Here is a 42,761-nt window from a genome sequence, read left to right as displayed (position 1 = left end):
TTTGCGATCTATTTCCCGGAGGTCGTCACTTTCGAAAAAATGGCTTGAAGGCCATCATTTGCGAAACTATCTCCCGATTCCCATCGCGCCGCAAGACATTTAAGGTTAACAACAAGTTAACGGATTTTGGGGGAATCCAGTCCGCTCGCCGAATCTGCGATATCTTTCCGCTAGTTAGTCAGATTCCAGTGGTGGCGTATAGTCGGTGGAAACTGCAGATCTGCAGAAATCCAGCGCATTTCGCACACCCCGCCGTAGTTTGATTCACAACTCGGCTACCCCCGACTCACCAGAATCACCGCCTGCAGATCTGCAGATGGCCAACCATGGATTGAGATGATCTTCATCCCGCTGACGAAGTTCACGCGGAGATAAGGATGCAGGTTCTCACCATCTCGCCCGACCGATATGTCGAGCATCAGACTCTTCTCAAGCAGATGTACAGGCTGCGCGCCGACGTATTTGGCGGGCGGCTCGAATGGGATGTCGCCATCACCGATGATGGCGAGCGGGATCAGTACGACGAATTCAATCCAACCTACATCCTCGCCACCTCCGGCAACAAGGTGGTCGGATGTGCACGCCTCCTTCCCGCAGTGGGCCCGACCATGCTGGAGCTGACATTTCCGCAGCTCTTGAGGGATGGTTCGCTCAATGCAAACACCGCGATGATCGAGAGTTCGCGCTTCTGCGTTGATACGACTTTGCCCGCGGGTAGGGGAGGGAGCCAACTCCACCTTGCAACATTGACCATGTTCGCCGGGATCATCGAATGGTCGATGGCGAATGGCTACGACAAGATCGTTACCGCCACCGATCTACGTTTCGAGCGCATCTTGAACCGAGCGGGATGGCCGATGGCGCGGTTGGGTGAACCCGTTCCGATTGGCAATACCGTCGCCATCGCCGGCACGCTTCCAGCGGACCAAGAGAGCTTCGAACAGGTTCGCCCTTCGAACTATCGGTCCGTTCTCTCTTGTGCCGATGATCACCCGGAGAGGAGCGCAGCGTGAACCAGCTACGTTCCCACCCTCGCCTCGTCCGCAAGCTCCAGGATGCGCTTGGCGATCAACTATGTGTCGCGCTCAACGATTCCACGGTCGTCGAGATCATGCTCAACCCTGACGGCCGACTGTTCATCGAGCGTCTGGGTCACGGTGTCGCGGAGGCTGGGGTCATGGCGCCAGCGGCGGCGGAAGTGGTCATCGGTAGCGTCGCACACGCGCTCCAGTCGGAGGCAGACGACGAGCGCCCGATCATCTCGGGCGAACTTCCGATCGGTGGCCATCGATTTGAAGGACTGCTTCCACCAATCGTCTCAGGGCCTGCCTTCACGATCCGTCGCCGCGCCTCGCGTCTCGTCCCGCTCAACGATTATGTGTCCTCGAAGGTGATGACAGAGGCGCAGGCATCAGCCATTCGCAGCGCGATCGACGCCCGCATGAACATCGTCATTTCCGGCGGCACTGGCTCCGGCAAGACCACGCTCGCCAACGCAATCATCGCAGAAATCGTTTCAGCTGCACCCGACGATCGCATGGTGATCCTCGAAGATACTGCCGAAATCCAGTGCGCGGCCGAAAACGCAGTCTGCCTGCATACCAGCGATACAATCGACATGGCGCGGTTGCTGAAAAGCACCATGCGGCTGCGCCCAGACCGCATCATCGTCGGTGAGGTCCGCGACGGTGCCGCGCTCACGCTCCTGAAAGCCTGGAACACAGGCCATCCCGGAGGTGTCACCACCATCCATTCGAACACCGCTATGTCGGCGCTGCGCCGGCTTGAGCAACTGACCGCCGAAGCCAGCCAACAGCCAATGCAGGAAGTGATTGGTGAGGCAGTCGATCTCGTCGTCTCTATCGAGCGGACGGGGAAGGGGAGGCGGGTCCGCGAGGTGATCCATATCGAGGGATACCGCAACAGCCACTACCAGACCGAACACTATGCGCAAATCGACGAGGACAGCCATGTCGCGTAACAACTATCCTATTCTCGCTGCGATTACGTTTGCTGCCATCTCCTTCAGCCGTTCGGAGCCCGCATTTGCGGGTTCAGGTGGCGGCGGCCTTCCGTGGGAATCTCCACTGCAGCAGATCCAACAGTCGATCACCGGTCCTGTCGCGGGGTTCATAGCGCTTGCCGCGGTCGCGATCGCCGGTGCCATGCTGATTTTCGGGGGCGAACTCAACGATTTTGCCCGTCGCCTTTGCTACGTGGCCTTGGTCGGCGGCGTCCTGCTCGGCGCCACACAGATCGTCGCGCTGTTTGGCGCGACCGGTGCTTCAATTGGAGAGCGCCGTGGCGCGGCAGATATTGATCCGGCTGCCTCAGAGCAGGTGACAATGCCGCCCGTGGCAGGGGAGGGGACTCATGGCTGAAGCCGGCTCCAACCTCATCCGGTCGCGGGTGCATCGGGCCCTGTCGCGACCGAACCTTTTGATGGGCGCCGATCGCGAGCTTGTCCTGCTTACGGCACTTGCCGCCATCATTCTGATCTTCGTTGTGCTCACCTGGTACGCAGCACTGTTCGGTGTCGCGATCTGGTTGGTCGCGGTCGCAGCCCTTCGTATGATGGCCAAGTCCGATCCACTGATGCGGAGGGTTTACATCAGGCATATCTCCTACAAGAATTTCTACCGCGCGACATCGTCGCCGTGGCGCACCTACTGAGGGAGTACGGCATGGTTGCCCTCAAATCGTTCCGCCATTCCGGACCATCCTTTGCCGATCTCGTTCCTTATGCCGGGTTGGTCGATAACGGCGTCGTTCTCCTGAAGGACGGCTCGCTGATGGCGGGCTGGTACTTTGCCGGCCCGGACAGCGAAAGCTCGACCGATGCCGAGCGCAACGAGGTGTCGCGACAGATCAATGCCATCCTGTCGCGCCTCGGGTCCGGATGGATGATCCAGGTCGAGGCTGTCCGGGTGCCGACAGGGGATTATCCAACAGAGGATGCCAGCCATTTCCCTGATCCGGTCACCCGCGTCATCGATGCAGAGCGGCGGGCACATTTCCAGAAGGAGAGGGGGCACTACGAAAGCCGGCATGCGTTGATCCTGACGTGGCGCCCACCGGAGCCGAGGCGGTCCGGACTGACACGCTATGTCTATTCCGATGCTGGCAGCCGGTCCGCCACCTATGCCGACAAGGCTATCGAAACCTTTCTGACGTCGATCCGGGAGGTCGAACAGTATCTTGCCAATGTCGTATCGATTCGACGGATGATGACCCGCGAAACGCCAGAGCGCGGCGGTCATCGTGTCGCCCGCTACGACGAGCTCTTCCAGTTTATCCGCTTCTGCATCACCGGGGAGAACCATCCGGTGCGCCTGCCCCAGATCCCCATGTACCTCGACTGGCTGGTGACGGCCGAGCTGCAGCACGGTCTGACGCCGCTGGTCGAGAACCGGTTTCTTGGTGTGGTGGCGATCGATGGCCTGCCCGCGGAAAGCTGGCCCGGGATCCTCAACAGCCTTGACCTGATGCCGCTCACCTATCGCTGGTCGTCCCGCTTCGTCTTCCTTGACGCCGAGGAGGCAAGGGCGAGGCTCGAGCGCACGCGTAAGAAATGGCAGCAGAAGGTCCGGCCATTCTTTGATCAGCTCTTTCAAACTCAATCCCGATCGCTCGACCAGGATGCGATGATGATGGTGGCAGAGACCGAGGACGCGATCGCCGAGGCGTCGTCGCAACTCGTGGCCTATGGCTACTATACCCCGGTCATTGTCCTCTTCGACGAAGATCAATCCCGTCTTCAGGAGAAATGTGAGGCGGTCCGCCGCCTTATCCAGGCGGAAGGTTTTGGCGCGCGGATTGAGACAATCAACGCGACCGATGCCTTTCTCGGCAGCCTGCCGGGCGTCTCCTATGCCAATATCCGCGAGCCGCTGATCAACACGCGCAATCTCGCCGACCTCATCCCGCTCAATTCGATCTGGTCCGGAAGCCCGATAGCACCGTGCCCATTCTATCCGGTCGGATCGCCCCCCCTGATGCAGGTCGCAAGCGGGTCGACTCCCTTCCGGCTCAACTTGCATGTCGACGATGTCGGCCACACGCTGATCTTTGGCCCGACCGGCTCCGGCAAATCAACCCTGCTCTCACTGATCGCAGCGCAGTTCCGACGCTACGCCGGTGCGCAGATCTTCGCCTTCGACAAGGGAGGTTCGATGTTGCCGCTGACACTCGGGCTGGACGGCGACCATTACCAGATCGGCGGCGATCTTGGTCCGTCAGCCAATGGCCAGGCGAGGACACTCTCTTTTTGCCCGCTGGCGGAACTCTCGACCGATGGCGATCGGGCCTTCGCCTCGGAGTGGATCGAGATGCTGGTCGCACTGCAGGGTGTAACGATCACACCCGACTACCGAAACGCTATTTCCCGACAGATCGGGCTGATGGCGGAATCAAGGGGCCGCTCGATCTCCGACTTCGTCTCCGGCGTCCAGATGCGCGAGATCAAGGACGCCCTGCATCATTACACCGTCGACGGGCCGATGGGACAGCTTCTCGATGCAGAGGAGGACGGGCTGGCGCTCGGCGCCTTCCAGTGCTTCGAAATCGAGGAACTGATGAACATGGGCGAGCGCAATCTAGTGCCCGTGCTCACCTATCTCTTTCGACGCATCGAAAAGCGGCTGACTGGTGTACCCAGCCTGATCATCCTTGACGAGGCCTGGCTGATGCTCGGCCATCCAGTGTTCCGCGACAAGATCAGGGAATGGCTGAAGGTGCTGCGGAAGGCCAATTGCGCCGTGGTGCTCGCCACCCAGTCGATCTCTGATGCCGAGCGGTCAGGCATCATCGATGTGCTGAAGGAGAGCTGCCCGACCAAGATCTGCCTGCCGAACGGTGCAGCGCGGGAGCCGGGCACTCGCGAATTCTATGAGCGCATCGGCTTCAACGAGCGACAGATCGAGATCGTCGCAACAGCGATTCCGAAGCGGGACTATTACGTCGTCTCGCCCGAGGGGCGTCGACTGTTCGACATGGGGCTTGGACCGGTGGCGCTCTCCTTTGTCGGAGCATCTGGAAAGGAAGACCTCAAGCGCATCCGTGCCCTGCATCTTGAACATGGGGCCAGCTGGCCTCTCCATTGGCTCCAACAAAGGGGGATCGCCCATGCCGACACGCTCTTCCCGACTCAATAGAATCTTGCACGCCGCGCTCGGTGCGGCCTTCATGCTCTCGTCCGCTCTTCCGCTTCCTGCGCAGGCCGGTGGCGTCACGGGACAGGCAACCGAATGGACCCAGCTTGCCAACAATACCGAACTGATCAGTCTGGTCGGCAAGTCCGCCGAACAGGTAAACAATCAGATCACCCAGATCTCGCAGCTGGCCGAGCAGATCCAGAACCAGCTCAACATCTACAAGAACATGCTGCAGAACACCGCGCAGCTTCCGAACCATGTGTGGGGACAAGTCGAAAGCGATCTGAAGAACCTCCAGACCGTCGTCAACCAGGGCCAGGGCGTCGCCTTCTCCATGGGCAATGCCGACGATGTCCTCAAGCAGCGGTTTCAGAGCTTCGCCGATATGAAGAGCAACTTGCCTGATGGTGCGAGCTTCTCCACGACCTATCAGAACTGGTCCGACACCAATCGCGACACCATCGCCGGCACGTTGAAGGCCGCCAATCTTACGGCCGAGCAATTCTCTAGTGAGGAGAGCACCATGTCGGAGCTCAGGTCGATGTCGGAAACGGCCGATGGCCAGATGAAGGCATTGCAGGTCGGGCACGAAATCGCCGCACAGCAGGTCGCGCAGATGCAGAAACTGCGGGGTCTGGTCTCCCAGCAGATGACGATGATGGGCACCTGGTTCCAGTCCGAACAGGCACAAAAGGACCTGGCGCAAGCGCGGCGCGAACAATTCTTCAGCGGGACCGAGCGTGACATCAGGAACGGCCAGACGATGGAGCCGCGCTGGTGAGCCCGCGTCTGATCGTCATTATCGCCCTCGTGGCGGTCGTTTCCGCGGCCGGTGCAAGCTTTATCACCTGGGTCGTCGTTCAGCAGCAGGCCACGCCAGTCTCAGGGTCAGGCACCGCCCCAATGAATTCATCCTCTGATGAAGAACAGCGCCAACATCGCGAACAGTTCTTTGGTGGGAACTCCGACCGCGACATTCGCGGGGGCCAGGAGATGAAACCACGATGGTAGCCGCTCCCTCTTTTCGCGCTCATGAGCGGAGCTTCATCGCGATTGCGGTCGTCCTGGTGGTTACCACGCCGGCGCTGGCACAGCAGGGCCAGGTCCTGACCACACTCGAAAATTCCGTCGTCACCGCCGCCAAGGGCTGGGAGACGACGGTGATGAATGCCGCCCGCTCGTTGTTCTGGATCCTCGCCGGCATCGAGGTCGGGATCGCGGCCGTATGGCTGGCAATCAACGCCGCCTCGCTCGACAGCTGGTTCGCTGAACTCGTCAAGCGCATCATGTTCATCGGCCTATTCGCCTTCATCCTCGACAGAGGACCGGAGTTCGCCAAGGCCGTGGTCGACAGTCTCTACCAGATCGGCGCCGGTGGCGGCTCGGCATCTCCCGCCAACATCTTCGATGCCGGCATTCGTGTCGCAACGAAGATGTCGGAACAGGCAAAGTTCGGCCTCTGGGAGGATAACACGCTGGCGATCGCCGCCGTCTTCGCCATGGTCGTGGTCGTCGTGTCGTTCAGCCTCGTCGCTGCGATCTTCGTTGCCGTCATGGTCGAGATGTATGTCGGCCTGCTCGCTGGCATGATCATGCTCGGGCTCGGGGGTTCCTCCCACACTAAGGATTTCGCCATCAAATACCTGGTCTACGCCTTCTCCGTCGGCATGAAGCTGATGGCGCTGGTGATGATCGCGAAGATCGGCTCCGACATCCTTCTCGGTCTGGCAGAGGCGCCAACCGCGACCTCTGAACAGTTCATCACCACGCTGGCGATTGCCGGCATCTCGGTCGTTGTCTTCGTCATCGCCATGTATGTGCCCCCCATTCTGCAGGGCGTGGTCCAGGGCGCATCGGCCGGCGGCGGCATGGAAGCCATTCGTCATGGCGGGCAAGCGGCATCCGCGGCACTCGGCGCCGGCTTCCTGATATCAGGTGCGGCCAACAGAGGCTTCGGGGCCGCGAATGCCGCAAGGGCAGGGGGCGCCTCTCTTGCCAGTGCGGCCCTGCGCGGCATGCAAGCCGGAATCGGCGGAGCCGCTGGTGCCGTCGGCTCGGCGGCAAAGGAAAAGGCGATTGGCTCGCCCGGCGCCTATGCCGGGTCGATCCTTGGCCTTGCCAACCCCAAACTCGATCAACCATCCGGCCGGCCCGGCACACCGCCTCCACCACCGCCAATCAACGACAGCAAATGACGAAAGGCCGCTCCGCAATGGCAGGACAGAATGTCCCAGATAATCCCTACATCGCCGCGCGCAACGAATGGAACGAACGTTATGGCTCGTACGTGAAAGCGGCAGCCGCGTGGCGCGTCGTCGGCATCGCCGGAATGACGATGGCCGTTATCGGTTTTGGCTACGCGCTTTACCAGAGCACCCAGGTCAAGCTGATCCCCTATATCGTCGAAGTCGACAAGCTCGGCACATCAGTCAATGCCGGCTTTCCGCAGCAGATTGAATATGCCGATCCACGCGTGGTACGCGCAACACTCGGCAGTTTCGTGTCGAACTTCCGCTCCGTTACGCCGGATGCTGTCGTGCAGAAGCAATATATCGACCGGACCTATGGGCTGCTGCGCACGTCCGATCCCGCGACCGAGAAGGTCAATGCCTGGTTTCGCTCGAATTCGCCATTCGAGAAGGCGAAGACCGCAACGGTGGCGATCGAGGTCAACAACATCGTCGCACTGTCGAACCAAAGCTACCAGATCGACTGGACCGAGTTCGAGCGGGATCGCCGCGGCAAGGAGACAGCCACGCGCCGCTTCCGCGGGATCGCCACCGTAACTTTGACACCGCCTCAGGACGAGGGCGTCATCCGCCTCAATCCCATCGGTCTCTACCTACGAGACTTCGACTGGACCGCGCAGCTTTGAAAGGCATGGCTCCCAACATGAACAGACGACACATCAGAGTACGGGCCACGCTGACTGCGAGCGCCACCATGCTGCTCATTTTCCCGGTGATGGCTTTCGCCCCCTCCCACGCACTTGCCGCCGATGGTGTCACGGTGAACGAGGCGAAGGGAATGGGCATCTCGACCCAGTGGCGTGGAAGCCGCGGCCTTGTCACCAAAGGTGCGGATGGAAAGGTAGTCTTCCTCTATGGCGAAGTGCAGCCGTCCGTCGTCTGCTCGCCGCTGCAGGTCTGCGATATCGAGCTCCAGGGCGGCGAGGTCGTTCGCGACGTTCTGGTCGGCGACACTGTGCGCTGGAAGGTGGAGCCTGCGACCTCGGGTGCGGCCGGTGGGCAGGCGATCCACCTGATCGTCAAGCCGTCGGAGCCGGGTCTTTTGACTTCGATGGTCGTGACGACGTCGCGGCGGACCTATCACATCCAGCTCAAGTCACATGCCACGCAGTATATGGCGCGCGTCGGGTTTGAATATCCCGAGGACGTCTCGGCAAAGCTTGCCGACGTTAACGCGCGCCTGGAGGCGAGTACGATCCCGGGCGCTGGCGTTCCGGCCGAGCAACTGAGCTTTGCCTATTCCGTCTCCGGCAGTGCCGGCTGGCGGCCGACGCGGGTCTATTCGGATGGACAAAAGACCTACATCCAGTTTCCGCGGTCGATCTCCGGGCAGGATGCACCGGTTCTCTTCGTCGTCTCCGGCGGCCAGAACCGCATCGTCAACTATCGCATGAAGAGCAACATGATGGTGGTCGATTACAATATCGATCGTGCCGTCCTCGTCTCAGGCGTCGGTTGGAAACAGCAGAAGGTGACGATCAGCAGGGGAGGGCGGTAATGCTGAATCTCCTCCGTCGTGGCGGAAACCGTCTAGGCCCGATCCGGTGCTTCGCCGCAACGATTGCCCTCGCCATCCTCGTTTCCGGTTGCCAGTCGATGGACACCAACGTCCTTGCCTCCAGCGCGGCACCTCCCGCAATCTCCGGACCGGCGGCGGGCGCGATCGCCGGCGACATGGTCAGCCGACTTGCCGAACAGATCGGACAGGGGAAGGCGACCGTTGTGCTCAAGCAAGATGGTTCTCCCTTCGGACAGGCGCTTGAAGCGGCATTGAAGGGATGGGGCTATGCCGTTGTCACCGACCAGAAGACGGATAGTAGCGCAGCCGTCATCCCGCTCGCCTATGTGATCATGCCCTACGACGGACAGGTGCTCGCACGGCTCTCTACGAGCAGTGTCGAACTCGGTCGGGCCTACACAGTCACGACATCGGGTGCAACACCGGCAAGCGCGCTGTCGCTCATGCGGCGCGGGTGAGGGAGGAAATCATGGTAGAATCTCTCAAGCTTGGAGGTGCTGGGAACAGTCAGGCCACATCCGGCATCAAGCGCGTGAACCGCGTGCCAATCATCGTCGTGATCGTGCTGTTGGTCGCATTCCTTGCCATCATCTTCTACGGCCTTACCTCGCGCGGGCTTTACTTCGGCAAGGATAACGGTCCGGACACCAGTTCGGGCAATCCGGCCTCGACCTATGCCGACCAGATCAAGCGGGGGGTCACCGACGGCATCATTGGTGAGCCACAGCCGCAGACGACGTTCCAGCCGACGCCGGTCGAGACGACGCAGGCCGAACACAAGGCGGCCAACCCATTCACGCAACCCGAACCGACACAAGAACAACGGAAAGGATCGGAACTGGAGCCGGAAGAGGTTTGGCGCACGCGACTCGCACGCGAGCAACAGGAACAGGTTTTGCGCGAGCAGCAACGCCAGAGGATGGCCCGAATGCAGGCGCGGGACTCCGCTTACGACGCGCCGCTCGCCATCGATCGCGGCAAGCTGGAAGCGCGGTCGGAAAAAGATGAGAGCGCAGGAGGCCGGACGACGACAGCCGCGGCGAACGGAAACGCATCCGATCTTTACGCCGCGGCCTTGCGCGCTGGTCTGGGCGGACAGAACATCGACCCCAACGGACAGACTTCCAAGGAAGACTTCTTCAATACCGATCTCAAGGATCTCGGCTATCTGCCGAACCGGGTCGTACCACAACAGTCCCTGTACGAGTTAAAACGCGGATCCGTCATTCCGGCAACATTGATAACAGGCATCAATTCCGACCTTCCAGGGCGCATCACCGCGCAGGTCAGCCAGAATGTCTATGACAGCGCGACCGGCCATCGCCTGCTGATCCCGCAGGGCACGAAACTGTTCGGCCGTTACGATAGCAAAGTGTCGTTCGGGCAGAGCCGCGTGCTCGTCGTCTGGTCAGACATTATCTTCCCGAACGGCTCGACGTTGCAGATCGGCGGCATGGCCGGCACGGATGCTGAAGGCTACGGTGGCTTCAATGACAAGGTGAACAACCACTATCTCAAAACCTTCGGCTCGGCGGTCATGATTGCCCTGATTGGGACCGGCATCGACATGGCGGTGCCCCAGAGCTCAACGCTTGCCACGCAGGATACGGCGTCCGATGCGGCAAGGCGCAATTTTGCCGAAACCTTTGGGCGAGTAGCCGACCGCACAATCCAGCGTAACATGGACGTGCAGCCAACGTTGCAGATCCGGCCCGGCTACAGATTCAGTGTCCTCGTAGATCAGGATATTGTTTTTCCGGGGCAATATCGTTGAAGAGCGTGATGGGCCTCCCGTAGAGAAAGCGGTTGGCTCGATCGGCTCCCGACAGTTGATATAATCGACACTGCATTCGGCTCCAGCGACGAGATAATCAAGGTAGAGCCAGCCAGCCGGGCTCGAGTGCCTACTACAGCCGACGCTGCTTGATCGGATGACGCCCAGAACGCGAAATCATTGTTCACGCGGCCCCAGGCTTCGTATGAACTCAGTGGTCGGTTGCGGGATTGCGAGCCCTTCCACCAGAGTGGCAATGGCTGCATCCAGCGGCGCAGATCCGACTTTTTCTGGCACCAGGAGCCCATCGATCGCGAGCAAGGTGATACCGTGAATGAGCGCCCATGCGGCGGTCGCCTGTCCCCTGACAGGTCGCTTGCGAATGGTCCCGGCAGCTTGACCGCGGTTGAGCATGTCCAGCACTATGTCGAATACCGCTAACGCCCGTTGATCGAGATGCATTCCTACGGCTCGCCCTTCCTCCGCGCTGAACATCAGCCGGTATAGGGCCGGGTTATCGGTTCCGAACGCGACATATGCCAGAGATATCGGCATGATTTCTTCGAGCAGAGATCGGGGGGCTTCGGGTTTCGCCTCCGCTAGCGCCTCGCGTAGTCGATCAAATCCAATCATGGCGAGTTCGACGAGCAGAGCTGCTTTATCCGGAAAGTGTTTGTAGGGCGCAGCGTGGCTGACGCCGGCCCGACGGGCGACTTCTCGCAGCGTGAACTGCCAGTTCTTGTCATCCCGGAGCATGTCTAACGCCGTTTCAATGATTGCGCGGCGGAGATCACCGTGATGATAGGGGCGGTTTTGGACGTCTGTCATGGCGATAAAGTTTCTCTTGGATACATTGTTGACAGTGGTAACATTGCGGTCTATATAGACCTCCATGTTGCTTTTGTCTACATCGGAGTATGCCATGAACGCTATAGAAGAATTCACCGACGCCAACCACATGGGCCGTATCCTCACCGCCCAGCGAACCGCCTTTCTCCGCGACGGGGCGCCATCACTCGCGGATCGTCGCGCCAATCTCGCCAGACTGAAGCAGGCACTGATCGGTCGCCGCGCGGCCCTTGAGGCGGCCGTCTCTTCGGACTTCGGGCATCGTGCCCGTCACGAGACAGCGATCATGGAGGTCTTCGGAGTGATCGCCGGCATCGATTATCTAAGCAAAAACTTGCGTCGCTTCATGCGGCCTGAGCGGCGTCATGTTTCGCTCCTGATGCAATTCGGCCGAGCCCGAATCGAGTATCAGCCGGTTGGCGTCGTTGGCGTTATCTCGCCTTGGAACTATCCAATTCAGCTATCTCTGATGCCGGTGGTGACCGCGATCGCCGCGGGGAACCGCGTCATGCTCAAGCCGTCCAATGTGACGCCGGCAACAAATGCCCTCCTTTCATCGATGCTCGGTGAAATCTTCACGGAAGAACAGGTTGCGCTCGTCGAGGGTGACGGTGCGGCCTTCTCAACCCTACCGTTCGATCACCTTGTCTTCACCGGCAGCACAGCAGTGGGGCGCGCGGTGATGAAGGCGGCGAGCGACAATCTCGTGCCGGTCACCCTGGAGCTTGGCGGGAAGTCTCCGGCAATCGTTGCCAAGGGCGGTGTTCAGGATCGTTTTGTGTCCGATATCGTCTGGGGGAAGCTTCTTAGCGGTGGGCAGACCTGCATCGCCCCCGACTATGCCTTGGTGCACGAATCCGAGGTCGACACATTTGTCGCGAGTTTCGACAGGCTGGCAAAGGCGGCCTATCCAGACGGTCCGACCAGCAAGGACTACACTTCCATCGTCAACGACCGTCAGTATGGGACGCTGATCGACCTGATCGAGGATGCCCGTGCCCACGGCGCACAGATTATCGAGGTCGGGCACCGGCCTGGTGACGCCGCCCGCCGTCCGCATACGCTCGCGCCGACGGTAGTGCTGGGCGTCACCGATGAGATGAAAATCGCTCACCAGGAGATATTCGGTCCCATTCTGCCTATCTTTTCCTATCGAGACATCAGTGAAGCGATCGCCTATGTGAACGCCCGTCCGCGGCCGCTGGCTCTCTACTATTTCGGTGGAGACTCTGCGGAACGCCGAAAGGTGCTCGACCGCACGACATCAGGCAACGTTACGATTAACGGCACGATCATGCATGTCGCCCAGGATGACCTGCCTTTCGGCGGCGTGGGCGCAAGCGGAATAGGCGCTTATCACGGCGTCGAGGGCTTCAGGCGACTGAGCCATGCCAAAGGTATCTATGAGCAGGGACGGTGGAACACCGTCAAAATGTTCCATCCTCCCTACGGAAAGTTGGTCGAGCGCATCCTAAACCTCATGATCCGGTAAAAATCAAACCCTGTAGGAGCTAACAAGCAAGACTTCGCGTCAGCTCCGCCGACATGTCCATCTAATTGAAAGGAAACCAAATGCAAAACGTCGCTAACGCGGAAACGCAAACCTCCCTCATCAGAAAATTCAATGGTGCCGCAACGAAGCGGGCCCTGATTACCGGCGCCTCCAGCGGCATGGGCCTTGAATATGCCGAACTACTGGCAGCACAAAACGTAAATCTCGTGCTCGCCGCGCGGCGCAGGGAGCCGATGGAGAAGCTCGCCATAGAGCTTCGACAGAAATATGGTGTCGAGATCGTTGTTGAACCGATCGATCTTGCAGCCCCTGGCGCTGCCGCTCGCTTGAAGAGCAGTCTGGACGACCAGTCGCTGCAGATCGATATTCTGGTGAACAATGCCGGGTATGGGTTGCACGGCGACTTCCTGGACACCCCGCTAGAGCGCACGACCGATATGATACAGCTCAACATCACAGCGGTCACGGAACTGAGCTTTATCTTCGGGCAGGATATGGCAACCCGCGGGTCTGGTCAGATACTCCTCATTGCAAGCATTCTGTCATTCCAGCCCGTTCCCGGGTTTGCCGCTTATGCAGCAACGAAATCTTACGTGTTGTCGTTTGGAGAAGCTTTGCACGACGAACTCCGCCCTCGAGGCGTGACGGTCACCTGCCTTTGCCCAGGACACACCGAAACCGGGTTCGATTCGGCCGCAAGCGCACCTGTCTCACGCATGCTGCGGTTTCTAACGATGAAGCCCCGTCCTGTCGCCGAAAGTGGTCTTCGCGCGCTATCACAAGGAAAAGCTTCCGTCCTCCCAGGATTGATGAACAACATCATTATATTCTCAAACCGCCTGACGCCGCGATCGATGCAGCGAGCCGCCATGAAAAGTGTCACAGGGGGATAAAGCTGAAGTCGGCCGGCGACCGACACGTCCGTCGCCGGCCTGCTGGATATTGGCGGCCGTTCTGGATTTCTAGTGAGATCGGCATCCATATGACAACGCGAATGTCGCCCGTATCACCACACCGTTCGGGGCCATCAAGCAAGACGAAGCGACAATCTATGCGATGATCCAGAAGGCCGAAACGCTCCGCACATTCCAGATCAAGAGCCGCGCCAGATGCCGATGTTGCCTGAGAATTTCGCTTCCACGCAGTCATCACTCGAAAGCCATGTGGAGACACTTGGCCATTAGCGGGGCTGGAAGATCAAGAGCGTAGACGTCGCGGTAGCCGATAACCGGCCATCGCCGTCGTGAACCGTCGCTTCTGCAAACGCCGCACGACCTCCGATAGAGACGAGCCGCCCGACCGCACGCACGACACCACTTCGCTCGGTAAGGGGCCTGAGAAAGGAGACTTTCAGTTCGAGGGTTGTATACGCGAAGCCTGGCTTCAGACCAGTATGCGTGGCGACGGCGCACGCACTGTCCAGCATTGTCGCGATGTAGCCACCGTGTACAGTACCCATCGGATTATAAGCGCTGGCGTCGGGCATACCCTCGAATACAGCGTGGCCGTAATCAGCTTCGATGAGTGATATGGCCAGTTTCTCCCCGAAGGGAGGTTGTAAACCCTTAGCGAGAAGTTCCCTTACCTGATCAAGTCCGCTCAAATCCGCTAGTCCCTCGTTCATCTGTGACTTTTCCTATTAGGTGACATGGTTCCGCGCCATCGAATATCGCAGCAGAGCTAGGATCTAATCTCAAACCGGGTCCGTTGACCAAGCTACAAGCCGCGCTTCATGCGTCGCATTAGATTAGGCTGGTTCGGTCAGGAATCCGTGAGCCTGCTCGACGAAGAGCGCGTGAAATTGGAACAGGCCGCCGTGTCCAGCATCGGGATAAATGCTTAAGCGTGAATCAGGAATGAGCCGGAGAAGCTCGAGAGAACGTGCCGTCGGCACCATTACATCTCGATCGCCGTTGACGATAAGCGTGGGAATGTTCAACTCCGTGAGGCCGACTGGCGCTTCCCGATTCCATTTGCCGATCGCTTCCGTTTGAGCGTGTATGGTTTCAGGAGTCACGGCGTGGTCGCGATCATCCTCGCGTTCATCGAGGCGCGCGAGGAAAGCGTTTGCCTCCATCTGCCCCGCAGCGGTCTGCGTGAAAAACAGAAGATGCTTTGGATGCTTGCCCGCCGCCTGCGCTTTGGCGATTACGCCTTCCAAATCCAGGGGAGGGTTGGGCGTTGCTGCATCGGCCAAGTCTGCGCCGGCAGGACCGGTACCTGCCAAGATTAGCTTGCGCACCAGCCCCGGATTGTCAACGGCAATCACCTGGGCGATGAAGCCGCCGAGCGAGAACCCGACAAGATCAACCGTCTTATGTCCCAGCGCGCCGATGAAGGCGACAGCGTCCCTGGCCATTTCCTGTACGGACGTCGGCGTTTCACCGCCACTACCGCCCACGCCCCGGTTGTTGAAGATGACGACATGATGATTTTTTGCCAGACCGTCGATAACCCGTGGGTCCCAGTCTTCCAGCACGGCGGTAAAGTGATGCAAAAAAACGATCGGGACGCCGCCCGGGGTTCCGATCTCGCGGTAAACGAAGGGCGTCCCACCGACATCAACAGATCGAGTTGGTGCATTGGAATAATTCATGGTCATTACTGCTCCTTTTTGGAAATGGTTAGGCGAACCGCGCAGCGTGCCAAGACGGCATTTTTCTCGGTGTGGTCAGGAAGAAGGTCAACCTGACTAGCGCCCGGACGACCCAGAACGAACATTATTGATGTCAAACGAAATCTATAATGTCAACTGTCCCATTTATGGCTCAGACTGGGATTCAGCTGCCTGCGCGCGCGAGAAAATCGCTCCAGGAAGACAGAGCAGCTGTTTCAGGATGAAGAGATTTGACAGACGTTACACCGTCAGGCCGCCGGTCTGAGGGTGGCGCGCTAACCGATACTGCCACCAGCATCTTTGGCTTTCGCGCAGCATGAGAAATCTCAGAAATCTTGCAGGCGGGACAGGTAACCGCCGTCCCGCCAATAATCAATGTCGCCTACGCCACTAGGTACGAAGTGCTGGCGAAGTAAGACAACAACTTCGTGCCTTTTTTTCACTGTCATATTGGAGCCATATTGCCACACAGGGGTTCTGAACAGTTAATCGGCTAGCGATGCCACAACTGACTGTGGTACGGCGACCAATCTAACGATCTGCGAGCTCATCTTCCAAAACTCTTCTCCTCTTCTTGACGAAGATCGTCTCGCCACTTCACCCAATGAAAAAAGCTTCGACAATCGAGGCACCGATACAGCACCTCGGAAACGCTCCCTCCGAAGAGCGACTCCATGCGCACGTTGTCTCCATCACAATGGGTGCAGCGAACAGAGATAGGAGGATTCGTGACGCTCGAAGAGGTTTCACGGGACCGCAAGTTCAGGTTCCTTGAAGCGAAGGAGCTCATATAGCGTCTCGGGTATGCCCCGCCGTCCACTTCGACGAAGTTCAGCCGAGACCGCGCCACCACGATTTCCAGCGGTCAATTCATTGATAGTCGACGAGAACGCCGGGAGGGCGGCGCTAACTTGTTCTCTGAACTCGGCAAGCAGTGCCGTATCATCGATTGATCGGGTGCCGCTCAAATGGACCACATCATCGACATCCGCTGGGCCCCACCACTCGATAAACAGCTTCAGGCGCTTTTGCAGCGAACGGTGAATATCCTCATCGATACCGTTCGTCAAAACGTCCAGCCATCCTTCGAGATACACAAGGTGGAACCTCGACTCGTTTTGGATCTTGCGCGCCAGACGCGCAAACGCGCCGTCACCATCAGCCGCAGCAAATGAGCCTAGCCTCAAAGTTACGGCGAGTTCCACAAGATACGCCGTGACGATGAGATCAGCCCAGGACTCAGGCGGATAATCGAGCACGCGGGCGCTTCGGATGTCGGCCGCTTCACGCTGCCACTCTGCTTCCGGTCGCGTGAAACCGTACCGGGCAAAGTAACGGTAAAGAGCGCGGGAGTGGCCGTAGTGATCCTGCGTTAGTGCGCAAAGCGCGGTCCAATCCTGCACTGACCGACCGTTCGGAAGAGCGATGAAATACCAGCTTCCAAGTACAAATTTGGTATCTGCTATAGCGAGCAACTCGCTGAACAGCTGCTTCTCCAATGCTTTTTGTGACAACATCGTTCAGGCTCCAGGTTCGAGATGGTTGCGGGCAGGATGAATCTGCACGATCGCTACTGACGGAACGATGATCATTTGCTGCCAGGAAATGTGATCGAAAAGATACCAAGCGCGCGCTTTCGCAAGCTTTACATTCGGGGCCTCAACACTTCCGATATGCTCGAGTTGGGCCCCTGCATCGGCACGCGCAAACACTTCATAGTGGGTCGGCCCAGAAGGCCCGATTTCGAGGGCCGTATCAATCTTCTTGAAACCGCTCTTTTCGCTCATGTTCGAATTCCATTTCTGCGCATGAATTCCCGTGCTTCCGGCGCAATCATGCTCGTCGTCCAGTGGTGATGCCAGCCTTCGTCAACGATGACGCCCGTGACACCCGCAATCGTGCTTACGGCCTGAACTATATCGTTCTTCAGCATTGAGACGCCTGGACAAGCCAGACAAGGGATGCCGAGTTCGACCATAACGGTCCCATCATCGGCAATCTCTATCCCGCGCAACATGCCCATCTCCTCGATGGGAACCGGTACGTGGGGATCGTGCACGGCCCTCAGTGCGGCCTTGACCTGGAGTTCCGTTACCAAAGGTCGTCTCCCCAGAGCTCTTGCTGAAGGCGTGTCAGTCCGGGGATCTTAAATGGTCCGCCGCGCTTCCACTGCGCCTTCTTCTCTTCCCACGTCACTGTGCGGAAGTCCCATTTTCCGACCTCATTGTTGAACAGGATGGGAAGCTGGTAATCCAACACGTAAATCCCGAGTTCCGCGTCAAAATGGGCAGGGACCTTCAGCCCGACCTCCTCGCAAAACGGCACTACCCTGGACAGCCATTGCTGACGCAGTTGATCATTGCTCAGTCCCCGGACGCGATAGTGCAACTGGTCTGTACGCGACTTGACGTCGTCGGTCGTGCCGAACCATTCCGCCGTGCGTGGGAACGTCAGATCAATCTGAGCCTGAACGCGTTGACGCACCTCTTCACCCAGCCCCATGTAATGTCGAATACTGTACTCGCCGCGCTTCACATGGAAGTTCTCTTCGAAGTTAACTTTGCGAAGCGATCTGCTGTAGGGGCCGTAAGAACAGTTCGATTCTAGGTCGATCGTCGTAATGTAACCCGCCGCGTCACCCATGATGTGACCCACGGCCGTGGAGATCGCGTCAATAGGCTCCCACTCAAGATTATAGAATGTTTTGAAGTCTTCAGGCCGCCTGATGAAAAGTTGCTCGTAGGGGTCTATTCCGAAATCCTCAAGCAGCCGAAACATGATTTGGGCGTGGCCCATCTCGTCTTGCAATGCCGAAGCCAAAGCGATGCGCTCGTTGATCGAATTGCTCTTGAAAAACGAATTGTGCTGCAAGGGTAGCGTCATGACCTCAAGATCGGCAGAAATGGAGATCGTCGCTTTCAGAACCAACCGATACCGGTCAGTCATCTCATCGATCGTTTCGACGTTTCCACCTGCCTTGAGGCGTGTTTGGAGCGCAACCTCCTCCGCTTCGGTGCTTGAGAGGCCCACGGTTTTTGCCGGTGCTTGGGGAGCAAGGGTGGTCATTTGAATCTCCTGACAATTTGGAGCGAGGTTCTCGCGGCTAAGCTCGACGAAGTGGTCCATCCACGCGCCATGGAAGAACGAGATTTTCTAATCGCAGGAAGAGTGCGTTCAACACATATCCGACGACTGCCAGGGTCAGAACACCGGCATAAAGCTTCTGTACACTCAATGTCTGCTGCGCCTGGAGGATGAAGAAACCCATCCCTGCGCTGCCCGCGATCATTTCCGCAAAAACACTGATGATGAGCGAAATGGCGAGCGAAGTTCGAAGACCGACAAAGATGTATGGTGAGGCATGAGGAAAAACGACAGCGATCAGCGTCCGCCATCGGCTCAGCTCGAATGTCTTCGCTGTTTCACGAAGCGTCGGGGTCACCGATCGTACACCCGCATATGTATTGACAAGGATGGGGAAGACCGCGCCGAGCGTGACTGCCGTGACCTTGAGAGCGGCGTCGATCCCGAGGAAGAGAATAAGTAGCGGGACAAGCGCTGAAATGGGCAGTGGCCGCAAAAGCTCGACAAAGGGTTCCAGCAGCTCCCAGATGACCTTACTGCTCCCCATCGCCAACCCGATAACTATGCCGATTATTGCGGCAAGGCCATATCCAACTGCCATCAGGCCAAGCGTCGAGCCAAGTTCACTAATGAGGCGTCCTGAACTGGCTTCCAGCCACCAGGTCGTCGCAACTTTCGAAAGGGCGGGGACGCTCGGGAGAGCGATAAACCCGAGCCTAACGCTGAGCTCCCACGACACGAGCAACAATATCACTGCGATCCATCCGGATGTGCGCAATGGAGGCCGAAAGGCCACCTTTGTGAAAGGGCCGCGACCGGTATTGGACTTGGGGATGGGCACAGCATATGTATTGGTTGAAATCGTCATGCGTTGTTCCAATGTGAGCTACTGGCCAAGGATCAGCTGATACAGTTCCCGCCGTTGATGGCTGAAAGCTTCGTGCTCGCGCGTCTCGATCTGCGAGCGCGGGCGGGGCAGAGCAACCTCAACGTCCGCAGCGAAACCATCGCCGTCCGGGTTCAGTACAAGGATGCGGTCTGACAAGTAGAGGGCCTCGTCGATGTCATGCGTGACAAGCAGAATAGTCAGGCCAAGCTCTTCCCAAAGTTTAAGCAGCATGTCCTGCAGCTTGGAACGACTGAGAGCGTCAACCGCGCCGAAAGGCTCGTCCATCAGCAGAACACGAGGCGAGGACGCCAACGCTCGGGCTATCGCAACGCGCTGCTGCATGCCACCTGACAACTGCCACGGGTACTTGGCCGCAGCATCTTCCAACCCGACGAGCTTCAGATAGTGAAGCGGACCCGCATCGCTGGAATTTCGCGTGGCAGACCCGTTCTTAAGACCAAAGCGGATATTGGCTTCGACAGAACACCAGGGAAAAAGAGATTCGCTGTAATTTTGGAAGACATACCGGGCGCCCGAAGGCGGGCCTTCAACCACGTTGTTGTCGATCTCGATCAGGCCTGCGTCAGAAGGCAAGAGGCCTGCAAGAATGCGCAGCAGCGTTGACTTCCCGCTACCAGACCGCCCAACGACGGACACGAAGGAACCTGCCGCAACGGTGCCACTAAGCCCCTGAAGCGCCAAAGACTGGCGGTTCCCATTCCCGTATCCTTTAGCGATGTCGGAGAACGCGACCCGGGCGCCATGCGAGATCGGACGCGCGCCACTATTTGATGTCGAAAGCGTACTCACGAACTTATTTCCCCAAAGCAGGTGATAGAATATGCGGCGTGATGTCCACGGAAGCAGGAACGCCCCCGAATTTTGCAGCTCGATCGAGCCATGCCTGCGTTGCGGCAATATTTACGGGTTTGGTCTGAAATTTGCCGAAACGGATGCGATCGATGAGACCGGGCACGGCCTTGTCCAGCTCGACCAAGTCTATTCCGCTATATTTACCGAGGATCAACGCCCGTTCCTTGATCGTTATATTCTTCTCATCAGCGACCACGCGATTGATAGCTCGGGCGATCCGAGCAAGCAGTTCGGGATTGGTTTTAGCGAAGTTTTCATTGGCGTAATAAGCGGTGAAGGTTGCTCCTTCGGGAGCGGCCTTTTCCGTTGTATCGCCGAGAGAGACGGCGCCTTGTTCAAGCACCAGACGGCTCGACGCCGGTTCGAACGTCAGTACAGCATCAACATCGCCGCGGGCCAGCGCCTGGCCGTCTCCGTTTGTAGGAATTATCACCTGCTTGACGCTCGAAGGGTCTACGCCGGCGGCCTCAAGCCATATGCGCACGGAAAGACCAAAAGTCGGGGCAGGGGGAACGCCGATGCGCTTGCCTACAAAGTCGGAAGCTACGCGCAAACTTGACTTGGGTCCAACCAACAGGTCCGAACTACCGTTGTACGTACCCGGCAGCAAAAGTTTTACATTGGTGAAGCCGTTTGAAAGACCGCTGGACCATGCCAGGATGTCCCCGAACGTCACATCCACGGCGCCGCTGGTCGCGGCGGCAATGGCTGCAGGGCCGTTTTGGACTGGGACGAGTTCGACATCGATCCCCTCTTCTTTGAAATAGCCACGCTCAACGGCAATCAATGCTGCGAGGGGATTTGAGTATAGAACGCCGAAGCGGAATTTCGTCTTCTCCTGCGCCTGGCCCGGTCCTGCGAACGCGGCGAAAGCCAACGTGAAAAACAAAGAAAGCGTTAAAAATCGTACTGCCATGGTCCACCTTTGGCTCGAAGAGTGCTGTTCATCCATGGATTGGCGCCTCTTGCAGGATCGTCTTATAGCCAGCACCGATACCTGGAGCGTCAGGGGCGAAAATCGCTTCAGTCCGAAGCAGCTCATCCAGGGAGTTTTCGTCGATACCAATCTCTTTGAGGACGGCAAGGGTATCTTCACCGACCCGCCCCAGGCGTAGGTCGGGTTCGCCAGGATCGGCCGAAAACTTGAGCGGTGTTCCAAGGTGCGGCCGACCGTTCCGGTCTCGCAAAAGCATGCTGCGGGCCTCGGTGTGTGGATGGGCCAAGGCTTCAGCGAAGTTCAATACGGGACCGAGGCTCAGCCGCTTGTCCTTTGTCCACTCGAGCCATTCGTCCAAAGTCCTCGAGGCAAAAGCGCGCCTTAAAAAGCTCGCTACGGCGGATTGATCTGCCCCCGGCGTTATCGCGTGCGGGATTAGATCCTCGCGCTCCAGAGCCTGGAGCAATGCCCGTGCATATCGAGGTTCATGCGCACCCAAAGAAAGCCATTTGGCGTCCGCAGTGCGGTAAGTCGATAGAAGAGCGATACCGACATTGAAAGTAAATTCCTGCGGCGCATCGAGGGTGCTCAGCGCTTGTGACAGGGCAGTGGGGCGCGCAGTTAGTGTCGCATCGAACATTGAGAGATCAAGATGGTCGCCTCCTCTCCCTTCGCGTGCGGCCAGAAGCGCCATCAGAATCCCAGAAAGAGCCGAGTAGGCGGCAACAACGCCGGCGATAGGGACAGTCGGCGCAATCGGACTGCCGTCATGGCCTCGCGCATATGTGCCAGCAATCGCCTGCACCAGTTGGTCGTGCGAGCCGACCTCGCGCAAGGGACCAGTTTGACCAAAAGCGCTGACCGAACAGTAAACGAGGTCGGGGTTCCAATCCTTCACAGTATTATAGTCGAGGCCAAGGCGGCGACTCGTGCCCGGTCCGAAAGATTCCACGAGCACGTCAGCGGCCTGAACTAGTTTTTGCAGTGCGGATCGCGACTGAGGAGCTTTCAGATCCACAGCGACATAACGTTTGCCGCGATTAAGGCTGGCGAAAAAGGTACTTTCCTCCTCACCAACGCGGCCGGCGTGCCGCGTAGGGTCACCGGTACGAGATTCAATTTTGATGACATCAGCTCCGTGATCGCGCATCACGGCGGAAATCAATGGCCCCGCCATAAACTGCGAAAGGTCCAGCACGCGCACACCTGATAACTTCATCGCTAATCCTGTCTTTAAACTCTATCGAAATAGTAGATTACTATAAAGCGTGTGCACACACATATTTTTTCCTTTTGCTCCAGATTACCGAAATATCGTGTCTTTCTGAGTGCCTATACCTCGTTAGAAAATGACAACATCTGTCGTTCGCTTAGAGACGACGATTTTTTACGAGGTACCCATGACACGCACAGCGCCACTAAAAGTAGACGGTATCGAGGTTGCAACTTTCCTCTCACGCGGGACGACCGCCAACCACGACTTGCAGGTTTTAACGGGGAGGCGCGGAACTTTCACAGGCGCCGAGGCCGAGGCGCGCGTGCAAGAATTGTCAAGAGCCATTTTTGAGGCCGGTATTAGAGCCGGAATGCAAGTGGCAATCGCCACTAGCGATTTTTCAGAGCGTGCTTTGCTTTTTTGGGCGGTATTGGCGTTAGGCGCCACTCCTGTTCTCATTCAAAGTCACCCCAGGGGAGAGTATCCGGCGTTGGATCTCTGGATCGCTGAGGACCGATATTCGCATCAGCATTCGATAACCGTCGATGAGATTTTTAGGGGTTCGGCTGGATCGGTCGCGCGGACCCGTCCAGCTGTGCGGCACAGCGACGGCGAGGGAGAAATCGTGTCATGGGTGTTGACGGACGACGAGGGGCCGTTGAGCCTCGTAGGGCGAACTCACCTTAACGTGGTCTACACGGGGCTGTTTGCATCTTTTGCTCTTGATAATGACCGGGGACATACGATTGGTGCGCTGGGCAGAGTGGAAAATCTCCTCTTCGAGTCGCTCTTGTTTGCAAGCATTATGAGCGGCGTTCACGTGCTGCAACTTGATACGGAAAGCCCTATTCCCAATCGGGTTCGCTCGGTCGTCGAAACTTGGGTCGTCGATCTTCACAGTCTTGCCCGCGCACGCTCAATCCTCGAAGCGTCCGGCTCGCTTGCCGGCCTGAGGCTCATCGTCTTCAGCGACACGGCAAGCCTTCCGACGAGCGAACAACTTCAAGAGTGTTTTTCACTGAGGCGTGCGGGTGCCGACGTGCATCTCGTCCTTGGCGACACCGCGAACGGCATCATCGCAGAATACGATTTCGATCAGTCGTTATGGCAAGGCTTTCCAAGCGTCGATATCGCCGTCCACGCCGCTGGCGACGTTTTGCAGGATGAAAATTCGGCCGGTCGCCTCCTTGTCCGCTCGCCACAAGTCAGTGCGGTGCGTCGGGCCTTTTCCGGCGAAGAACGTGAACCAGCCGGTTGGTCGGAGGTTCCACTTCAGTGTTCCCTGAGGTCGGACGGTTTCTATTTGGTGGCACATGATCGCCCGCACGCAGATGGGCACATTTCAAGTGCGACCACCCCTGCGCCTCTCCTCAATGCTATCGATATCTTGTCGCTGATCAGACGAAGCGCGCGATGGCGCCGAAAAAACCTCGCGATAGACGTGGACGGGCGCACGGCGACCTACGGTGATATCGTTGATCACGTGGGAGGCCTTAGCACTCTTCTTTCGCAGACATACAGTGTCGGCGCGGGTGACCGGGTCGCGATCATTGGCCGAAACAGTCTCGAATTTATCCATCTTTACCTTGCCGCAAACGCGCTTGGGGCGATCATTGTCCCTGTAAACTTTCGGCTCAAGGCGCCTGAGATTGCCTACGTCCTTCGCAACAGCGGTTCCAAGTTACTAGTGCACAGCGACGATTTGGCGGCACTTGTCCCCGCCATCCGCCACGATGTTCCGTCTGACGTCCAGTTCGCTGGGTTCGATCGTCTTTCTGCTCATGAAGTCGCGCACCTGGTCGTGGAAAAGAACTTTCCTGCCATCAATCCGGATGAGAACCGGGCAGCGTCGATCCTCTACACCGCGGGGACAACGGGCTTTCCAAAGGGTGCGGTCCGAAGCAACAGGAACGTGATGTGGTTCTCGTTCCTGAGCACGTTGTCAGAATTGCGAACACATCGCCAGAAAGCACGGCTTGTGACAACCCCGATGTTTCACATAACGGGGCACGAACCAGCAATTATAGGTACGTTAACCAGCGGAGGCTGGGCGAAAATTCACAGCGAGTTCAACGTAAACGCCGTATTGGACGCAACGATCAAACATCAGGTCGCCACTCTCTTCGTACCGCCGACTATTGGTTTCGAGATGCTTGACCAAATTGAGAAGCGTGGCATCAAGGAGCAGCTACGCGAGTTCCGCTACTGGAGCTCAGCATCGGCACCGCTACCCGATGTCCTCTTGGCACGAATCCACGCGTTACTTCCTTGGGTAGAGGTCACAAACACACTCGGTATGACGGAAACCGGTAGCATCGCTGTCCATCGCGCCATACCCGGTGGTGGTCATGCGCCGAGTTGCGTCGGTCGCGCGCCGGCCGGCGCAGAGGTAGCCATCATAACAGCGGACGGCTCAATCGCAGCAAGGGGAGAGCCTGGCGAGATCGTGGTGCGGTCGCCACAGGTTATTAGCGGTTACTGGGAAAACCCAGCCGCGACCGAGACGGCTTTGCGGCAGGAATGGTTTCACGGCGGCGACATCGGGGTCTACGATGCCTTCGGCAACGTTGACGTAAAAGGTCGCCTCAAGGAAATGATCATTTCAGGTGGCGAGAACGTTTACGCCGCCGAGGTTGAAAACGTTCTTCTCGCCTTCCCCGAAATACGCGAAGCTGCGGTATTTGGAAGACCAGACCCGAAATGGGGCGAGAGCGTGACGGCTGCAGTGGTCCTAACCGATGACCTCCGGCTGACAGAGCACGAGGTTATGGCGCGCTGCCGATCGAAAATCGCGCACTACAAGTGCCCGACGCTTGTCGTGTTTGTGGATTCACTTCCAAAAAATCCGATGGGTAAAGTCACAAAATTCGCGTTAGCGAACCTGGTGGATCGGTTCGTCTCCGATGCTGATCAACCGGGGTTGGCAGCAAATGCCTAGGATCCAAGCGTCTCGTCGCGATCATCTCGGGTCGCTTCACGAACCGCCCGATTAGTTTTGCGCAGAACAGAAACCAGATCCCGCCACTGGTCTTCGCCAAGGATTTGGAAAAGCGTCTCCTGCGCCCGCCGCCAATGGGTGTGGGCGCTCTTCCTTGCCAGATCTCCTTGCTCGGTCAGCGATACGAGCCGGCTTCGTTTATCGAGGGGATCTCGGCTCACGGCAACGAGGTTGTGCTTTTCTAAGGGATCAAGCATGCGGCGAAGGCTGGTTCGATCGACCTGCAGTTCGGTTGACAGTCTCGACATTGATAAAGTCCCGTGCTCCAGGGCCCTTAGAAGGGGCCATTGCGCAGCCGTAATCCCGGATGGTTCAATAATTTGATCATAAAGGTTTGTAACCCGCCGAGCTGTCCTGCGCAGATCGAAGCCAGCGCATTCGTTCAACAACTGCTCTACAGACTTTTGTTCTTTACCCATTTGACGTGACTACCGGAAACAGATGAGACCTTGTACCTATGCTCCCCGTCTGATCTTTGCAAGGATACCAATTAGAAATGGGGTCTGCCTAAAGACTTCATGCGCCGGTGCTACCTGTTAGTTCAAACTCGAGCCATGCCGCAAATTCACGGGCAAGGCGCCGCTGGTTACCGGATTTGGGGTAGGCGAGATAATGGCCAATGTAGCGGTTGTCACGATAATTGCCGACAAACGGGCGCACTAATTGTCCATTCTCGAGCGCCCGCCGCGCCAGCAGGTTTGATTCCAATGCGATCCCGAGCCCGTTGGCGGCTGCGTCCAGAGCGAGGAAGGATCGGTCGAATGACATAGCCGGTTGGGGAGGAGGGCCAAGATCGTTGATTTCGAACCAATCGATCCACTGTATGCGTTTCAGATCACTCCGGATGAGAGGTGATCTCTTCAGGTCACGGATAGATACGAGCGATGCAGCAAGTGCCGGCGAACACACTGGTGAGACGATCTCTTCTCCAAGCGGAACGACAATCAGATCTTCCCGGTTGAGCGGCTCGCCATAGACGATATCTACATCATAAAGGCCGTCGACAAAGCGTGCGTAGGCCGTGCTCGCTGCGATCCTTACTTCGACGCCCGGTTTCTGCCTTAGAAACGAAGGCAACAAGGGAGACAGAACCTGTGCCGCAAAACTCGGTGCGCAGTGGACCCGAAGCAGATGCGCCCGATTGGATGAGATCGCCTCAACACCGCGCCGAAGTTCCTCGAAGGCGCCCGATGCATGGGTCAGCATCGTCTGGCCTGAAAGCGTCAGCGCCACGTTCCGTGTCGTGCGCTCGAACAGAGCAACACCAAGGCTTTTTTCCAAGCCTTTTATCGCGTGGCTGACGGCACTGGGCGACAGGCTCAGTTCCTCCGCAGCAGCCCGGAACGATCCGAGACGGGCCGCGGATTCGAAGATGCGAAATGCAGATAAGGAGGCCATATTCAGCATGAGATTAGTGAACCAGATTCACCTCCCAGTGTAAATATCGCGTTTGTCGTCGGCCCGATGATTTGCCAACTTGATCTCATTCGGCGACAGCCGTTGATGAGAGGACCGGTGTCGGGGAGGCATTGGGAGGAGAATTTTCATGTTGTTAAAAGGGAAAACCGCGGTCATTTCGGGCGCGGCAAGCAAGCGTGGCATCGGCCGCGCCACAGCCGAACTCTTTGCCGAGCATGGCGCTCGTGTGGCCATTTTGGACATTGACGGTGATGCAGCGGAAGTCGCTGCCACCGAATTGCCGAAGGTGTCGCACGGCAGTCATATCGGGCTGCGATGCGATGTTGCCGACAAGGCATCCTGCCTGGCTGCCGCAATCGCGGTCGAGGCTGCTTTCGGCAAGATTGATTCACTTATAAACAACGCCGGCATCACCCAGCCGGTCAAAACGCTGGATATCACTCCCGCCGACTGGGACCGCATCGTCGCCGTCAACATGACCGGCATTCTGTTCCTCAGCCAGGCATTCATCCCAGGCATGCGCGATCATGGCGGCGGCTCGATCGCATGTATTTCCTCGGTGTCGGCGCAGCGCGGTGGTGGAATTTTCGGCGGCCCGCATTACTCCGCAGCCAAGGCTGGCGTACTTGGCCTTGCCAAGGCCATGGCGCGTGAATTCGGCCCTGTCGGCATCCGCGTCAACTCGGTCACACCGGGACTGATCCAGACCGACATTACCGGCGGCAAGCTGACGGACGAGATGCGCGCCGACATCATCAAGGGCATTCCGCTAAGCCGTCTCGGTGATGCACGCGATGTCGCCAACATCTATCTGTTCCTGGCATCCGACCTGTCGGCCTATGTCACCGGTGCAGTGATCGACGTCAACGGGGGCATGCTGATCCACTGATCGGCCGTATCGCCACGTATATATTCTAGGAGATGCCAGCCGATGGCACAAATGGGTCACAATATCAGCCTGCCCGAGCGCGCCCGGCGTATCCGGCGCCATGCGCTGAGGATGGGTGAAGTGCAGGGGCAGGGTTATATCGCCCAGGCACTCGGCGTTGCCGACGTGCTTGCCGTTTCATATTTCCATGCCACCAACTACCGTCCCGACGACCCGGAATGGGAAGGTCGCGACCGCTTCCTCCTGTCGATCGGACATTACGCGATCGCGCTCTATGCGGCGCTGATCGAGGCGAAGATCATCCCCGAGGATGAGCTCGAAACCTACGGCACCGATGAAAGCCGGCTGCCAATGTCTGGCATGGCGAGCTATACGCCGGGCATGGAAATCACCGGCGGATCGCTTGGTCATGGCCTTGGCATCGCCGTCGGGATGTCGCTTGCGCTGAAGCGCAAGAAATCGGATGCCTTCGTCTACAACCTGTTTTCCGATGGAGAACTGGACGAGGGGTCGACCTGGGAGGCGGCGATGTCGGCAGGCTCCTACAAGCTGGGCAATCTCATTGGCATCGTTGATGTCAATCAAATGCAGGCAGATGGCCCGTCTATGGGCGTTCTCAATTTCGAGCCGCTCGGGCCAAAATTTGAAGCGTTCAACTGGTTTGTCCTGCGGGTCGATGGCAATGATCTCGACGCTCTGGTTGCTGCCTTCGACGCTGCCCGCCACTACAAAGGAGAGCAGCCGAGAATTATCATCTGTGATACGAAAATGGCAAAGGGCGTGCCCTTCCTGGAAGCGCGCGAGCGAAACCACTTTCTTCGGGTTGAGCCGGACGAGTGGAAAGAAGCAATCAGGATTATCGATGCGGGGGCAGGAGAATGAGACGCTCGAAATACATCCGTCCGGATTTTTTGACCCATGGTGCCGACCGTCCGCGCCTGACCACCTCTGCCATGATCGCGTCAATCGCTGGCCCGGAACAGCCGACAAAGCCTGCACCATTTGGAAACGCGCTTGCTGCGCTGGCGGAAAACAACGACCGCATCGTCGGTATGTCGGCTGATCTTGCGAAATATACCGACCTGCACGTTTTCCGCGCCGCCCATCCCGACAAGTTCTACCAGATGGGCATGGCCGAGCAGTTGCTGATGATGGCGGCGTCGGGAATGGCGCGCGAGGGTTTTCAGCCTTGGGTCACCACCTACGCCGTGTTTGCATCGCGCCGCGCCTATGACTTCATCTGCCTGGCGATCGCCGAGGAGATGCTGGACGTGAAGATCGTCTGCGCGCTTCCGGGCCTCACCACCGGTTACGGCCCCAGCCATCAGGCGACCGAGGATATCGCCATGTTCCGCGGCATGCCGAACCTGACAATAATCGATCCTTGCGATGCCAGCGAGATCGAGCAGGCGGTGCCTGCTATCGCAGCCCACAAGGGCCCGGTCTATATGCGTCTTCTGCGTGGTAACGTGCCGCTGGTGCTTGACGAATACGGCTACAAGTTCGAACTCGGCAAGGCCAAGATCATCCGTGAGGGCAGGGATGTGCTGATCATCTCGTCCGGGCTGATGACGATGCGCGCGCTGGAAGCGGCAAAAAACCTGCAGAAGGATGGCGTCGATGCCGCCGTTCTGCACGTACCGACGATCAAGCCGCTCGACGTGGAGACGATCCTTGCCGAATGCCGCAAGCAGAACCGGCTTGTGGTGGTGGCGGAAAACCACACTGTTATCGGCGGACTGGGAGAGGCCGTCGGTGCAACATTGATGCGCTCTGACGTCAGACCTGCTGCATTCCGGCAGATCGGTCTTCCTGACGAATTCCTGGAAGCAGGAGCACTTCCGACATTGCATGACCAGTATGGTCTTTCGATACTGAAAGTGACAGCGGCGATCAAGTCATGGCTGGATGAATAGACTTCTATGACGGCCCGGATGGGAGTGCGGGCCGATCATTCTCGTAAGCACATAGTGGAGGAGAACATGAGCTTGCATATCAACAGACGCGCTTTTCTAACCGTCGTGACCGGCGCCCTGGCGGCCCCTGCCGTGGTTTTCGGCATTCGTCCGGCCCGGGCGGCGACCACATTGACCCTTGGGCACGGCGCAGCCCCCGGAAACCCGCGCACCGTAGCCGCAGCCAAGTTCGCAGAACTGGTGGCGGAAAAGACCGCCGGTCGCGTGAGGATCAACGTTGCCGGCGCCGAAACGCTGGGCAGCGATTCCGCCATGCTGACCAGCCTACGCACTGGCGCGCTCGATTTTACCGCCAATAGCCAGGGTGCGACGTCCGCCCTCGTGCCTGAACTCGCGGCGCTCGGCCTGCCCTTCCTGTTTCCCGACACAAAGAAGGCCATGGAGGTTCTGAACGGACCTGTGGGTGCAGACCTCAACAAGCGTTTCGAGGCGGTCGGTGTCGTTCCGCTCGACTGGTGGGATAACGGCATTCGCCACCTCACCAATTCGAAACGCAAGATTTCCGCGCCCGCAGAACTCAAGGGGTTGAAGGTTCGCACGCCCGCCGATCCGATGACTATCGACATCTTCCAGGCTCTCGGTGCCGCAACCGAACAGATCGCTTTCGGAGAACTCTACATCGCGCTGCAGCAAGGTGTCGTGGATGGACAGGAAAACCCGTTGGCTAATATCGAAAGCTCCAAGCTGTTCGAGGTCAACAAATATGTAAGCCTTACCGCGCACAAATGGGAATCCACACCGTTCTTGATGTCCAAGATCGCCCAGGCGCGTCTTGGCGCCGATCTCGAAGCGGTCAGGGCGGCGGCCAATGAGGCCGGCGACCTGCAGCGCAAGCTTTCTGCGGAAAAGGACGCGCAGGTTCTTGCCAATTTCAAGAGCAGCGCGGCTGTCGAGGTTACAGAAGTCGAGCACGAAGCCTTCGTCAAGGCTACCGTAAGCGTTGCCGAGAACTGGAAGAAGAAGCCGTTCGGCGATTTTGTCAGCAAGATCGAAGCGGAGGCCAGGGCGTAAAGCCCTGCCACTGAACGGAGCTTCCCAATGCAGATGCTGTTCAAGGGTGTCGACATGGTGTCGCGCGCCATAGTCCTCTTTTCCCGTTTCGTCATCATCGCCAGCGGCATCGCGCTGACGGTGGTGATGACGGCAAACGTCTTCGCTCGCTATACGCTCGAAAGCGGCGGCTTTGGCTTCGCGCAGGAGCTGCCCATGCTGATGTTCCCGTGGTTCATCATCGCGGGCATCGTTCTGGCAGCGCATGCCGGCGGCCACATGGCCGTCGAGTGGCTTTACGACAAGCTTGATGGCAGTGCCCGGCTTACGGCATTCGTTGTCGCCAACGTCATCAGTATCATCTCGTTCCTCATCCTGGCCTACCAGTCGGTCGTTGTGGCCGAAATCGCTGGCTTCGAACACAGTCCGGTCCTGCAACTGCCCAATAGCATCGGCTACTACGCGCTGGCCGTCGGGGCTGTGCTGGTGGCCTTCGTCACCGTAGCGGCGACGCTCCGTGTCCTTCGCTTCGGCTGGGATCAGAGGATCGAGATCAAGGCCGAGGAGATGCCCCTATGACACTGATCATGATCGTCTCTTTCTGCGTCCTCATGGTATTGGCCGTACCTGTCGGTTACGGCCTGATCATCGCTGCAGGCCTCGGCATCTTTTTCAATGGATACGTGCCGCTGTCGGTCGTCGCGCAACAGGTCTACGACCAGACGCAGTCCTTTCCGATGCTCGCCTTGCCGTTCTTCATGCTGGCGGGGACATTGATGCTCGGCGGCGAATTGGGCAAGCAATTGCTCGAACTCGCGTCCAAGGCAATGCAACGCTGGCGCGGCGGGCCGCTCTCAACGACAGTTGTTTCCTCGGTGGTGTTTGGTGGCGTGTCTGGCTCTGCCGTTGCAAACGCCAGCGCGCTCGGTTCCGTGCTGATCCCTTGGCAGAAGAAGCAGGGATTTCCGCCTGCACTCTGCGCTGCAAACAACGCGACGTCGTCCGTCATCGATGTTCTGATCCCGCCGTCGATCCCGATGATTCTTTACTCACTGGTCAGTGGTGTCAGCGTCGCCAACCTGTTCGTCTCAGGCATTCTCCCCGGCCTGATCATGGCCGCGAGTTTCGTTTTCGTCTGCTGGTTCATTTCGGTGCGCCGCGGCTATGGCGCCCAAAAGGTCAAGATGAGGAAGCGCGAGCTCGCAAGGCTTGCGCTACAGAGTGCTCCTGCAATCCTGCTGCCCATCCTCATCATCCTTCTGCTGCGCTTCGGCTTTGCAACACCAACCGAAGTCGCAGTTCTGTCCGTAGTCTATTCGCTGCTGTTGAGCCTGCTGGTCTATCGCGATCTGACCTGGCCGCGCTTCTGCGAAAACATCGTCGAGGCAGGCGTGGCCACCGGCGTCGTCATGCTGGTGATCATGGGCAGTGCTGCCGTCGGCTGGGTCCTCACCTTCGACCAGGCTCCGCAACAGATGGCGGAATGGGTCGCGGCCAATATCTCCAGCCCCATCGTCATCATCCTGATGATGAACATCCTGATGCTTATCGTCGGCATGCCGCTCGACATGCCTCCGGCGATCCTGCTTCTCGGACCGATTTTCGTGCCGCTCGCCGATGCGATCGGGCTCGACCGCGTCCAGTTGGGGCTGATGATGGTGATCAACCTCGGCATCGGCCTCTACACGCCGCCGATCGGCACGACGCTGTTCATCTCTTCGTCCATCGCTAAGGCACCGCTTGGCACCACGACGCGCGAACTCTGGCCCTTTTTCGGGATGGCGATGCTGCTTCTGATGGCAGTGAGCTTCATTCCTGCTCTGACGATCTATTGAGGAGAATGTCATGGCTGACCAATCGCAACCGGTTCTTTCCGTCAGGCGGCTAACCAAGTCCTACGGCGCGACTTCCGTTCTCAAGGGAGTGGATTTCTCGGTCGCACGCGGCGAAGTCCATGCCCTGCTCGGTGGAAATGGCGCCGGCAAGTCGACGATGATCCGGATTATCACCGGACTGGCCGCAAAGGACGCCGGCAAGATCACATTCCACGATGCAACCGGCAATCTGCTATCCGAAACGGAGGGGCGTTCGAAGGTCGCCGTGGTTCACCAGGAACTCGCCCTTCTGCCGCATTTGACCGTTGCAGAAAATCTGATCCTGCCGCGGTTGCCGAAAGGTTTCGGTCTGTTTGACAGGAAGCGCGCATGGCGCATGGCGCACGAGGCTCTTTGCCTGATCGATCGGGAGTTCGCCGATACATCGCTTCACAGCCTTGTCGGTGATCTAACGCTCCACCAGGGACAGATGGTCGAGATTGCTCGGGCATTGTCCTCCGGCGCGGAGCTTATCCTGCTCGACGAGCCGACCGCCAACCTGACTGCGGTCGAAACGCAGCGTCTCTTTTCCGTCCTGCGCAGGCTGACGACCGAAAAGGGTCTTGCAGTAGTCTTCGTATCGCATCGCATGAAGGAAATCAGGCAAATAGCCGATGTTTGCACCATCATTCGTGACGGCAGGACCGCGGTCGACCGGTCCGCGATCGACAGCCTGACCGACGCCATGATCGTCGAGAAAATGGGGCAGGTCTTCGCAAGGCAGGCGGAGACTGCGGCACCCGCCCGGTTCAAACCGGACCCTGCGCATCCGGATAGGCTGGTCATCCGAGATGCCGATCTAGAGGTGTCGCTCGAGGCCGGAACGGTTCTCGGTATCGCCGGCGCGCCGGCCGGGCCACAGACCCTGATCGAAGCCTTGGTTGGCGCCGCCAAGGCAAAACGATGGGTCGTGGCACGCGCCGGATGGCCCGAAAAATTCGCATCTCCGCGCGATGCGGCGCGGAAAGGGTCGGGGTTCATATCCGGCGACCGCGCCCACAAGGGCATCTTGGCCGACCTTCCCATCATCGATAATGTGATGGCCTCGAGACGGATCGTGCGTGGCGGCATGCTGGCAGGTGCGTCCGAGCGTTTGGAATGCCTCGACCTGATCAATGCACTCAAGGTCAAGGCTGCCTCCATCTGGGACCTGCCCAGCACCTTGAGCGGCGGGACGCAGCAGAAGCTTCTTTTAGCGCGCTGGCTCGGAGTTCCATCACGCCTTCTCGTTCTCGAAGAGCCGACGCGCGGCGTCGATATCGGCACCAAGAAGGAGATTTACCAGTTGATACGGCAGATGGCTGCCAGCGGCACGATCATCGTCTGGTGGTCAACGGAAAACGCGGAACTTCTGGAAGTCTGCGACCGGGTGATGGCCTTCGAGACCGATGGACTCTGCGCCGGGATCATCGAAAAAGAAAACCTCAGCGAGGATGCACTCGCGCATTTGACGGGAATGGCAGCATGACATACGCGCCAGAAAGAGTTCCGGCCGAGCCCACGCAGCATGCGGCGGTGAAGCATCGGGAAAGCCTGTTCGGCACTTATCGAACCGAAATTGCCATCGCGCTTGCGATCGTGCTGGTGGCGCTTGCCGTCGGGTCACAGGTACCCCAGGCCCTCAGCTGGGGGAATTTCGCCAACATCACCCAGGCCGGCGCTCCGCTTATCATCATGTCGCTCGGCGTGCTTCTGGTCGTTATTACCGGCGGCATCGATCTGTCCGTCGGATCGGTCTTTTCGCTCACCGGCATGGTGACGGCACAGGCCATGGCGCAGGGTTTCGGCGGGGTTGCAGCCGCATCCTTCGGGCTTGGTGTCGGACTGATATTCGGGTCTATCAACGGTTTTCTGGTGACGATTGTCGGGCTTGCGCCCTTCGTGGTCACTCTGGTCACTTTTGCGATTGCCGGATCGCTGGCATTTATCGTCACCAACGGCCGTTCGATGCCGATCGGCGATCCGGATTTCTGGCTGCTAAACAGCGGCAGCCTTATACCGAGCGTCCCGAACTATATCCTGTTCTGCGTCGTTTTCCTGATCGTCATCGAGCTGTTCCTCAAGAAGATGGTGGCGGGCCGCTGGTTCTATGCGGTCGGCAGCAGTTCAACCGCGGCCTATCTATTGGGCATTCCGGTCAAACGGACAAAGTTCTTCGCCTATGTGGCCTCGTCTCTTCTCGCATCCTTTTCCGGGCTGCTGACGATCTCCTACATCCTCAACGCGGAATCAACCGCCGGCGCGAGCCTGATGCTGCAGGCGATCGCGGCCGTCGTGATCGGCGGGGCTAGCCTTTTGGGAGGCACGGGAACGGCTGTCGGTGCGGTGCTCGGCGCCCTGATGATCACCGTGATCCAGAATGGCGTCAATCTCATCGGTATCAACAGTTTTTGGCAGGGTTCGGTCACGGGTCTTGCGATCTTGACGGCGGTCCTGATCGATCGCTTCGGCAAGGCGCGACGCGGTTTTCGTTAAATGGTTTGGACCGGAATGTCCCGGGCCTTGGGAGGAGGAACTGAAATGAAAAATACGGGAAAACGCCGCCTGGCGCTCGCTGCAGGCATTGTATTGGCGATCGGTCTGGCAAGCGGCGGCGCGCAGGCACAGGACAAGAAAACCGTCGCCTATCTGGCACCGTCGCTGGACATTTCCTACTGGCAATGGGTCGGTTACGGCGTCAAGCAGAAGGCCGAGGAACTCGGCATGGACTATGTCGAATATACATCGGAAAACTCGCCGGCAAAGCAGATGGACAACGCGCGCACGGCGGTGACAAAGGGCGTGGATGCGATCGTCATCGGACCTGTCAGCTCGACCAGCACGCCTCCGCTGCTTGCCTATCTGAAATCGCAGAACATTCCGATCGCATTCGCGGGTATTGGTCCGCAACCCGGCCAGGTAGACTACACGTCGTCCGTGACGGCGAACAACTACGAGACCGGCAAAGCCCAAGGCAGCTTCGTGTGCAAACTTGCCAAGGAGCGAGGTGGCGATCAAGTGGGTATGCTGTCCCTGCCACAGGATCGGGAAAACGCCCAGAAATATCTGAAGGGCGCACAGGAGGCCTTTCAGGCGGATGGTTGCAAGCTGGCGCAGATGCTCGAGACACGCGGACTGACCGTCAACGAGGCCGTGACCCAGGCCAACGACATGATGACCGCCCACCCGGACATCAAGGCCATTTACGGCATGTATGACGAGGCAGGCACAGGCGCCGCCAAGGTGCTGCAGACCCGCGGCCTTACAGGCAAGGTGGGTGTTGCGGTTGCCGATGGCAGCCCGACGACGATCGCATTACTGAGGTCCAACGCTATCCAGGGGATCTTTTTCCAGGAAGCCGTCGGGCAGGGCATCGACGGTACGCAACAGGTCTTCAATGCGATGACGGGAGCGCCGGTCAAGAAGGATCTTGCGCTGGTCATGCCTCTCGTGACAGCAGACAAGGTCGATTCCGACGACGCCAAAAAGGTGATTGCCCGCGTATTCCCGCCTTCCAAATAATCTCTTCGCGGGCGCGGTGTTTATCCCCGCCCGCTACCGTTTCAACATCTACTGGATATGCAATCATGGATGACTTGCCGATCGTCGACCCACATTTCCATCTTTGGGACCTCGACAACAACTATTACCCTTGGCTTTCCGACGGCGTAAAACCGTCCGCCTTCGGGGACTATACCGCGATCAACAAAACCTACCTTATCGCCGATTTTCTGGCGGATGCCCGCGGGCAGAACCTCGTCAAGGCGGTCCATCTGGATGTCGGATACGACCCGAAGGATCCGGCTGGGGAAACCCGGTGGTTGCAACAAGTTGCCGACAGGCATGGGTTCCCGCACGGGATCGTGGGATATGCCGACCTGCGCAAGCGCGATGTCGGCGATCTGCTGGACGAGCACATGCAATACGCCAATTTCCGCGGCATCCGGCAATCGATGAATTTTCATCACGACGCGGCTAAAACCTACCTGACGGAACCGGAAGTCAGCCGAACGCCTGAATGGCGCAACGGCTTCCGCGAATTGGCGAAGCGCGAGCTGAGTTTCGATCTGCAGCTCTATTACTGGCAGATGGACGAGTTTGTCGATCTGGCCGCCGACTTTCCCGACGTTCAGATCATCCTTAACCATACGGGCATGCAGGTGGATGGCCCTGACCATTTCGGCGGCTGGCGCCTGGCGATGGAAAGACTGTCCGCAGCCCCCAATATCGCTTGCAAAATTTCGGGCCTTGGAATGGGCAACTGTACTTGGACGACTGAGGAGTTCCGGCCTTATGTGGAGACAGCCATCGAGGCTTTCAGCGTTGAACGATGCATGTTCGCCTCAAATTTCCCCGTGGACAAGCTGTTCTCGAGCTATGACCGGATTTTCGACGCCTTCCGTACTATCACAGCTGGCTATTCGGTAAATGAGCGACTCGCGTTGTTTCACGATAATGCCGAGCGCTTCTACAGACTTTAGCGGCGTACCCTGCTGATATGCTTCCTCGACTGTAGACCTCCGTGCAAAAGTGACTGTGCTGTGTCAATGCGCCAAAGCGAAAGTTCGAAAATCTGGATCCACGGGTCTGCATGCCAACAAGACGGCCGGTAGCATTGTTACTTTGACCACTCTGAGGAAAATACCACGAAAGCCCGTTTAAGAACGTCGTTCTCCGCCTGTAATTTTTCAATTTTTCGGCGAAGGCTGTTCATTTCAGCTTCGACATGCTCAGGGACGCCGTCATCGTCCTTTTTCGCGATAGAAGGAATACGAGTGTTTCGCTCCCTATCAAATTCCCGCACCCAAAGCCTGAGAGACTGTTCTCCGATCTTGAGGTTCTCTGCCACTTCTCGGTAAATAGTGCGATCTCTCGGATTCCGTAGGCGCCGTTCGTCCACCAGCGCCACCGCACGATCACGTAGCTCGTCTGAATAGCGCTTGTTCAACGGAATACAAATCCCTAATCCTGATTCCCGGGCGGAACACTGATCCTGCTTCCTGTGCTTTTGGGCTTCGGGAAGCCTTGATGTAATCGCATTTTTCTAGTTAGAATTCTAGCTTCGAAAAACACGTCGGTAAAGTCTCTGGGACCTAAGGAAATATAGTCTTGATTGCAAAGCGGGTTCCCCCCCTCGTCTCGGTCGAGTGGCTCATGGCGCACACCAATGAGGCGGACGTCGTTGTTTTGGACGCAAGCGTCTTCCTCGATCCAGCACCCTCTGGATCGGCGAGGGGCGAATTCAGATCCGGCCTCGATCATTTCCTCGAGAAGGGCCACATTCCGGGCGCTCGTTTTGCTGACCTGTTTACCGAATTCTCCGATCCGGCGTCCTCGCTATCATTCACACGACCGACAGCCGCCCAATTTGAGGAGGCGGCTGGAAAACTTGGACTTCGGCCCAATGTTCACGTCATCACCTACGATGCGCTCGCCGGACAATGGGCGGCGCGACTGTGGTGGGTCTTCCGAACGCTTGGCCATGAAAAGGTCAGTGTTCTCGACGGCGGACTGAAGCGATATCAGGCTCAGGGTGGTCGACTGGACACGGGGCTTCCGCGCTTCGAGCGTACTGTTTATCGCATCGAAAACGAGGAAAAACCATGGGCGCACAAAGAGGAGGTCGTCACACTTTCGACGGGACGAGCGGAGGGGACCTTGATCTGCCTGCTCCAGCCGGACGATTTCTCGGGAGAGATTTCGGTTCGCGCCCGAGCGGGCCATATTCCTTCCAGCAGCAATCTGCCGTTCACCAAGCTGATTGATCCGCAGAACAATACGATGCTGCCTTTCAAACAGCTGTCGGAGACTTTTCGCGGTGTAACGCCGCTCACCGGGGAACGGATCATCACCTATTGCGGAGGTGGTGTTGCATCCACCTATGGAGCGCTTGCTTTGGAGGTTCTGGGTTACGAGAACACCGCAGAATATGACGGATACCTAAACGAGTGGATATCTGATCCAGACTTATCCCTTGAAACCGGACCAGGCCGATTAAGCAAAGCCGATTCAAACTAAAATATAATTTGACGACGTCCCGGACCGATCCTTTCTCTATGAATTGTAGACGAAGAATCTCGTTCCGCACCTAGGTTGGGGCAATTTTTCTATTAATTTCGACTAAAATCTATAGATTTGATTTTTACAATTCTAATTACAAAATTTAATATCAAAGCATGTTGATTATCATCGATAGGATATAACCATGCTTATGACCACGCGGGCGGTTCTTATCGCCGCCTCGATCTTTACAGTCGCGGGCGGCGGTGTTTACGCGGCCGACGAAACCCCGCTCACTTTGAAGATATCGGCCGTCTCAGGTTCAGTCATGCCCCAGGATTTTCGGGCAGGTATTGCGGAGGGGATATTCGCAAAACATGGGGTGAAGCTAGAGATCAGCGAGCTTGCGACAGGCACCAATAACATCACTGCCACGGTGAACGGCTCCGCAGACATTGGATATGCCGACATTTTTGCGGGTCTTTCCTCGATCAAGAACGGCTTCGATATCGGGTTTGTCGCTCCCCACAACGGCCTTAGCCCGTTCCAGTTCATCCTGGTAAAGCCGGATAGCGCCATCAAAACGGTGAAAGATCTCGAGGGCAAAAACATTGCGCTCGGCGCTCCGCCGCAGTTCAAGGTCATCGCGTCATCCATTGTTAGCGCCCAGGGCGGAGATCCTTCAAAGGTCAAGTTCACGATCGTTCCGGATCAGACCTCATTCGGTGCGGTTCTCCAAAGCGGTCAGGCTGACGCCTTTTTCACATCGTCCGCTGTCAATGCGTACAAATGGATTGCTCAATTCGGGTTCCGTACCGTTGGCGAGACTAACACGCGCGGTCTGAAGATTGCCGACGGTTCGCCGATTGCCGGCTGGTGGGCGACGGCTGCCTGGTACGAAAAGAACAGCGACGCAGCGAAACGTTTCACCGACGCATTGCGCGAAACCGAAATATGGTACCGCGGTTTGTCCAAGGACGAGCAGGCAGAATATGTAAAGAGCCAAACAAAGATCGATCTGCGCGCGCTCGACAAGGAGACGCCAGGCATTCTGGAGGCCGCAACCGAGTATTTCGGATACGAGAAGCCGGTGGACCTCGACAAGCTCAAAGCCTGGATCGCCGTCGGCAGCCAGTATGCGAACGTTCCAGGTGATGTCGATTTGGACAAGCACATCTTCGCGACTGCCAAGAATTAAACGCTGAAGGTGGAGAAACAACCATGAGCACCAGCAAGCGTAGATTGAAGCTCGCCTATTCCGCCTGGCCAACCGGCAGACACGCCAGCGCATGGCGTCTTCCGGAGGCTTTCAATAACGGAACTGTAGATCCGGTTTATCTCGCCGATACGGCACGTGCGGTTGAGCGCGGGGTGTTCGACTATTACTTCATGGGGAATGCGATATCGAGCACCCCTGATGCGCAGGGCTTCTGGCACAATGACGTCTTCAAGCTTGAAGGATTCACAGTGGCCTCGTACGTCGCAGCAATCACGCGCAATGTCGGCCTCGTCGTCACTGTCAACAGCTCCTATCAAGATCCCTACGATACGGCACGTGCGATCGTTTCACTCGATCACCTGAGCAATGGCCGGGCGGGCCTCAACATTGTTACAGGTCTCGAAGGCGTCGACGGACCTGCCCAGAACTACGGACAGATCAAGCACATCTCTGGTGATGAAAAATATCGAAGGGCGCGCGAGTTCATCTCGATCATCAATGGTTTGAGCGACAGTTGGGAAGATGGGTATTTTCTCGACGACCGATCAGCCGGAAAATTTATCGACCCGTCCAAAGCTCACACGATCGATTTCAAGGGCGACCACTTCTCGGTTCGTGGCCCGCTCAACCTCCCGCGCCCTCCGCAGGGACATATCCCGGTCATTCATGCTGGCGGCTCGGAAGCATCCTTCCAGTATGGCGGAGAGTTCGCGGATATTCGTTTCAGTCCGTTTGTTTCGACCGAATGGAACATCGAATACTATAAAAAGGTGAAAAGCTATCTGCAGCCGTTCGGCCGGGATCCAGACACCTTCTTCGTCATCCCTGGCATTACGTTCTTCGTCGGCGGGACGGACGCAGAAGCACACCGTAAATTCCGCGAAGTGCAGGATCTTGTTGTTTCCCAATATGTCCCGACCCAGGTTTCGGCCCTTGTCGGCAAGGACATCGCGTCGATCAATTCCCGGGAAAAGGTTGTCGACGTCCTCGATGCTGGAGATCTCGATAAGCACCAGTGGCTTCGGACCGCGCTGGCGGCCTTCGGGGACGAGAACGTCTCGCTCCTCGATCTCTTCCACTACATCTCCAACAAAGGGCATTTAAACCAGCCTCCGGTGGTTGGAAGTGGCAAGAAGATCGCGAACTGGATAGCGGAAAATTTCGAGGCGCGGGCATTCGATGGAGTGAAACTTTTCCCACCTTACGCCCGAACACCTCTCGACGCATTCGTCGATCTTGTCGTTCCCGAGCTGCAGCGCCTTGGCATTCAAAAGACCTCGTATGAAGCCGAGACGTTGCGCGGCCATCTTGGCATCACGCGCCCTGCAAACCGGTTCTCGGAAGCAGCCGGCCTTGTCGCGGCGGAGTAGGGGGCGCAGATGACGATTGCCGTGTCCGCCGTCAGCAAAACCTATCGGAGCGCCCGAGGAGAAGCTATTACCGGTCTTTCTCCTGTCTCCTTGACGATAGCCGATGGCGCCTTTGTCTCGGTTGTCGGTCGATCAGGATGTGGCAAGTCCACGCTGCTTCGCTTGCTTGCGGGTCTCGAATCGCCTTCTTCCGGGGTGGCGACCATCAGCAATGACCCGATCATCCGACCGCCAGCCAGCGTCCGCTATCTGTTTCAAAATTTTAGCGAATCGCTTCTTCCATGGAAGACGGTTGGTGCCAACATCAGGTTTGGACTCCGACACGCATATGGTTCACGGCCCAGGAGCGCCGACTTCCCTGGGCTCGTAGAAGAGAAGCTTGCAGAGGTGGGGCTTGCCGGTATCAGCGAGCGGTATCCGGCAGAGCTATCGGGGGGGATGCAGCAACGTGTCGCGATTGCCCGGGCACTCGCTTCCAACCCGAAGGTCTTGCTGCTGGATGAGCCTTTTTCTGCGGTCGATGCATTGAGCCGGGCAACGCTGCAGGATCTGCTCCTCAAGGTTTGGAAAGACCATCACCTGACGGTTGTCTTTGTCACTCATGACATCGAAGAGGCGCTGTACCTCTCAGATCGGGTGATCGTTCTCGCTCCCAATGGTGGCGGTGTCCAACTCGATGTCCCCGTCGATCTCCCAAGACCAAGGCATCAGATCGAAACGCGCTCTGAACCTGCGTTTCTCGACCTGCGTCGCGAGCTACTGGGCCGCGTATTGTCCAATCAGTGAAAGTTCAGTTATGTCATCGTCAGAATTCCTTGGGGAGGCGGTGCCACCCATGATACAACGAGCCAGATTTTGGTTTTCAAGCTTTGCGGTTTCGTTCGTCGGGCGTTACTTAGCCAGCCGTGCGTTCGGATGGACGATCGTCGCCGTCCTGCTCGTGGTTTGGCAAGTCGTGGCTTCGAGCTATCCAATGCCGCAACTTCCGGCTCTTAGCGATATCTATGCGACCTGGATCGAGCAGGTAACGAACGGCGATCTTCTCATTGCGCTCGGTGACACGATGCGAATTACCGCGATCGGCTTTATCGTCGCCACGGCCGTCGGGATCGTGCTCGGATTTCTCATGGGAAGGGTAAGCGTCATTTGGGGAGCTGCCGAGCCGCCTGTTGAACTCCTCCGACAAATTCCCATCACAGCCCTGCTTCCCCTACTCATCCTGTATCTCGGCATCGCGGACAGCTTTAAGATCACCATTATTGTCCTTGCCGCCAGCTTTCCAATTTTGCTGAATTCCTTTGCCGGCGCGCGAAGCGTTTCGAAAACGATGCGACAGACTGCTCAAACGTTTCAGCTTTCCTGGCTTCAAACCCA

Annotated in this window: 45 protein-coding genes (1 of these 45 only partly in view); 30 read left to right on the top strand and 15 right to left on the bottom strand. The window is 57.9% G+C overall.

The annotated features are described in order from the left end of the window. Nucleotides 1-377 precede the first annotated feature (377 nt). The 12 genes from CFBP5499_RS28380 to trbI are packed head-to-tail and all read left to right on the top strand — an operon-like array spanning nt 378 to nt 10,695. Nucleotides 378-1,013 carry an acyl-homoserine-lactone synthase gene (locus CFBP5499_RS28380; protein WP_080831034.1) on the top strand — a complete coding sequence of 212 codons (636 nt, stop codon included), beginning with the start codon at nt 378-380 and terminating at the stop codon, nt 1,011-1,013. Then, nucleotides 1,010-1,981 (top strand): P-type conjugative transfer ATPase TrbB, encoded by a 972-nt coding sequence (gene trbB / locus CFBP5499_RS28375; protein WP_080831036.1) that lies wholly within the window; start codon nt 1,010-1,012, stop codon nt 1,979-1,981. Before CFBP5499_RS28380 ends, trbB begins: the two co-directional genes overlap by 4 nt. After that, nucleotides 1,971-2,381: a conjugal transfer pilin TrbC gene (trbC, locus tag CFBP5499_RS28370; RefSeq protein WP_080831038.1), complete on the top strand. Its 411-nt coding sequence runs from the start codon at nt 1,971-1,973 to the stop codon at nt 2,379-2,381. The genes trbB and trbC overlap by 11 nt, the downstream gene beginning before the upstream one ends. Then, nucleotides 2,374-2,673 carry a conjugal transfer protein TrbD gene (locus tag CFBP5499_RS28365; protein ID WP_080831041.1) on the top strand — a complete coding sequence of 100 codons (300 nt, stop codon included), beginning with the start codon at nt 2,374-2,376 and terminating at the stop codon, nt 2,671-2,673. Before trbC ends, CFBP5499_RS28365 begins: the two co-directional genes overlap by 8 nt. A gap of 11 nt (nt 2,674-2,684) precedes the next feature. Next, nucleotides 2,685-5,153: a conjugal transfer protein TrbE gene (locus CFBP5499_RS28360; protein ID WP_080831044.1), complete on the top strand. Its 2,469-nt coding sequence runs from the start codon at nt 2,685-2,687 to the stop codon at nt 5,151-5,153. Continuing rightward, the gene (trbJ, locus tag CFBP5499_RS28355) at nt 5,125-5,934 is read left to right on the top strand and encodes a P-type conjugative transfer protein TrbJ (protein ID WP_080831047.1); all 810 of its coding nucleotides are present in this window, start codon (nt 5,125-5,127) and stop codon (nt 5,932-5,934) included. The genes CFBP5499_RS28360 and trbJ overlap by 29 nt, the downstream gene beginning before the upstream one ends. Continuing rightward, entirely contained in the window at nt 5,931-6,164 is a 234-nt protein-coding gene (trbK, locus tag CFBP5499_RS28350; protein WP_080831049.1) for an entry exclusion protein TrbK, read from the top strand. Before trbJ ends, trbK begins: the two co-directional genes overlap by 4 nt. Beyond that, nucleotides 6,158-7,348: a P-type conjugative transfer protein TrbL gene (gene trbL / locus CFBP5499_RS28345; RefSeq protein WP_080831051.1), complete on the top strand. Its 1,191-nt coding sequence runs from the start codon at nt 6,158-6,160 to the stop codon at nt 7,346-7,348. The genes trbK and trbL overlap by 7 nt, the downstream gene beginning before the upstream one ends. A 17-nt stretch (nt 7,349-7,365) precedes the next feature. Then, entirely contained in the window at nt 7,366-8,028 is a 663-nt protein-coding gene (locus tag CFBP5499_RS28340; RefSeq protein ID WP_080831085.1) for a conjugal transfer protein TrbF, read from the top strand. Nucleotides 8,029-8,045: 17 nt separating this feature from the next. Then, entirely contained in the window at nt 8,046-8,900 is an 855-nt protein-coding gene (trbG, locus tag CFBP5499_RS28335; RefSeq protein WP_137066524.1) for a P-type conjugative transfer protein TrbG, read from the top strand. Next, nucleotides 8,900-9,379 carry a conjugal transfer protein TrbH gene (gene trbH / locus CFBP5499_RS28330; protein ID WP_080831056.1) on the top strand — a complete coding sequence of 160 codons (480 nt, stop codon included), beginning with the start codon at nt 8,900-8,902 and terminating at the stop codon, nt 9,377-9,379. The genes trbG and trbH overlap by 1 nt, the downstream gene beginning before the upstream one ends. A gap of 11 nt (nt 9,380-9,390) precedes the next feature. After that, entirely contained in the window at nt 9,391-10,695 is a 1,305-nt protein-coding gene (gene trbI, locus CFBP5499_RS28325) for an IncP-type conjugal transfer protein TrbI (protein WP_080831059.1), read from the top strand. A gap of 177 nt (nt 10,696-10,872) precedes the next feature. Here trbI and CFBP5499_RS28320 read toward each other — a convergent pair whose 3' ends face one another. Further along, nucleotides 10,873-11,523 carry a TetR/AcrR family transcriptional regulator gene (locus CFBP5499_RS28320; protein ID WP_080831087.1) on the bottom strand — a complete coding sequence of 217 codons (651 nt, stop codon included), beginning with the start codon at nt 11,521-11,523 and terminating at the stop codon, nt 10,873-10,875. 94 nt (nt 11,524-11,617) lie between these two features. On the opposite strand from CFBP5499_RS28320, the gene CFBP5499_RS28315 reads away from it, so the two are divergent. Together CFBP5499_RS28315 and CFBP5499_RS28310 are read left to right on the top strand one after the other, a co-directional pair. Continuing rightward, nucleotides 11,618-13,036 (top strand): coniferyl aldehyde dehydrogenase, encoded by a 1,419-nt coding sequence (locus CFBP5499_RS28315; protein ID WP_137066522.1) that lies wholly within the window; start codon nt 11,618-11,620, stop codon nt 13,034-13,036. An 80-nt stretch (nt 13,037-13,116) separates the two neighbouring features. Further along, a complete protein-coding gene (locus tag CFBP5499_RS28310; protein WP_080830800.1) occupies nt 13,117-13,950 on the top strand; it encodes an SDR family NAD(P)-dependent oxidoreductase in 834 nt (277 codons plus the stop codon). A 287-nt stretch (nt 13,951-14,237) separates the two neighbouring features. Here CFBP5499_RS28310 and CFBP5499_RS28305 read toward each other — a convergent pair whose 3' ends face one another. The 11 genes from CFBP5499_RS28305 to CFBP5499_RS28260 all read right to left on the bottom strand — a co-directional run bounded on the left by CFBP5499_RS28305 (nt 14,238) and on the right by CFBP5499_RS28260 (nt 22,676). Then, nucleotides 14,238-14,681: a PaaI family thioesterase gene (locus tag CFBP5499_RS28305; protein ID WP_080830803.1), complete on the bottom strand. Its 444-nt coding sequence runs from the start codon at nt 14,679-14,681 to the stop codon at nt 14,238-14,240. A gap of 123 nt (nt 14,682-14,804) precedes the next feature. Next, complete coding sequence (locus tag CFBP5499_RS28300) at nt 14,805-15,659, bottom strand: alpha/beta fold hydrolase (RefSeq protein WP_080830805.1); 855 nt, start codon at nt 15,657-15,659, stop codon at nt 14,805-14,807. 562 nt (nt 15,660-16,221) lie between these two features. Next, nucleotides 16,222-16,464 carry a hypothetical protein gene (locus CFBP5499_RS30945; protein WP_419458346.1) on the bottom strand — a complete coding sequence of 81 codons (243 nt, stop codon included), beginning with the start codon at nt 16,462-16,464 and terminating at the stop codon, nt 16,222-16,224. Then, nucleotides 16,421-17,191, bottom strand: coding sequence for a Phenylacetic acid catabolic protein (locus CFBP5499_RS28295; protein ID WP_080830806.1), 771 nt, complete (start codon nt 17,189-17,191; stop codon nt 16,421-16,423). Before CFBP5499_RS28295 ends, CFBP5499_RS30945 begins: the two co-directional genes overlap by 44 nt. Before the next feature lie 3 nt (nt 17,192-17,194). Then, nucleotides 17,195-17,461: a hypothetical protein gene (locus tag CFBP5499_RS28290; protein WP_130932623.1), complete on the bottom strand. Its 267-nt coding sequence runs from the start codon at nt 17,459-17,461 to the stop codon at nt 17,195-17,197. Further along, the gene (locus CFBP5499_RS28285; protein WP_158523325.1) at nt 17,458-17,772 is read right to left on the bottom strand and encodes a metal-sulfur cluster assembly factor; all 315 of its coding nucleotides are present in this window, start codon (nt 17,770-17,772) and stop codon (nt 17,458-17,460) included. The genes CFBP5499_RS28290 and CFBP5499_RS28285 overlap by 4 nt, the downstream gene beginning before the upstream one ends. Beyond that, nucleotides 17,766-18,740, bottom strand: a complete 975-nt coding sequence (locus CFBP5499_RS28280) for a 1,2-phenylacetyl-CoA epoxidase subunit PaaC (RefSeq protein ID WP_080830811.1) — start codon at nt 18,738-18,740, stop codon at nt 17,766-17,768. Before CFBP5499_RS28280 ends, CFBP5499_RS28285 begins: the two co-directional genes overlap by 7 nt. A gap of 37 nt (nt 18,741-18,777) precedes the next feature. Then, the gene (locus CFBP5499_RS28275) at nt 18,778-19,626 is read right to left on the bottom strand and encodes an ABC transporter permease (RefSeq protein WP_080830814.1); all 849 of its coding nucleotides are present in this window, start codon (nt 19,624-19,626) and stop codon (nt 18,778-18,780) included. An 18-nt stretch (nt 19,627-19,644) separates the two neighbouring features. After that, nucleotides 19,645-20,457 (bottom strand): ABC transporter ATP-binding protein, encoded by an 813-nt coding sequence (locus CFBP5499_RS28270; protein WP_199445989.1) that lies wholly within the window; start codon nt 20,455-20,457, stop codon nt 19,645-19,647. Nucleotides 20,458-20,461: 4 nt separating this feature from the next. Continuing rightward, nucleotides 20,462-21,472, bottom strand: a complete 1,011-nt coding sequence (locus CFBP5499_RS28265) for an ABC transporter substrate-binding protein (protein ID WP_158523326.1) — start codon at nt 21,470-21,472, stop codon at nt 20,462-20,464. Continuing rightward, the gene (locus tag CFBP5499_RS28260) at nt 21,465-22,676 is read right to left on the bottom strand and encodes a CaiB/BaiF CoA transferase family protein (RefSeq protein WP_080830820.1); all 1,212 of its coding nucleotides are present in this window, start codon (nt 22,674-22,676) and stop codon (nt 21,465-21,467) included. Before CFBP5499_RS28260 ends, CFBP5499_RS28265 begins: the two co-directional genes overlap by 8 nt. Before the next feature lie 181 nt (nt 22,677-22,857). On the opposite strand from CFBP5499_RS28260, the gene CFBP5499_RS28255 reads away from it, so the two are divergent. Next, nucleotides 22,858-25,611 (top strand): class I adenylate-forming enzyme family protein, encoded by a 2,754-nt coding sequence (locus tag CFBP5499_RS28255; RefSeq protein ID WP_158523327.1) that lies wholly within the window; start codon nt 22,858-22,860, stop codon nt 25,609-25,611. Here CFBP5499_RS28255 and CFBP5499_RS28250 read toward each other — a convergent pair. Both CFBP5499_RS28250 and CFBP5499_RS28245 read right to left on the bottom strand, forming a co-directional pair. Continuing rightward, complete coding sequence (locus tag CFBP5499_RS28250; RefSeq protein WP_080830824.1) at nt 25,608-26,090, bottom strand: MarR family winged helix-turn-helix transcriptional regulator; 483 nt, start codon at nt 26,088-26,090, stop codon at nt 25,608-25,610. The genes CFBP5499_RS28255 and CFBP5499_RS28250 overlap by 4 nt on opposite strands. A 97-nt stretch (nt 26,091-26,187) precedes the next feature. Continuing rightward, nucleotides 26,188-27,078 (bottom strand): LysR substrate-binding domain-containing protein, encoded by an 891-nt coding sequence (locus CFBP5499_RS28245; RefSeq protein ID WP_080830826.1) that lies wholly within the window; start codon nt 27,076-27,078, stop codon nt 26,188-26,190. A gap of 139 nt (nt 27,079-27,217) precedes the next feature. On the opposite strand from CFBP5499_RS28245, the gene CFBP5499_RS28240 reads away from it, so the two are divergent. The 10 genes from CFBP5499_RS28240 to CFBP5499_RS28195 all read left to right on the top strand — a co-directional run bounded on the left by CFBP5499_RS28240 (nt 27,218) and on the right by CFBP5499_RS28195 (nt 37,279). Then, nucleotides 27,218-27,979, top strand: coding sequence for an SDR family NAD(P)-dependent oxidoreductase (locus tag CFBP5499_RS28240; RefSeq protein WP_080830828.1), 762 nt, complete (start codon nt 27,218-27,220; stop codon nt 27,977-27,979). 42 nt (nt 27,980-28,021) lie between these two features. Continuing rightward, nucleotides 28,022-28,861: a transketolase gene (locus tag CFBP5499_RS28235; protein ID WP_080830829.1), complete on the top strand. Its 840-nt coding sequence runs from the start codon at nt 28,022-28,024 to the stop codon at nt 28,859-28,861. Continuing rightward, nucleotides 28,858-29,895 carry a transketolase family protein gene (locus tag CFBP5499_RS28230; RefSeq protein WP_080830831.1) on the top strand — a complete coding sequence of 346 codons (1,038 nt, stop codon included), beginning with the start codon at nt 28,858-28,860 and terminating at the stop codon, nt 29,893-29,895. Before CFBP5499_RS28235 ends, CFBP5499_RS28230 begins: the two co-directional genes overlap by 4 nt. 66 nt (nt 29,896-29,961) lie before the next feature. Then, nucleotides 29,962-30,966, top strand: coding sequence for a TRAP transporter substrate-binding protein (locus CFBP5499_RS28225; protein ID WP_080830832.1), 1,005 nt, complete (start codon nt 29,962-29,964; stop codon nt 30,964-30,966). Between the two features lie 27 nt (nt 30,967-30,993). Continuing rightward, a complete protein-coding gene (locus CFBP5499_RS28220) occupies nt 30,994-31,524 on the top strand; it encodes a TRAP transporter small permease (protein WP_080830834.1) in 531 nt (176 codons plus the stop codon). After that, nucleotides 31,521-32,780: a TRAP transporter large permease subunit gene (locus CFBP5499_RS28215; protein WP_080830835.1), complete on the top strand. Its 1,260-nt coding sequence runs from the start codon at nt 31,521-31,523 to the stop codon at nt 32,778-32,780. Before CFBP5499_RS28220 ends, CFBP5499_RS28215 begins: the two co-directional genes overlap by 4 nt. A 10-nt stretch (nt 32,781-32,790) precedes the next feature. After that, a complete protein-coding gene (locus CFBP5499_RS28210) occupies nt 32,791-34,287 on the top strand; it encodes a sugar ABC transporter ATP-binding protein (protein ID WP_080830837.1) in 1,497 nt (498 codons plus the stop codon). Continuing rightward, nucleotides 34,284-35,294, top strand: a complete 1,011-nt coding sequence (locus CFBP5499_RS28205) for an ABC transporter permease (protein ID WP_080830839.1) — start codon at nt 34,284-34,286, stop codon at nt 35,292-35,294. The genes CFBP5499_RS28210 and CFBP5499_RS28205 overlap by 4 nt, the downstream gene beginning before the upstream one ends. Nucleotides 35,295-35,339: 45 nt before the next feature. Next, complete coding sequence (locus CFBP5499_RS28200) at nt 35,340-36,320, top strand: substrate-binding domain-containing protein (RefSeq protein ID WP_080830841.1); 981 nt, start codon at nt 35,340-35,342, stop codon at nt 36,318-36,320. A gap of 65 nt (nt 36,321-36,385) precedes the next feature. Continuing rightward, complete coding sequence (locus tag CFBP5499_RS28195; RefSeq protein ID WP_080830843.1) at nt 36,386-37,279, top strand: amidohydrolase family protein; 894 nt, start codon at nt 36,386-36,388, stop codon at nt 37,277-37,279. Nucleotides 37,280-37,416: 137 nt separating this feature from the next. On the opposite strand, the gene CFBP5499_RS28190 is transcribed toward CFBP5499_RS28195, so the two are convergent. Then, nucleotides 37,417-37,746 (bottom strand): transposase, encoded by a 330-nt coding sequence (locus CFBP5499_RS28190; RefSeq protein ID WP_130932624.1) that lies wholly within the window; start codon nt 37,744-37,746, stop codon nt 37,417-37,419. A gap of 161 nt (nt 37,747-37,907) precedes the next feature. On the opposite strand from CFBP5499_RS28190, the gene CFBP5499_RS28185 reads away from it, so the two are divergent. From CFBP5499_RS28185 to CFBP5499_RS28165, 5 genes are all read left to right on the top strand, one after another. Beyond that, on the top strand, nt 37,908-38,816 hold the full coding sequence (locus tag CFBP5499_RS28185) for a sulfurtransferase (RefSeq protein ID WP_080830847.1): 909 nt from the start codon (nt 37,908-37,910) through the stop codon (nt 38,814-38,816). A 193-nt stretch (nt 38,817-39,009) separates the two neighbouring features. Beyond that, complete coding sequence (locus CFBP5499_RS28180; protein ID WP_158523328.1) at nt 39,010-39,996, top strand: ABC transporter substrate-binding protein; 987 nt, start codon at nt 39,010-39,012, stop codon at nt 39,994-39,996. Nucleotides 39,997-40,019: 23 nt separating this feature from the next. Then, entirely contained in the window at nt 40,020-41,387 is a 1,368-nt protein-coding gene (locus tag CFBP5499_RS28175) for an NtaA/DmoA family FMN-dependent monooxygenase (protein WP_080830852.1), read from the top strand. Between the two features lie 9 nt (nt 41,388-41,396). Next, nucleotides 41,397-42,173, top strand: a complete 777-nt coding sequence (locus tag CFBP5499_RS28170; protein WP_080830854.1) for an ABC transporter ATP-binding protein — start codon at nt 41,397-41,399, stop codon at nt 42,171-42,173. 49 nt (nt 42,174-42,222) lie between these two features. Further along, nucleotides 42,223-42,761: the 5' portion of an ABC transporter permease gene (locus tag CFBP5499_RS28165; RefSeq protein WP_158523329.1), read on the top strand. It continues 277 nt past the right edge of the window; 539 of the gene's 816 nt are visible here — the first part of the coding sequence; its start codon is at nt 42,223-42,225; the stop codon falls past the right edge of the window.

The organism is Agrobacterium tumefaciens, from assembly GCF_005221325.1.
Classification (GTDB): Bacteria; Pseudomonadota; Alphaproteobacteria; order Rhizobiales; family Rhizobiaceae; genus Agrobacterium.
Note: the sequence above shows the minus strand (reverse complement) of the source record. Positions and strands in the feature narration are given on the sequence as shown.

What these genes read in the sequence shown, in the direction of transcription:
- trbC (WP_080831038.1), top strand. Translation starts at nt 1,971, where the DNA reads ATGTCGCGTAACAACTATCCTATTCTCGCTGCGATTACGTTTGCTGCC.
- CFBP5499_RS28200 (WP_080830841.1), top strand. Translation starts at nt 35,340, where the DNA reads ATGAAAAATACGGGAAAACGCCGCCTGGCGCTCGCTGCAGGCATTGTA.
- CFBP5499_RS28210 (WP_080830837.1), top strand. Translation starts at nt 32,791, where the DNA reads ATGGCTGACCAATCGCAACCGGTTCTTTCCGTCAGGCGGCTAACCAAG.
- CFBP5499_RS28170 (WP_080830854.1), top strand. Translation starts at nt 41,397, where the DNA reads ATGACGATTGCCGTGTCCGCCGTCAGCAAAACCTATCGGAGCGCCCGA.
- CFBP5499_RS28215 (WP_080830835.1), top strand. Translation starts at nt 31,521, where the DNA reads ATGACACTGATCATGATCGTCTCTTTCTGCGTCCTCATGGTATTGGCC.
- CFBP5499_RS28360 (WP_080831044.1), top strand. Translation starts at nt 2,685, where the DNA reads ATGGTTGCCCTCAAATCGTTCCGCCATTCCGGACCATCCTTTGCCGAT.
- CFBP5499_RS28260 (WP_080830820.1), bottom strand. Translation starts at nt 22,676, where the DNA reads ATGAAGTTATCAGGTGTGCGCGTGCTGGACCTTTCGCAGTTTATGGCG.
- trbI (WP_080831059.1), top strand. Translation starts at nt 9,391, where the DNA reads ATGGTAGAATCTCTCAAGCTTGGAGGTGCTGGGAACAGTCAGGCCACA.
- CFBP5499_RS28320 (WP_080831087.1), bottom strand. Translation starts at nt 11,523, where the DNA reads ATGACAGACGTCCAAAACCGCCCCTATCATCACGGTGATCTCCGCCGC.
- CFBP5499_RS28225 (WP_080830832.1), top strand. Translation starts at nt 29,962, where the DNA reads ATGAGCTTGCATATCAACAGACGCGCTTTTCTAACCGTCGTGACCGGC.
- CFBP5499_RS28300 (WP_080830805.1), bottom strand. Translation starts at nt 15,659, where the DNA reads ATGACCATGAATTATTCCAATGCACCAACTCGATCTGTTGATGTCGGT.
- CFBP5499_RS28230 (WP_080830831.1), top strand. Translation starts at nt 28,858, where the DNA reads ATGAGACGCTCGAAATACATCCGTCCGGATTTTTTGACCCATGGTGCC.
- CFBP5499_RS28235 (WP_080830829.1), top strand. Translation starts at nt 28,022, where the DNA reads ATGGCACAAATGGGTCACAATATCAGCCTGCCCGAGCGCGCCCGGCGT.
- CFBP5499_RS28290 (WP_130932623.1), bottom strand. Translation starts at nt 17,461, where the DNA reads ATGAGCGAAAAGAGCGGTTTCAAGAAGATTGATACGGCCCTCGAAATC.
- trbJ (WP_080831047.1), top strand. Translation starts at nt 5,125, where the DNA reads ATGCCGACACGCTCTTCCCGACTCAATAGAATCTTGCACGCCGCGCTC.
- CFBP5499_RS28175 (WP_080830852.1), top strand. Translation starts at nt 40,020, where the DNA reads ATGAGCACCAGCAAGCGTAGATTGAAGCTCGCCTATTCCGCCTGGCCA.
- CFBP5499_RS28310 (WP_080830800.1), top strand. Translation starts at nt 13,117, where the DNA reads ATGCAAAACGTCGCTAACGCGGAAACGCAAACCTCCCTCATCAGAAAA.
- CFBP5499_RS28295 (WP_080830806.1), bottom strand. Translation starts at nt 17,191, where the DNA reads ATGTTGTCACAAAAAGCATTGGAGAAGCAGCTGTTCAGCGAGTTGCTC.
- CFBP5499_RS28380 (WP_080831034.1), top strand. Translation starts at nt 378, where the DNA reads ATGCAGGTTCTCACCATCTCGCCCGACCGATATGTCGAGCATCAGACT.
- CFBP5499_RS28340 (WP_080831085.1), top strand. Translation starts at nt 7,366, where the DNA reads ATGGCAGGACAGAATGTCCCAGATAATCCCTACATCGCCGCGCGCAAC.
- trbL (WP_080831051.1), top strand. Translation starts at nt 6,158, where the DNA reads ATGGTAGCCGCTCCCTCTTTTCGCGCTCATGAGCGGAGCTTCATCGCG.
- trbH (WP_080831056.1), top strand. Translation starts at nt 8,900, where the DNA reads ATGCTGAATCTCCTCCGTCGTGGCGGAAACCGTCTAGGCCCGATCCGG.
- CFBP5499_RS28305 (WP_080830803.1), bottom strand. Translation starts at nt 14,681, where the DNA reads ATGAACGAGGGACTAGCGGATTTGAGCGGACTTGATCAGGTAAGGGAA.
- CFBP5499_RS28180 (WP_158523328.1), top strand. Translation starts at nt 39,010, where the DNA reads ATGACCACGCGGGCGGTTCTTATCGCCGCCTCGATCTTTACAGTCGCG.
- CFBP5499_RS28365 (WP_080831041.1), top strand. Translation starts at nt 2,374, where the DNA reads ATGGCTGAAGCCGGCTCCAACCTCATCCGGTCGCGGGTGCATCGGGCC.
- CFBP5499_RS30945 (WP_419458346.1), bottom strand. Translation starts at nt 16,464, where the DNA reads ATGAGCTCCTTCGCTTCAAGGAACCTGAACTTGCGGTCCCGTGAAACC.
- CFBP5499_RS28265 (WP_158523326.1), bottom strand. Translation starts at nt 21,472, where the DNA reads ATGGATGAACAGCACTCTTCGAGCCAAAGGTGGACCATGGCAGTACGA.
- trbG (WP_137066524.1), top strand. Translation starts at nt 8,046, where the DNA reads ATGAACAGACGACACATCAGAGTACGGGCCACGCTGACTGCGAGCGCC.
- CFBP5499_RS28250 (WP_080830824.1), bottom strand. Translation starts at nt 26,090, where the DNA reads ATGGGTAAAGAACAAAAGTCTGTAGAGCAGTTGTTGAACGAATGCGCT.
- CFBP5499_RS28245 (WP_080830826.1), bottom strand. Translation starts at nt 27,078, where the DNA reads ATGCTGAATATGGCCTCCTTATCTGCATTTCGCATCTTCGAATCCGCG.
- CFBP5499_RS28315 (WP_137066522.1), top strand. Translation starts at nt 11,618, where the DNA reads ATGAACGCTATAGAAGAATTCACCGACGCCAACCACATGGGCCGTATC.
- CFBP5499_RS28280 (WP_080830811.1), bottom strand. Translation starts at nt 18,740, where the DNA reads ATGACCACCCTTGCTCCCCAAGCACCGGCAAAAACCGTGGGCCTCTCA.
- CFBP5499_RS28205 (WP_080830839.1), top strand. Translation starts at nt 34,284, where the DNA reads ATGACATACGCGCCAGAAAGAGTTCCGGCCGAGCCCACGCAGCATGCG.
- CFBP5499_RS28220 (WP_080830834.1), top strand. Translation starts at nt 30,994, where the DNA reads ATGCAGATGCTGTTCAAGGGTGTCGACATGGTGTCGCGCGCCATAGTC.
- CFBP5499_RS28240 (WP_080830828.1), top strand. Translation starts at nt 27,218, where the DNA reads ATGTTGTTAAAAGGGAAAACCGCGGTCATTTCGGGCGCGGCAAGCAAG.
- CFBP5499_RS28275 (WP_080830814.1), bottom strand. Translation starts at nt 19,626, where the DNA reads ATGACGATTTCAACCAATACATATGCTGTGCCCATCCCCAAGTCCAAT.
- CFBP5499_RS28195 (WP_080830843.1), top strand. Translation starts at nt 36,386, where the DNA reads ATGGATGACTTGCCGATCGTCGACCCACATTTCCATCTTTGGGACCTC.
- CFBP5499_RS28255 (WP_158523327.1), top strand. Translation starts at nt 22,858, where the DNA reads ATGACACGCACAGCGCCACTAAAAGTAGACGGTATCGAGGTTGCAACT.